This window comes from Oscillospiraceae bacterium (assembly GCA_015068525.1).
Classification (GTDB): Bacteria; Bacillota; Clostridia; order UMGS1840; family HGM11507; genus SIG450.
In genome coordinates this window covers 1-57,671 of record SVKJ01000002.1, presented here as the reverse complement: position 1 = coordinate 57,671, position 57,671 = coordinate 1, and the positions used below count along the sequence as shown (strand labels likewise).

Annotated in this window: 45 protein-coding genes and 2 tRNA genes (1 of these 47 running past the window's edge); 29 read left to right on the top strand and 18 right to left on the bottom strand. The window is 34.5% G+C overall.

What is annotated here, in order from left to right; genetic code table 11:
- From E7419_00920 to E7419_00875, 10 genes are all read left to right on the top strand, one after another.
- A protein-coding gene (locus E7419_00920; GenBank protein MBE7013750.1) for a glutamine synthetase type III crosses the window boundary here: on the top strand, window positions 1-1,054 show its 3' portion. The gene continues 1,034 nt to the left of window position 1, outside the view; only the last 1,054 of its 2,088 coding nucleotides appear in the window; its start codon lies off the left edge, out of view; its stop codon occupies window positions 1,052-1,054.
- Between the two features lie 451 nt (window positions 1,055-1,505).
- Window positions 1,506-5,336, top strand: a complete 3,831-nt coding sequence (rpoB, locus tag E7419_00915) for a DNA-directed RNA polymerase subunit beta (GenBank protein MBE7013749.1) — start codon at window positions 1,506-1,508, stop codon at window positions 5,334-5,336.
- Between the two features lie 34 nt (window positions 5,337-5,370).
- Window positions 5,371-8,910 carry a DNA-directed RNA polymerase subunit beta' gene (gene rpoC / locus E7419_00910; protein ID MBE7013748.1) on the top strand — a complete coding sequence of 1,180 codons (3,540 nt, stop codon included), beginning with the start codon at window positions 5,371-5,373 and terminating at the stop codon, window positions 8,908-8,910.
- Window positions 8,911-9,278: 368 nt separating this feature from the next.
- Window positions 9,279-9,698: a 30S ribosomal protein S12 gene (locus tag E7419_00905; protein MBE7013747.1), complete on the top strand. Its 420-nt coding sequence runs from the start codon at window positions 9,279-9,281 to the stop codon at window positions 9,696-9,698.
- A gap of 182 nt (window positions 9,699-9,880) precedes the next feature.
- On the top strand, window positions 9,881-10,351 hold the full coding sequence (rpsG, locus tag E7419_00900; protein MBE7013746.1) for a 30S ribosomal protein S7: 471 nt from the start codon (window positions 9,881-9,883) through the stop codon (window positions 10,349-10,351).
- A 24-nt stretch (window positions 10,352-10,375) separates the two neighbouring features.
- Complete coding sequence (fusA, locus tag E7419_00895; protein MBE7013745.1) at window positions 10,376-12,460, top strand: elongation factor G; 2,085 nt, start codon at window positions 10,376-10,378, stop codon at window positions 12,458-12,460.
- Window positions 12,461-12,550: 90 nt separating this feature from the next.
- Window positions 12,551-13,753, top strand: a complete 1,203-nt coding sequence (gene tuf / locus E7419_00890; GenBank protein MBE7013744.1) for an elongation factor Tu — start codon at window positions 12,551-12,553, stop codon at window positions 13,751-13,753.
- A gap of 191 nt (window positions 13,754-13,944) precedes the next feature.
- Window positions 13,945-14,682, top strand: a complete 738-nt coding sequence (locus tag E7419_00885; GenBank protein MBE7013743.1) for a transposase — start codon at window positions 13,945-13,947, stop codon at window positions 14,680-14,682.
- Between the two features lie 150 nt (window positions 14,683-14,832).
- Window positions 14,833-16,131, top strand: coding sequence for a hypothetical protein (locus tag E7419_00880; protein MBE7013742.1), 1,299 nt, complete (start codon window positions 14,833-14,835; stop codon window positions 16,129-16,131).
- 179 nt (window positions 16,132-16,310) lie between these two features.
- Window positions 16,311-19,196: an S-layer homology domain-containing protein gene (locus E7419_00875; GenBank protein ID MBE7013741.1), complete on the top strand. Its 2,886-nt coding sequence runs from the start codon at window positions 16,311-16,313 to the stop codon at window positions 19,194-19,196.
- Between the two features lie 463 nt (window positions 19,197-19,659).
- Here E7419_00875 and E7419_00870 read toward each other — a convergent pair whose 3' ends face one another.
- Entirely contained in the window at window positions 19,660-20,490 is an 831-nt protein-coding gene (locus E7419_00870) for a PHP domain-containing protein (GenBank protein ID MBE7013740.1), read from the bottom strand.
- The gene (gene nrdR, locus E7419_00865; GenBank protein MBE7013739.1) at window positions 20,487-20,936 is read right to left on the bottom strand and encodes a transcriptional repressor NrdR; all 450 of its coding nucleotides are present in this window, start codon (window positions 20,934-20,936) and stop codon (window positions 20,487-20,489) included. Before nrdR ends, E7419_00870 begins: the two co-directional genes overlap by 4 nt.
- Before the next feature lie 455 nt (window positions 20,937-21,391).
- On the opposite strand from nrdR, the gene E7419_00860 reads away from it, so the two are divergent.
- The 7 genes from E7419_00860 to E7419_00830 all read left to right on the top strand — a co-directional run bounded on the left by E7419_00860 (window position 21,392) and on the right by E7419_00830 (window position 26,624).
- Window positions 21,392-22,582, top strand: coding sequence for an aspartate aminotransferase family protein (locus tag E7419_00860; GenBank protein MBE7013738.1), 1,191 nt, complete (start codon window positions 21,392-21,394; stop codon window positions 22,580-22,582).
- Complete coding sequence (gene argF / locus E7419_00855) at window positions 22,582-23,499, top strand: ornithine carbamoyltransferase (protein MBE7013737.1); 918 nt, start codon at window positions 22,582-22,584, stop codon at window positions 23,497-23,499. The genes E7419_00860 and argF overlap by 1 nt, the downstream gene beginning before the upstream one ends.
- A 9-nt stretch (window positions 23,500-23,508) precedes the next feature.
- On the top strand, window positions 23,509-24,006 hold the full coding sequence (locus E7419_00850) for a GNAT family N-acetyltransferase (protein MBE7013736.1): 498 nt from the start codon (window positions 23,509-23,511) through the stop codon (window positions 24,004-24,006).
- A gap of 249 nt (window positions 24,007-24,255) precedes the next feature.
- Window positions 24,256-24,915 carry a UDP-N-acetylglucosamine pyrophosphorylase gene (locus E7419_00845; protein ID MBE7013735.1) on the top strand — a complete coding sequence of 220 codons (660 nt, stop codon included), beginning with the start codon at window positions 24,256-24,258 and terminating at the stop codon, window positions 24,913-24,915.
- Window positions 24,916-24,918: 3 nt separating this feature from the next.
- The gene (locus E7419_00840; GenBank protein ID MBE7013734.1) at window positions 24,919-26,262 is read left to right on the top strand and encodes a phosphoglucosamine mutase; all 1,344 of its coding nucleotides are present in this window, start codon (window positions 24,919-24,921) and stop codon (window positions 26,260-26,262) included.
- 24 nt (window positions 26,263-26,286) lie between these two features.
- Window positions 26,287-26,362: transfer RNA gene (locus E7419_00835), tRNA-Thr, on the top strand.
- 175 nt (window positions 26,363-26,537) lie between these two features.
- Window positions 26,538-26,624, top strand: a tRNA-Leu gene (locus tag E7419_00830).
- Window positions 26,625-26,669: 45 nt separating this feature from the next.
- Here E7419_00830 and E7419_00825 read toward each other — a convergent pair.
- Window positions 26,670-27,329 (bottom strand): trimeric intracellular cation channel family protein, encoded by a 660-nt coding sequence (locus E7419_00825; GenBank protein ID MBE7013733.1) that lies wholly within the window; start codon window positions 27,327-27,329, stop codon window positions 26,670-26,672.
- 188 nt (window positions 27,330-27,517) lie between these two features.
- On the opposite strand from E7419_00825, the gene E7419_00820 reads away from it, so the two are divergent.
- The 3 genes from E7419_00820 to E7419_00810 are packed head-to-tail and all read left to right on the top strand — an operon-like array spanning window position 27,518 to window position 30,688.
- The gene (locus E7419_00820; GenBank protein MBE7013732.1) at window positions 27,518-28,822 is read left to right on the top strand and encodes an MATE family efflux transporter; all 1,305 of its coding nucleotides are present in this window, start codon (window positions 27,518-27,520) and stop codon (window positions 28,820-28,822) included.
- Entirely contained in the window at window positions 28,819-30,018 is a 1,200-nt protein-coding gene (locus E7419_00815; protein ID MBE7013731.1) for a DUF1887 family protein, read from the top strand. Before E7419_00820 ends, E7419_00815 begins: the two co-directional genes overlap by 4 nt.
- Window positions 30,019-30,028: 10 nt before the next feature.
- Window positions 30,029-30,688, top strand: a complete 660-nt coding sequence (locus tag E7419_00810) for an HAD family hydrolase (protein ID MBE7013730.1) — start codon at window positions 30,029-30,031, stop codon at window positions 30,686-30,688.
- 77 nt (window positions 30,689-30,765) lie between these two features.
- On the opposite strand, the gene rlmB is transcribed toward E7419_00810, so the two are convergent.
- The 5 genes from rlmB to yqfD all read right to left on the bottom strand — a co-directional run bounded on the left by rlmB (window position 30,766) and on the right by yqfD (window position 35,008).
- The gene (gene rlmB, locus E7419_00805) at window positions 30,766-31,500 is read right to left on the bottom strand and encodes a 23S rRNA (guanosine(2251)-2'-O)-methyltransferase RlmB (protein ID MBE7013729.1); all 735 of its coding nucleotides are present in this window, start codon (window positions 31,498-31,500) and stop codon (window positions 30,766-30,768) included.
- A 90-nt stretch (window positions 31,501-31,590) separates the two neighbouring features.
- Entirely contained in the window at window positions 31,591-32,115 is a 525-nt protein-coding gene (locus E7419_00800; GenBank protein MBE7013728.1) for a catalase, read from the bottom strand.
- A complete protein-coding gene (gene ybeY / locus E7419_00795; protein MBE7013727.1) occupies window positions 32,112-32,591 on the bottom strand; it encodes an rRNA maturation RNase YbeY in 480 nt (159 codons plus the stop codon). The genes E7419_00800 and ybeY overlap by 4 nt, the downstream gene beginning before the upstream one ends.
- On the bottom strand, window positions 32,588-33,538 hold the full coding sequence (gene phoH, locus E7419_00790) for a phosphate starvation-inducible protein PhoH (GenBank protein MBE7013726.1): 951 nt from the start codon (window positions 33,536-33,538) through the stop codon (window positions 32,588-32,590). Before phoH ends, ybeY begins: the two co-directional genes overlap by 4 nt.
- A gap of 303 nt (window positions 33,539-33,841) precedes the next feature.
- Complete coding sequence (yqfD, locus tag E7419_00785) at window positions 33,842-35,008, bottom strand: sporulation protein YqfD (GenBank protein MBE7013725.1); 1,167 nt, start codon at window positions 35,006-35,008, stop codon at window positions 33,842-33,844.
- A gap of 149 nt (window positions 35,009-35,157) precedes the next feature.
- Here yqfD and E7419_00780 point away from each other — a divergent pair, with 149 nt between their 5' ends.
- Window positions 35,158-36,747 carry a M23 family metallopeptidase gene (locus E7419_00780; protein ID MBE7013724.1) on the top strand — a complete coding sequence of 530 codons (1,590 nt, stop codon included), beginning with the start codon at window positions 35,158-35,160 and terminating at the stop codon, window positions 36,745-36,747.
- Between the two features lie 56 nt (window positions 36,748-36,803).
- The gene (locus E7419_00775; protein MBE7013723.1) at window positions 36,804-37,364 is read left to right on the top strand and encodes a haloacid dehalogenase-like hydrolase; all 561 of its coding nucleotides are present in this window, start codon (window positions 36,804-36,806) and stop codon (window positions 37,362-37,364) included.
- A gap of 158 nt (window positions 37,365-37,522) precedes the next feature.
- On the opposite strand, the gene E7419_00770 is transcribed toward E7419_00775, so the two are convergent.
- From E7419_00770 to mtaB, 4 genes are all read right to left on the bottom strand, one after another.
- Window positions 37,523-37,960, bottom strand: coding sequence for a GatB/YqeY domain-containing protein (locus tag E7419_00770; GenBank protein ID MBE7013722.1), 438 nt, complete (start codon window positions 37,958-37,960; stop codon window positions 37,523-37,525).
- Window positions 37,957-38,316: a DUF86 domain-containing protein gene (locus tag E7419_00765; protein ID MBE7013721.1), complete on the bottom strand. Its 360-nt coding sequence runs from the start codon at window positions 38,314-38,316 to the stop codon at window positions 37,957-37,959. The genes E7419_00770 and E7419_00765 overlap by 4 nt, the downstream gene beginning before the upstream one ends.
- Window positions 38,306-38,602 (bottom strand): nucleotidyltransferase domain-containing protein, encoded by a 297-nt coding sequence (locus tag E7419_00760; GenBank protein MBE7013720.1) that lies wholly within the window; start codon window positions 38,600-38,602, stop codon window positions 38,306-38,308. Before E7419_00760 ends, E7419_00765 begins: the two co-directional genes overlap by 11 nt.
- 67 nt (window positions 38,603-38,669) lie before the next feature.
- The gene (gene mtaB / locus E7419_00755; GenBank protein MBE7013719.1) at window positions 38,670-39,956 is read right to left on the bottom strand and encodes a tRNA (N(6)-L-threonylcarbamoyladenosine(37)-C(2))-methylthiotransferase MtaB; all 1,287 of its coding nucleotides are present in this window, start codon (window positions 39,954-39,956) and stop codon (window positions 38,670-38,672) included.
- A gap of 120 nt (window positions 39,957-40,076) precedes the next feature.
- On the opposite strand from mtaB, the gene E7419_00750 reads away from it, so the two are divergent.
- Window positions 40,077-40,304, top strand: a complete 228-nt coding sequence (locus E7419_00750) for an HPr family phosphocarrier protein (protein ID MBE7013718.1) — start codon at window positions 40,077-40,079, stop codon at window positions 40,302-40,304.
- Between the two features lie 650 nt (window positions 40,305-40,954).
- On the opposite strand, the gene E7419_00745 is transcribed toward E7419_00750, so the two are convergent.
- Together E7419_00745 and E7419_00740 are read right to left on the bottom strand one after the other, a co-directional pair.
- Window positions 40,955-41,581 carry an epoxyqueuosine reductase gene (locus E7419_00745; protein MBE7013717.1) on the bottom strand — a complete coding sequence of 209 codons (627 nt, stop codon included), beginning with the start codon at window positions 41,579-41,581 and terminating at the stop codon, window positions 40,955-40,957.
- A 3-nt stretch (window positions 41,582-41,584) separates the two neighbouring features.
- A complete protein-coding gene (locus E7419_00740; GenBank protein ID MBE7013716.1) occupies window positions 41,585-42,163 on the bottom strand; it encodes a hydrolase in 579 nt (192 codons plus the stop codon).
- Window positions 42,164-42,337: 174 nt separating this feature from the next.
- Here E7419_00740 and E7419_00735 point away from each other — a divergent pair, with 174 nt between their 5' ends.
- The 5 genes from E7419_00735 (at window position 42,338) to E7419_00715 (ending at window position 50,941) form a co-directional block, all read left to right on the top strand.
- Entirely contained in the window at window positions 42,338-43,576 is a 1,239-nt protein-coding gene (locus E7419_00735) for a glycosyltransferase (protein ID MBE7013715.1), read from the top strand.
- 617 nt (window positions 43,577-44,193) lie between these two features.
- Window positions 44,194-44,865 (top strand): TetR/AcrR family transcriptional regulator, encoded by a 672-nt coding sequence (locus E7419_00730; GenBank protein ID MBE7013714.1) that lies wholly within the window; start codon window positions 44,194-44,196, stop codon window positions 44,863-44,865.
- A gap of 39 nt (window positions 44,866-44,904) precedes the next feature.
- Entirely contained in the window at window positions 44,905-45,975 is a 1,071-nt protein-coding gene (locus tag E7419_00725; protein MBE7013713.1) for a Gfo/Idh/MocA family oxidoreductase, read from the top strand.
- 17 nt (window positions 45,976-45,992) lie between these two features.
- Entirely contained in the window at window positions 45,993-48,368 is a 2,376-nt protein-coding gene (locus E7419_00720; protein ID MBE7013712.1) for a hypothetical protein, read from the top strand.
- Window positions 48,369-48,712: 344 nt separating this feature from the next.
- A complete protein-coding gene (locus E7419_00715) occupies window positions 48,713-50,941 on the top strand; it encodes a helix-turn-helix domain-containing protein (GenBank protein MBE7013711.1) in 2,229 nt (742 codons plus the stop codon).
- A 91-nt stretch (window positions 50,942-51,032) separates the two neighbouring features.
- On the opposite strand, the gene E7419_00710 is transcribed toward E7419_00715, so the two are convergent.
- Genes E7419_00710 through E7419_00695 form a run of 4 tightly spaced genes read right to left on the bottom strand, consistent with a single transcriptional unit; the run spans window position 51,033 to window position 55,567 of the window.
- Window positions 51,033-52,454 (bottom strand): 4Fe-4S dicluster domain-containing protein, encoded by a 1,422-nt coding sequence (locus E7419_00710; protein ID MBE7013710.1) that lies wholly within the window; start codon window positions 52,452-52,454, stop codon window positions 51,033-51,035.
- 27 nt (window positions 52,455-52,481) lie between these two features.
- Window positions 52,482-53,654 (bottom strand): serine/threonine-protein phosphatase, encoded by a 1,173-nt coding sequence (locus E7419_00705; protein MBE7013709.1) that lies wholly within the window; start codon window positions 53,652-53,654, stop codon window positions 52,482-52,484.
- Entirely contained in the window at window positions 53,647-55,326 is a 1,680-nt protein-coding gene (locus E7419_00700; protein ID MBE7013708.1) for a histidine kinase, read from the bottom strand. Before E7419_00700 ends, E7419_00705 begins: the two co-directional genes overlap by 8 nt.
- Window positions 55,319-55,567 carry a (2Fe-2S) ferredoxin domain-containing protein gene (locus E7419_00695; protein ID MBE7013707.1) on the bottom strand — a complete coding sequence of 83 codons (249 nt, stop codon included), beginning with the start codon at window positions 55,565-55,567 and terminating at the stop codon, window positions 55,319-55,321. Before E7419_00695 ends, E7419_00700 begins: the two co-directional genes overlap by 8 nt.
- A 550-nt stretch (window positions 55,568-56,117) precedes the next feature.
- Between E7419_00695 and E7419_00690 the strand changes: the two genes are divergently transcribed.
- Window positions 56,118-57,614, top strand: a complete 1,497-nt coding sequence (locus E7419_00690; GenBank protein MBE7013706.1) for a winged helix-turn-helix transcriptional regulator — start codon at window positions 56,118-56,120, stop codon at window positions 57,612-57,614.
- The last annotated feature ends 57 nt before the right edge of the window (window positions 57,615-57,671 follow it).

The window sequence follows — 57,671 nt, the reverse complement described above, 5'->3', positions numbered from 1 at the left end:
TTTATTATTCCTTGCAGCAGTTGTAAAAGCAGTTGACGAGTATCAGGATTTACTCAGAATTTCTATTGCTTCTGCAGGAAATGACCACAGACTCGGTGCAAATGAAGCACCTCCCGCAATAGTTTCAATGTTCTTGGGAGAAGAACTTACTGAAATTTTAGAGGCTATTATATCGGGCGAAGAATATAAAGAAAAAGAAAATGCACAAATGGAAATAGGAGTTCACGTTCTTCCTAAATTCCCTAAAGACACGACTGACAGAAACAGAACATCTCCTTTTGCATTTACAGGTAATAAATTTGAATTTCGTATGCTTGGCTCAAGTGAATCAATTGCCTGCGCCAATTACATATTAAACACAATTGTAGCCGAAGAACTCTGCCAGTTTGCAGATATTTTAGAAAAGGCTGACGATTTTAAAAAGGAACTTGACAGGCTTATCAAGAAAACCTTTAAAAACCATAAACGAATAATTTTTAATGGAAATAATTATTCTGACGAGTGGGTAGAAGAGGCAGAAAAAAGAGGGCTTCTAAATTATAGGAAAACACCTGATGCGCTTGTTCACTTTGCAGACAAAAAGAATATTGACCTCTTTGTTAAACATGGAATTTTTAACGAAAATGAAATTGTATCAAGGCAGGAAATACTCCTTGAAAGTTACGCAAAGGTTATAAATATAGAAGCACTTACCATGGTGGATATGGTAAATAAAGATATCTTGCCTGCTGTAGCATCATTTTCCAAGGAACTGGCAGAACTGATTTTAACAAAGAAAAAAATATCTCAAAAAATTATATCCTCTTATGAAGAAGAAACTTTAAATAAACTCTCAATCCTGTCAAAAGAACTTTATGAAAGAATAAATGACTTATCACAAAGTATTGAAGAATTAAAAAAGATAGAAGACATAGAGAAAAAAGCATTTTTCTCATCTCAGGTACTTATTCCTAAGATGGAAAAAATAAGAGAAACGGCAGACAGTATGGAAGATAAAACTTCAAAAGAATACTGGCCTTTCCCAACTTATGGAGAACTGCTGTTTGGAGTTTAAACTCCAAACAGCTAAATTCGCATACTGCGAGCTAAATTGAACAAGTTCAGCTAAATGTACTTCGTACGCTAAATGTGCCACGCACAGACTAACAGTTATATTACATTAAGTAGTTAAGAACGCAAAAGATGCCATACGGCCTTTTGCGTTTTTTTAATTCCATAAATTCCGCAAGGAATTTATAATACCATAATTATTCATTCTTCATTATTCAATATTCATTTAAAAAATTTTTAAGAAAAATTTTTTTAAATTAGTGCTTGACATCTTTACTTAATTGTGATAAAATGGTAAGACGATTTAATGGGATATTTTCGCCTTTTTTTGGAAAAAAGGCTTAAAATTAGGTATTTTAAAGGGTTTGTTAAACGGGAATTCAAACCTTTTAAAAGATTCTTTGAAAAAATTTTATACAGGAAAAATTCCCCAAAAAAATAATGAGGTGATAAATGTGGCGCATCCGGTTAAGTACGGAAAGGTTGAAAGAGTCAACTTTTCTAAAATTGATGAAGTATTGGCACCACCAAATCTGATTGAAGTTCAGAAAAAGTCTTACGATTGGTTTACAACCGCAGGGATTGAGGAAGTTATTGAAGAAATCGGTCCGATAAGTCCTGATGTTGGAGCTTATGATCCTATAAAGGATAAGGGCGCAAGCGGAAGTACTCACTATCTTGAGTTTTATGACTTTAAATTTGATGAGGAGCCAAAATATTCTCTTACTGAAACTAAAATCAGAGAAACAACTTATGCGGTTCCCACAAGGTCCAAAGTTCGTCTTGTAAACAGAGAAACAGGCGAAGTTAAGGAACAGGAAATCTTTATGGGAGATTTCCCTTTAATGACAGAATCAGGTACATTTATTATAAACGGCGCGGAAAGAGTTATAGTCAGCCAGCTTGTACGTTCTCCGGGTGTTTATTTTGCTATGGTAAGAGATAAGTCTGGTAAACAACTTTTCTCATCAACCATGATTCCTAACCGCGGTGCATGGATAGAATTTGAAACTGATACTAATGACGTATTCAGTGTCAGAATTGACAGAACAAGAAAAGTTCCTGCTACCGTTTTATTAAGAGCGCTTTCTCATCAGATAGATGAAGACGGTGTATCAAGAAAAATTTTAAATACCGAAACAAATGAAGAAATAAAGGCAATGTTTGGCGAAGATGCCCTTATTTTATCAACTCTTGATAAAGATACCACAACCAATTACGAAGAAGGTATCTTGGAAATTTACAAAAAATTAAGACCGGGCGAACCACCTTCAGTGCCAAGCGCTCAGTCGCTTATAAATAATTTATTCTTTGATCCGAGAAGATATGACTTAGCAAGAGTCGGAAGATATAAATTCAATAAAAAATTATCTTTTGAAAATAGGGCTTTGGGCTTAAAATGCGCAAGTGATGTTATCTGCCCTGCAACAGGCGAAATTTTAGCAAGTGCGGGCGAAATATTAACAAGAGAAAGTTTATCTTTGATTGACAGATCTCCTGTAAATATAATCACTGTGTTCGATTCGGAAGAAAAAGAAGTTAACATTATGTCGAATGACACTTGTGACATCAAGTATTTTTACGAAAATGCCGACACTAAAATTATTAACGAACAGGTTAAATATTCAGTATTAAAAGAACTTATGGATAAAGCGGAAGAGGACAAACTTTCCGAAGAAGAAATTTTAGATTTAATCTATAAGAATAAAAAATCACTGATGCCTAAAAATGTTACTGTTGAAGATATTTTAGCAACAATTAACTATCATATAACAATAGTTCACGGTATAGGAAATCAGGACGATATCGACCATTTGGGAAACAGACGTCTTCGTTCAGTAGGCGAACTTTTACAAAATCAGGTAAGAGTCGGCTTTACAAGAATGGCAAGAGCAATTAAAGAAAGAATGATTACCCAGCAGGATATGGATTCTGTAACTCCTCAGAGTCTTGTTAATATAAGACCGATAGTTGCAGCAGTTAAAGAATTCTTTGGTAACTCCCAACTTTCTCAGTTTATGGATCAGACTAACCCTCTTGCAGAACTTACTCATAAGAGAAGACTTTCTGCTTTAGGTCCCGGCGGTTTGTCAAGAGACAGAGCGGGCTTTGAAGTGCGTGACGTTCATCATACACATTATGGACGTATGTGTCCTATCGAATCTCCTGAAGGTCCGAACATCGGTCTTATCGGCTCACTTTCAACTTATGGTATAGTTAACGATTATGGCTTTATTGAAGCACCTTACCGTAAAGTTGATAAAGAAGCAGGGGTTGTTACCCGTGATGTTGAGTATATGACAGCCGATGTTGAAGATAATTATATTATTGCTCAGGCAAACGAACCATTAGATAAAGATGGTAAATTTATAAATAAACGTGTAACTGCAAGAAGAAGAGACGAATTTTTGGAAATTGAAGCGTCAAAAGTAGATTATATGGACGTTTCTCCTAAACAGGTTGTATCAGTTGCAACAGCAATGATACCATTCTTAGAAAACGACGATGCTAACCGTGCCCTTATGGGATCTAACATGCAGCGTCAGAGTGTTCCTCTTCTAAAAGCACAGGCACCTATTATTGCAACAGGTATGGAATACAGTGCCGCTGTTGATTCAGGTGTTGTTATTTTGGCAGAGTGTGATGGTACTGTTACTAAAGTAAGCGGTGACCACATCACAATCACAGGCAAAAATAAAAAAGTGTATGATTATGACCTTATTAAATTCAAACGTTCAAACCAGTCAACTTGTATAAACCAAAGACCTATCGTTAAAGTAGGCGATAAAGTTAAAAAAGGTCAGGTAGTGGCTGACGGTCCTTCTACATCAAACGGGGAAGTTGCGCTTGGTAAAAACGTACTTATAGGATTTATGACTTGGGAAGGTTATAACTACGAAGATGCTATTTTAATAAATGAAAGAATAGTTAAAGAAGATGTGTTCACATCTATTCACTTAGAAAAATATGAAACCGAAGCAAGAGATACCAAACTCGGTCCTGAAGAAATCACAAGAGATATCCCTAATGTAGGGGAAGACGCATTAAAAGACCTTGACGAAAGAGGTATCATAAGAATAGGTGCAGAAGTAAGACCTGGCGATATCTTAGTTGGTAAAGTTTCACCAAAAGGCGAAACAGAAGTTACCAGCGAAGAAAGATTACTTCGTGCAATCTTCGGTGAAAAAGCAAGAGAAGTAAGAGATACATCGCTAAGAGTTCCTCACGGGGAAGCAGGTATTATAGTTGACGTTAAAGTGTTCACAAGAGAAAACGACAACGAAATGGCTCCCGGTGTTAATATGATAGTAAGAGTAAGTATTGCCCAGAAGAGAAAAATCTCTGTCGGGGATAAAATGGCAGGCCGTCACGGTAACAAAGGGGTTATTTCAAGAATACTTCCTGAAGAAGATATGCCATACTTACCTGATGGTACAACTCTTGATATCGTGTTAAATCCGCTTGGCGTACCAAGCCGTATGAACATCGGTCAGGTGCTTGAAGTTCACTTGGGTTATGCAGCAAGAGCGCTTGGCTGGAATATCGCAACACCGGTATTTGACGGTGCAAACGAAGACGATATTGCTAAAACCTTAGTTGAGGCAGGTTACTCGGAAGACGGTAAAACAGTTCTTTATGACGGAAGAACAGGGGAACCGTTTGATAACCGCGTTACTGTAGGTATAATGTATATGTTAAAACTTCATCACCTGGTTGACGATAAAATCCATGCCCGTTCAACAGGTCCATATTCACTTGTTACTCAGCAGCCTCTGGGCGGTAAAGCGCAGTTTGGTGGTCAGAGATTCGGGGAAATGGAAGTTTGGGCGTTGGAAGCTTATGGTGCAGCCTATACACTGCAGGAAATATTAACTGTAAAATCAGACGATATTGTCGGCCGTGTTAAGACTTATGAAGCAATTGTTAAAGGGGAAAATGTTCCTCGTCCGGGAGTTCCCGAATCCTTTAAAGTTCTTATCAAAGAACTTCAGAGTTTAGGTCTTGATATGAAAGTGTATGCAGCAAATGATGAAGAAATCAATTTAAAAGACACCGATGACGATGTTATTCCTGCTCCAAGAAAGATTGAGTCGGAAGAAGACTTAATTGATTATGCAGAAAATGAAGAGCATTCTGAGGACGAGGATAACGATGAGGATAGAAATTTAGACTTCGCTGATGAAGACCTTCTTGACGATTATGATGAAGAAGTTAGTGAAGACGACATTATGATAGATGATGACGAAGATATAGACGCAATATTAGAAGAAGAAAGCGAAGAATAATTTAATCCCAATTAAAATTGGAGGGAGCATTTAAATGGTTGAATTTAACAGTTTTGAAAAAATAAAAATCGGCTTGGCGTCCCCTGAAAAAATCAGAGAATGGTCTTACGGAGAAGTTAAAAAACCCGAAACCATAAATTACAGAACTCAGAAACCTGAAAAAGACGGTTTGTTCTGCGAAAAAGTTTTTGGTCCTCAAAGAGACTGGGAATGTCATTGCGGTAAATACAAAAGAATCAGATACAAAGGTGTAATATGTGACCGTTGCGGAGTTGAAGTTACCCGTTCAAAAGTAAGAAGAGAAAGAATGGGGCATATTGAACTTGCAACACCTGTTTCTCATATATGGTATTTCAAAGGAATACCAAGCAGAATGGGACTACTTTTGGATGTTACACCAAGAGTTTTGGAAAAAGTTTTATACTTTGCAGCGTATATTGTAACCGATGCAGGTAAAACAAACTTAATGGATAAACAAATTCTTACAGAAAAAGAATACAGAGAAGCAAGAGAAAAGTACGGCGATAAGTTTTCTGCAGGAATGGGTGCAGCAGCTGTCAAAGAACTTCTTGCTAAAATTGACCTTGATAAAATGAGCGAAGATTTAAAAGAAGAAATCTTGGGCGCAACAGGTCAGAAGAAAATTAAACTTATTAAAACTTTAGAAGCAGTTGAAGCGTTCAGAACATCAGGAAACAAACCTGAATGGATGATACTTGACGTTATCCCTGTAATTCCGCCCGATTTAAGACCTATGGTACAACTTGACGGCGGCAGATTTGCAGCGAGTGACTTAAATGATTTATACAGAAGAGTTATTAACAGAAATAACCGTCTTAAAAAACTTTTAGAGTTAAACGCACCTGACATTATAGTAAGAAACGAAAAGAGAATGCTTCAGGAAGCAGTTGACGCTCTTATTGATAACGGCAGACGCGGTAAGCCTGTTGTAGGACCCGGTAACCGTCCTTTAAAATCATTATCTGATTTATTAAAAGGTAAACAGGGCCGTTTCAGACAGAACTTACTTGGTAAACGTGTTGACTATTCAGGCCGTTCAGTTATCGTTGTAGGACCTACACTTAAATTATATCAGTGTGGTCTTCCTAAAGAAATGGCACTCGAACTTTTCAAACCTTTCGTTATGAAATGTCTTGTTGAAAAAGGCAAGGCTCACAATATAAAGAGTGCCAAGAGAATGGTTGAAAGAGTAAAAGACGAAGTATGGGATATCTTGGAAGAAGTTATCAAAGAACATCCTGTTTTACTAAACCGTGCTCCTACTCTTCACAGGCTTGGTATTCAGGCATTTGAACCTGTACTTGTAGAAGGAAGAGCCTTAAAACTTCATCCTCTTGTTTGTACAGCGTATAACGCCGACTTTGACGGTGACCAGATGGCTGTCCATCTTCCTCTTTCAGCAGAAGCACAGGCTGAAGCAAGATTTTTAATGTTATCTGCAAATAACTTACTTAAACCTCAGGACGGTAAACCTGTTACAGTTCCTACACAGGATATGATTCTTGGAAGTTACTACTTAACAGTTGTTGACGAAAATGAGAAAGGTGCAGGTAAAATATTTGCTGATTTCTCAGAAGCAATCCTTGCTTATGATAACAATGTTGTCGGACTTCATGCTCCAATCAAAGTAAGAAGTTTTAAAGAAATTGACGGCAAGATGGAATCTAAACTTATAGATGCTACCGTTGGTCAGATTATATTTAATGAAAACATTCCTCAGGACCTTAAGTTTAAAGACAGAGAAATCGTTGACGGTAAAATCCCTGAAACTTTCTTTGACTTAGAAATCACAGTTCCTGCCGATAAGAAAATGCTTGGTAAAATAATTGATGCCTGCATAAGAGAACACGGTACAACAGATACAGTAAGCGTTCTTGATGAAATTAAAGCATTAGGCTTTAAATATTCAACAAGAGGTGCCGTAACAGTAAGTATTTCGGATATGGTTGTTCCGAAAGAAAAGAAAGGTTTCATTGACGAAGCAGAAAACAATGTTCTGGAAATCACAAAACAATTCAGACGTGGTCTTATTTCTGACGAAGAAAGATATAATCTTGTTATTGAAGAATGGACCAAAACTACCGATAAAGTTACAAAAGCACTTATGGGCGGTCTTGATAAATTCAATCCGATATTTATGATGGCAAACTCAGGTGCGAGAGGTAGTGTTAACCAGATAAGACAGCTTGCAGGTATGCGTGGTCTTATGGCTAACACAACAGGTAAAGCAATCGAAATTCCTATCCGTGCGAACTTCCGTGAAGGTCTTAACATTCTGGAATACTTTATCTCAACACGTGGTGCGAGAAAAGGTCTTGCCGATACTGCGCTAAGAACTGCCGACTCGGGTTACTTAACAAGAAGACTTGTTGACGTATCTCAGGATATAATTATCCGTGCAGACGACTGCGGAACTGACGAAGGTATTGTTATTTCCGATATTATGGACGGTAACAGAGTTTTAGAATCTTTGGAAGAAAGATTAAGAGGAAGATTTGTACTTGAAGATTTATATGACGAAAAGGGCAACCTTTTAGTTGATAAAGATACAATGATTAGTGAAGCAATTGCTAAGAAAATTGTTGAAGCAGGTATCAAAGAAGTTAAAATCCGTTCAGTGTTAGGTTGTCACTTAAGACACGGCGTATGTGCTAAGTGTTACGGTAAAAACCTTGCAACCAACGAAAAAGTAAATATAGGCGAATCTGTTGGTATTATTGCTGCTCAGTCCATCGGTGAACCGGGTACTCAGCTTACAATGAGAACCTTCCACTCAGGTGGTGTTGCGGGAGACGATATCACACAGGGTCTTCCAAGAATTGAAGAACTGTTCGAAGCAAGAAGACCAAAGAAATTTGCCATAATCTCTGACCTTGACGGTAAAGTTTCTTATTCTGAATCTAAAAAGAAAAGAGAAATTACTGTTACAGGGGAAGACGGTCAGGCTGAAACCTACCAGATTGCTTACGGATATGAAACAAAGGTACAGGACGGCGATGTGATTAAAAAAGGCGATCCTATTACCGGCGGTTCAATCTATCCACACGATATATTAAGAGTTCAGGGTCCTGAAGCCGTTTGGAAATATCTTTTAAAAGAAGTTCAGATGGTTTACAGAAACCAGGGTGTTGATATTAACGATAAGCACGTTGAAGTTATTGTAAGGCAGATGATGAGAAAAGTTAAAATTGAAGATAACGGCGATTCATCATTCTTAACAGGAAGCCTTGTTGATACTTTGGAATATGCAAATGTTAACGAAGAACTTATAAAAGAAGGAAAAGTTCCTGCAAAAGGCAACGTTGTACTTTTAGGTATAACAAAAGCATCTCTTGCTACCGATTCATTCCTTTCTGCAGCATCATTCCAGGAAACAACAAGAGTTCTTACCGAAGCCGCAATCAAAGGTAAATCCGATCCGCTTATCGGCTTAAAAGAAAATGTTATTATCGGTAAACTTATCCCTGCAGGTACAGGTATGAATATCTATAAAGATTTTGGTTATAATATAAAATCCGAAGATAACAGCGAACAGGAAGAAATAGCAAATTAAAATCAAAGATTTAAAAATTTGTTGACTTTTCTTAAAAAATAAGATAAAATATTAAATTGGTAAGATTCTGCACAAGCAGAATCTTGCCAATGAATAATGAATAATGAATAGTGAATAATTGCGGTATAAATCGCTTTGCGATTTATGGAATTAAAGGGAAATCTGCGATTTTAAATAATTCCTGATTATATAAGAAATATAAAAAAGTTTATGGGATTAAATGAAAATGAAATTAGAAACGACAAAATCGCTGCATAGCATGATTTTGTCTTCCTTCATTCCTAATTCCTAATTCCTCATTATTAATTTGCTTTAAAATCCACAGGATTTTAAATATATATAATAAACATAGGAGGTGAAATTAAAAGATGCCTACATTTAATCAGTTGGTAAGAAAAGGCAGAAAGTCACTTGTTAAAAAGTCAACTGCGCCTGCTCTTCAAAAAGGTCTTAATACCCTTAAAAAACTACCTACTGACCAGAGTTCTCCACAAAAGAGAGGTGTTTGTACATCAGTTAAAACTACAACACCTAAAAAGCCTAACTCAGCGCTTAGAAAAATTGCCAGAGTAAGACTTACAAACGGGATTGAAGTTTCTTCATACATTCCTGGTATTGGTCACAACTTACAGGAACACAGTGTTGTTCTTATAAGAGGTGGTAGAGTTAAGGATCTTCCTGGGGTACGTTACCACATCATCAGAGGTACACTTGATACCGCCGGTGTTGCTAACAGAAACCAAGCGAGATCTAAATACGGTGCAAAAAGACCAAAAGCTGCAAAATAATCAAGCAGCATAAAACTAATTAAAAAAGAAATTTAAAAGGTTATAGGTGTCTTAGTACTTTTTAGTTTATTGTATATATTTATTTTTAATTTGTGTATTTGATAAGCGTGTTAAAAAGTGCTAACAGTGAATTAGTCATTGAGTACCTGCGATAACCATTTATTGCGAAAGGGGGAAGTAAAGTGCCAAGAAAAGGTAATATTCCAAAAAGAGAAGTTCTGCCTGATCCACTTTACAATGATGTAGTTGTTACAAAACTTATTAACAACATAATGTTAGACGGTAAGAAGGGTGTTGCTCAGAAGATCGTTTATGATGCATTCGACATTGTAAAAGAAAAATCAGGAAAAGAACCTTTAGAAGTTTTCAACGAGGCTATGAACAACATTATGCCACTTCTTGAAGTAAAAGCAAGAAGAGTCGGCGGTGCTACTTATCAAGTACCAATGGAAGTTAGACCTGAAAGAAAACAAACTCTTGGACTTCGTTGGTTAACAACATATTCAAGAGCAAGAAATGAAAGAACTATGCGTGAAAGACTGGCTGGTGAAATCCTTGATGCTGCAAATGCAACAGGCGGCGCAGTTAAGAAACGTGAAGATACTCATAAAATGGCTGAAGCAAATAAAGCTTTTGCTCATTACAGATGGTAATTTTTTAACTAGGAGGAAATGTTTGTGCCAAGAGAATTTAGTTTAGAAAAAACAAGAAACATTGGTATTATGGCGCACATTGATGCTGGTAAAACAACCACTACCGAAAGAATTTTGTATTACACAGGTAGAGTTCATAAAGTTGGTGAAACCCACGAGGGTGGCGCTACTATGGACTGGATGGAACAGGAACAGGAAAGAGGTATTACAATTACTTCTGCTGCTACTACTGCTCAATGGAAAGGCCATAGAATCAATATCATAGATACTCCTGGGCACGTTGACTTCACTGTTGAAGTTGAACGTTCTCTTAGAGTTCTTGACGGTTCTGTTACTGTATTCTGCGCTAAAGGCGGAGTTGAACCTCAGTCAGAAACCGTTTGGCGTCAAGCTGATAAATACGGTGTTCCTCGTATGGCTTACGTTAATAAAATGGACATTATGGGTGCAGACTTTTATAATGTTGTATCCATGATGAAGGACAGATTATCTTGTAATGCTGTTCCGATTCAGTTACCAATAGGTTCTGAAGATACATTCAAAGGTATCGTTGACTTAGTTGAAATGAATGCCGATGTGTATTATGATGAAATGGGTAACGATATGCGTGTGGAAGAAATTCCGGCGGATATGAAGGAAAAAGCAGAAGAATACAGAAATGAACTTTTAGAAGCAGTTGCTGAACTTGATGAAGACCTTATGATGAAATATTTAGAAGGTGAAGAAATCACAACTGCAGAAATCAAAAAAGCATTAAGACAGGGTACAATCGATAACAAAATCGTTCCTGTTTTATGTGGTACTTCTTACAGAAACAAGGGTGTTCAGAAACTTCTTGACGCAGTTGTTGACTTTATGCCTGCACCGGTTGATATCCCTGCTATTAAGGGTGTTGTTCCGGGTACAGAAGAAGAACAGGACAGACCTGCTGATGATAACGCTCCTTTCTCAGCGTTAGCATTCAAGATTATGACCGACCCTTATGTTGGAAGACTTTGTTTCTTCAGAGTTTATTCAGGAACTTTAAAATCAGGTTCCGGTATCTTAAACTCTACTAAGAACAATAAAGAAAGAATTGGTAGAATTCTTCAGATGCATGCTAACCACAGAGAAGATATCGAAATGGTTTACTCAGGCGATATCGCTGCTGGTGTTGGTTTTAAAAACACAACTACCGGGGATACTCTTTGTGATGAAGCACATCCTATTATATTAGAATCAATGGAATTCCCTGATCCTGTTATCAGAGTTGCTATTGAGCCTAAAACTAAAGCAGGTCAGGAAAAAATGGGTATTGCCCTTTCCAAACTTGCTGAAGAAGACCCAACATTTAAAACTTATACTGACGATGAAACAGGTCAAACCATCATCGCAGGTATGGGTGAACTTCATCTTGAAATTATCGTTGACAGACTTTTAAGAGAATTCAAAGTTGAAGCAAATGTTGGTAAACCTCAGGTTTCTTACAAAGAAACTATCAGAAAACCTGTTAAAATTGAACACAAATATGCAAGACAGTCCGGTGGTAAAGGTCAGTACGGTCACGTTCATCTTGAACTTATTCCGCAAGAACCTGGTACAGGCTACAGTTTTGAAAACAAAATTGTCGGCGGTGCTATTCCGAAAGAATACATTCCTGCTGTTGACGCAGGTGTTCAGGGCGCTATGGAAAGCGGTGTCCTTGCAGGTTATAATGTAGTTGACGTTAAGGTTGTACTTTATGATGGATCTTACCACGAAGTTGACTCATCTGAAATGGCGTTTAAGATTGCCGGTTCAATGGCATTCAAAGAAGGTTCTAGAAAAGCAGACCCTGTTTTACTTGAACCAATAATGAAAGTTGTTGTTATCGTTCCTGAAGAATATATGGGCGATGTTATCGGCGATATTAACTCAAGAAGAGGTCGTCTGGAAGGTATGGAAGCACGTCAGGGTGCACAGCAAATCAACGCATTTGTTCCGCTTTCAGAAATGTTCGGTTACGCAACCGACCTTCGTTCCAGAACACAGGGCAGAGGTAACTATTCTATGGAACCAAGTCACTACGAAGAAGTGCCTAAATCCGTAGGAGAAAAAATTATTGCTCAAAGAACTAAGAAAGAAGAATAAAAGTCTTGCTTTTTTATCAAAAATTTATTATAATGAAATTATAAATTCATCAGGCATCCGAAATGTCTGATAATAAGGGAGGAAATTAAAATGGCAAAAGCTAAGTTTGAAAGAACCAAGCCTCACGTTAACATTGGTACTATCGGTCACGTTGACCATGGTAAAACAACTTTAACAGCGGCTATTACAAAAGTTTTAAGTTTAAAGGGCCAGGCAGAATTCTCTGCTTACGATAACATCGATAAGGCTCCGGAAGAAAGAGAAAGAGGTATCACTATCTCTACTGCTCACGTTGAATATGAAACAGAAAATCGTCACTATGCACACGTTGACTGCCCAGGACACGCCGACTACGTTAAAAACATGATCACTGGTGCTGCTCAGATGGACGGTGCTATCCTTGTTGTTTCTGCTGCTGACGGCCCAATGCCTCAGACAAAAGAACACATTCTTCTATCTCGTCAGGTTGGCGTTCCTTATATCGTAGTATTTATGAACAAAGCTGACCAGGTTGATGACGAAGAATTATTAGAATTAGTTGAAATGGAAATCAGAGAACTTCTTAACGAATATGAATTCCCTGGAGATGATACTCCAATCGTTAAAGGTTCAGGTCTAAAAGTTCTTGAATCAACATCTACTGATCCTAACGCTCCTGAATACGCTTGTATTCTTGAACTTATGGCTCAGGTTGACTCTTATATCCCAACTCCTGACAGAAAAGCTGACTTACCATTCTTAATGCCTGTCGAAGACGTATTCTCTATCACAGGTCGTGGTACTGTTGCTACAGGTAGAGTTGAAAGAGGTCAGTTAAAAGTTTCTGAAGAAGTTGAAATCGTTGGTTTAACAGACGAATCAAGAAAAGTTGTTGTAACAGGTATCGAAATGTTCAGAAAACTTCTTGACTATGCTGAAGCTGGGGACAACATCGGTGTTCTTTTAAGAGGTGTTCAGAGAAACGAAATCGAAAGAGGTCAGGTTCTTGCTAAACCAGGAACAATCACACCTCACAAAAAATTCCAGGCTCAGGTTTACGTTCTAAGTAAAGACGAAGGTGGTAGACATACTCCATTCTTCAACAACTACAGACCTCAGTTCTATTTCAGAACAACTGACGTTACAGGTCTAATCACATTACCAGAAGGCACAGAAATGTGTATGCCTGGTGATAACGTTGTTATGAACGTTGAACTTATCACACCAATCGCTATCGAAGAAGGATTAAGATTCGCTATTCGTGAAGGCGGAAGAACTGTTGGTTCAGGTGCTGTTATCTCTATCGTTGAATAATTAAAACATAGAAAAATAAAAGAGCATCCCAAAAGGGATGCTTTTTTAATATCCAAACAAAATGGACGCAAAAGGGACAGACCCCAAAACGTCCGAAAAATGGACGCAATAGGGTCTGTCCCTTTTGCGTCCATTTCGGCTTGACATATTTTGTAAAATGTGATATTCTTTATTTGAAAGGTGGTTGCATTATGAGCAGAGGAAGCAGAGAGTACAGTGAACTTGGCATATATCACATTATGTTCAGGGGAGTCAATAAACAAAATATTTTTGAAGAAGATTTTGACTTTAAAGTTATGTCGGATTACATAAAAGAACTCAAAAAGAAGTTTTCATTTGAAATATATGCGTATTGTTTTATGACTAATCATGTTCATTTAGTTTTAAAAGAAAACAATATGGGGGATATTTCACTTATTATGAAAAATCTTCTCACAAAATATGCTTTGTATTATAATAATAAATATGATAGACGTGGACATCTGTACGAAAGCAGGTATAAAAGCATTCCGATAATGTCGAACGATTACTTTTTTGCTTCAGTAAGATATGTTCATCGTAATCCGGTAAAAGCGTTTGTCGTTGAAAAAATAGAGGATTACAATTGGAACAGTTATAATGAATATATTACAAATTATGACGGACTTGCAGATAAGGATTATCTTCTTAATATAATCGATTTAACACAATTTAAAAATATTCACTATGATGCATCTGATGACTATGACCCCTTTGATAAAAAACATCAGGATCTTATGGAATTAAGAAAACACATTGTAACTAATTATAAAATGGAACCTGAAGCAATTGCGGAATTGCCATCCTATCAAAAAAGAGGAATAATCGCTGAATTGCGTAAAACCTTTACCACAACTCTTATTTCAAAAATAACTAAAATCAAAGAAAGTACTTTAAGAAATTACCAATAATGGACGCAAAAGGGACAGACCCTTTTGCGTCCATTTTTCGGACGTTTTGGTGTCTGTCCCTTTTGCGTCCACTTGTGTTAATAAATTAACATTGAAAAATGTCATTTTTTGTGGTATTATATACTTGATATAAAAAAGGGGGTTATTACAATGTGGCCATTTATTAAAAGCAAGAGGGATGAGAACTCAAAAGATTTCAAATACAAATATTTTTCTAACGACAAATTGTCAGAAAATCCGAGTTATGAACTATCTAATTTATACGACAGATGTGTTGAAGAGATGACTTTGCAACAGGCGAAAAGAGATCAGGTATTTACCTTGTACCTTGCAATGTTTTCCTTTTTGGTTCCCTTTGCTTTGTCAACTGCGGGCATAACCGATGTTGCAAAAGGTATTATATTTTTTGCCCTTGCCATAATCGGCTGGATGTTTGCGCTTATCATTGAAAGATACCGTATATATAAGGAATCCTACTGGCTCTGCTGTCAGACTATTACTAATCTTATGAGTTTTAAAGAAGGCTCACTTGACAAAAGAACAATTCAGGCAGTTTACTATAGATGTATTTATAAAAAAGGCGAAAAATACGTTGATTTTGATAAAAAGAAATATAAAAGACGTAAGTTTTATAAAGGCAACATTTTCAGCGGAGAAACGATATACTATCTGATACATTCCTTTATAACAGCAGGAATGGTGTACTTAGGAGTTTATCAAACCTTTCAGAATAATCCGTATTTATCTGCAATCAGTTTGCATATTGTAGCAATAGCCCTTTCCGTTTTGATTTTTACAGTGCTCACAATATTCTATTTTGAAAGGCTTTTAGAAGTGTATTCAGTCCTTCTTGATGATACAGGCGATGCATTCAATATTGCCTTTTCAAAAGCGTGGTTTTTGCATTTCTATGTTGAAAAATCTTTTTTCGACCTTGCAACATCGTTTGATATGGATGGCGAAGTGTTAAAAGGCGTTGTCCCGAATACCAAAAGCTTCTTCCATCATCTTGAAGAAGGCGAATTTATTGAAAGTGACGGGCAGGATGCGTATTATAAAATTATTATAGTAGCAAACGGTGCTGTAAAATATGGCGAAAACACAATTGGTAAAAAAGAAATATGCACATTTTTGCCCGGTCAACAGTATATACTTAACGCAGAAGCAGATACAACATTAGTCGAAATAAATGTTAAAAATCCAAAATCAGAACCTGTAATAAATAAGGTTGAACTTGATGAATATGAAAAAGAAGAGCCTCATACCCATCCCGGCACTTATCAGCTTATGTATACATTTGATGATAATAAATGCAAAATGAACTTCGGGAAAAGAAACATTTATCTCGGCAGCGACACGCTTTTCTACCTGCCATATGGAGATAAACATAATATGGAAGTTGAAAAAGATAATAAAGCCAGCTTCGTTTTAATAGAAATAAAAATATAGTTATTGCCAAAATATTACGAAAAACTATTAAAATATCAAAACAAATACAGTATCATTACAAATATGTTACAACCATTGACACGTAAAAAAAAGTTTGGTAGAATGAGTACAACGAAAGTAAGGTATACTGTCTTAACTTTCAAAAAAATAAAAAATTTTTATAAAGGGAGGAAACTCAAATGAAAAACTTAAAGAAAATTGCAGCTTTAGTTATCGTTCTTGCTATGGCACTTAGCACAGTAAGCTTTGCAGCTTTTACTGATGTTGCTGCTGATGCAAGCTACAATGAAGCTGTAACAGTTATGTCCGCTCTTGGCCTATTAAAAGGTTATGAAGACGGTTCATTCGGCCCTGACAAAACTATCACAAGAGCAGAATTCGCTGCTGTTGTAGTTAGAATGTTAGGTATGGAAGATGCTGCTGCAGGTGCTGCTACAGCTACAAACTTCACAGACGTTCCTGCTTCTCACTGGGCAGCTGGATACGTTAAAATCGCTAACCAGAAAGAAATCATCTTAGGTTATGGCGACGGCACATTTGGTCCAGACGATGAAGTTACTTACGAACAGGCTATTAAAATGTTAGTATGTGCTTTAGGTTACGCTCCAATGTTTGCTGAAGTTAAAGATGCTTACCCAACATCTTACATGGCTCAGGCTAATACTCTTGGCATGACAGTAGGTGCTAACGGTAAAATCGGCGACAAAGCTACAAGAGCTATCGTTGCAAGACTTGCTTACAACGCATTAGATGACAAATTAATGGAACAAACAGGCTTCGGTACAGATAAGAACTTTGAACAAGTTAACAAAACTTTATTATCTGACTACCTAAAAGTTGCTAAAGTTGACACAACAGTTGATCCTGTAAGTTTTGCTGCAGAAGACGCTGCTAAAGTTACACTTGGTACAGCTGCATTAGCTTCTGAATATGATATGTTCTACACATCATTTACTGCTAATAATGTTACTTATACAGGTAACTACTTAATGGGCGGAACTTATGATGCTGTTGAAGGTCTTTCAATTCCTAGAGGTTATAAAGTAACCGCTTTCGTTGACTATAATGAAGACGATGAAGTTGTTTTAGCAGTTGTTCCAAAAGTTGGAAAAAATGAAACACTTGAAATAACAGGTACTCAGATGAAAGACGGAGCAGTTACTTGGTATGTTCCAGACAACACACAGACTACAAATGTAAATGAAGAAGTTAAAGGTAAATTAACTTACTACGCTACTTCTTCTGAAGAAACAGGTAAAGCTACTGAAGTTAAATTATCTTCAGATGTTAAAGTTTACTGTAACAATAACACATATTATACTGTAAACTCTTCTTCTGATATAGATAATGATTATGATGATGGCGCAATCCCTACAATGACACTTATCGAAAATACTGGTGACTCTCAGTATGACGTTATTATCTATTCTAAATTACAGTCAGGTATTGTTGAAGACATCTATGATTCTTCAATGAGAATTGGTACAAATCAAGGTTACACATACGACTTTGATAAAGAAATGGAAACTCAGACATATACACTTACAGATGTTAATGGCAAAGAATTAAGTTTTGCTGACATCAAAAAAGGTGATATTATAAACACATTTGTATCTGATGATAATCAAGGAAATTATTTCTATGAATACATCATTTCCGATGGCAAAATTGAAGGTTCTGTTTCTGAAACATCTAATGGTAAAGCATGGATCAACGGCACAGAATACAAAGATACTTACGGCAAAGTTGATGCAGGCGACAAAGGTATCTTCTATGTTGATATCGTTGGTGTAATCTTAGACAAAGAATTAGATGCTTCTTCAAGAACATTTGGTTTATTATATGCTATCTATGAAGATACAAACGGTGCTGACACAGAAGCAAAAGCGACTATCTATACAAAAGATGGTAAATTTGAAAACTATGCTTTCGCTAAAAACACTGAATTTGATGGTGTTGGAACTCAGAAAGCAAACTTGACAGTAAATAAAGCACAAAATGGTACTGTAACTTCTATTACAGGTCCTGCTGTTACTATTAATCAGCAACAAGTAACTCCAACTTTAAATAATACTATTGGTCTTGTAATGTACACTACAAACTCTGCAAGCGAAATTACTTCAATTACAACTGCTGCTAACATCGCTACAGCTACAACTAGCGAATACTCAGCTGTAAGTTCTATACAGAACAACTTGAAATTTGATGCTACAGATGATACTTTAGGTGGATACTATATTGAAGACGAAACAACAATTGTTGCTAACACAAATACATCTCTTGTAAAAGATAAAGATGCATTCTCTATTTCTTCAAAAGCTATCTTTGCTGACGAAGAACAGTATGATGTTCAGTATGTTATCAATGAATATGATGAAGTTGCATTTATCGTTGTATTTGATGCAAAAGCTAAAGTTGAACCTACTTCTTCTGTAATGGTTGTTTCTGCTGCTCCATCTACCGGTGAAACAGAAGACGGCGACCCATACAGCATAATCAGAGGTTATGTAGATGGTAAATTAGTATCATTCAATGTTGATGCTGATACAAACTACTATGATGCTGAAACTGAAAAAGCTCAGACTCCTGATAATGTAAGTCTTGCAGATATCAATGTTGGTGCTATCATCCAATACTCTGAAGGTGACTTTGCTCCTGCAGTAAGAATTATCGCTACAGCTTCTGAAGTTGCTGCTATCGCTGGCGGAACTCAGGACGAATGGGCTGACGACTACAGAGATGAAGATGAAGGTTACTTGAAATCTGGTTACGTTGCTAAATACGAATCTGGCGCAATCTACTTTGATGATGACAATGACGGTACTTATGTAAATACCGAAGACAAAGTTTCATTCAAACCAGGTGCTCCAACAGTTAAACTTGCTAACGGCAGAGTTTACGCTAACAACTATTCAATTTCTGACGCTGAAACAGTTAAGAATGCTACATGGAATAACAACGCTGGAGACGAAACAGGTAACGACGATATCGTTATCATCTACTGCTTCGATAAAGACAGCAAAGTTTGCGTAATCATCGACGCTGCTAACGATAACAGAAGATAAGATTAACTTAACTAAAATTAAATTAAATCTTATAAATAAAACTCCCGAGATTTTCTCGGGAGTTTTTTTATGCAATTATTTGTATTAGATTGTAGGGGAGGGCTTCCATGCCCTCCCGAAGACAAAGATACAAATCATAAAAAGAAAAAGGAACCGAATAAACGGTTCCTTTTCTTGTGTGGGATTATCTAAAACCGGAGGGGATTAATTCCGATTTTAGTACATAAGTTATCACAACTTATGCTCAAGAAAATATTTCTTGAAAAGGGATTTAAGGGGTTATTAAAGGGGATTTGTAAAGTATCTTTCGTACTTTACAATTTAATTATAAAAAATATTTATGTTCATTTAATGAAAGAAATATGAATAATTTATTAACTAAAAGGACGCAAAAGGGACAGACCCTATTGCGTCCATTTTTCGGACGTTTTGGGGTCTGTCCCTTTTGCGTCCATTAAATTCTCTATATCAAATTTTCAAGTAGTTCCTTTGTTACTTTTAAATTTCCAAATCCGGTACCAAGATGGACTAATGGCTTCATACTTCCATGAAAATCAGAGCCACCTGAAATTTTTAATTCAAGTTTTTTGGAAACATCTATAAAAAAGTCACTTTGTTCTTTGCTGTATTCGGTGTAGTAACCTTCCAGACCATCAAGCCCTGCTTCTTTTAAAGTTTTTACAAAATTTATAAATGTTTCATCATCCATATTAAGATAATGGCAGTGAGCAAGTATGGCTGTTCCACCACTGTTTTTAATTAAAGAAATTGCATTTTCATAAGATATGCGATATTCATTTGAATACCCGACTTTTCCTTTACCCAAGTATTTTCTAAAGGCATCTTTAACATCAGAAGCATATCCCTTATCTACCATTACTTTTGCAATATGCGCCCGCCCCATAGCATCACCGGGGCAATATTTTTTTGCTTCTTCTAAAGAAATGTCAATTCCAATATCATTTAGTTTTTTTATTGAATTTATATTCCTTTTATTCCTGTCATCTTTAAATTTTTCACAGGCAGAAATTAAATTCTTGTTTGTATAATCAATATTAAGCCCTACAATATGAAGTTCACTTTCAAAATCGCAACTTAATTCAATTCCGGGAATGAACTTTATTTCAAGATTTTTAGCAGTTTCATAGGCATCATGAAGACCATCAATATTATCATGGTCAGTAAGAGCAACAGCATATAAACCTAAATTATCGGCGTGATAAATAAGTTCTGACGGCGTATATGAGCCGTCAGATTTTGTAGAGTGGGTATGTAAATCAATATATTTTCTCATGATAAAAGCTTCTTTAGTTCCGACATAAATGTATTTATGTCTTTAAACTGTCTGTAAACTGATGCAAAACGAACATAAGCGACTTCGTCAACATCTTTTAATTTTTGCATAACCAGTTCGCCGATTTTTGAACTTGGAATCTCACGCTCAAGTGAGTTTAATAACTGTTGCTCAATTTCGTCAACTATATTTTCCATTTGTGCCGTAGTGACAGGCCTTTTCTGACAAGCGGTAATAATACCTGCAAGAACTTTTTCACGGTCAAAAGTTTCTCTGGTTTTATTTTTCTTTATAACAACTAAGGATATATTTTCAACTCTTTCATAGGTTGTAAACCTTTGCTGACATTCTAAACATTCCCTACGTCTTCTTATCGAGTTTGTTTCTTCAACTGTTCTTGTTTCAATAACTTTTAAGTCAAAATATCCACAGTATGGACATTTCATATAACCACCTCTTTCAAATATATAATAACATAAATTCCCTCGAAATGCAAATTTTATTTATAAATGGACGCAAAAGGGACAGACCCTAAAACGTCCAAAAAATGGACGGAATGGGGTCTGTCCCTTTTGCGTCCATTATATGCATAAATTTACAGAATATTATCCTTTTCGCCTATTCTTTTTAAGCTTTCGGGAGATGTCCATACATCTTTTCGTTTTGTCAGGCCCTCAATATCTATAAGTTTATTTCCCAAACTGTCAAGTTCGCTAAAGTATCTGCTTTCAGAGTTTTTTGATATCTTACCCATTTTATTCTCCCCTTTTAAATATTTTACATTTTTATTTTTCTTCTAAATAAAAAAAATATTCTTTTTTTTAAAAAAAGTATTGAATTTTTATGCAAAGTGATTTATAATTATAAATGATTTATTGAAAATGGAAAAGAGGCTTTAAAAATGTTACTTGATGATATAATTACACTTGACAAAAAATATTATATGAATACCTTTGGTGACAGACTTCCTGTTGCGTTTGAAAAGGGTAATGGAATCAACCTTTATTCTACAGATGGGGAAAAATATTATGATTTTATGGGTGGGATTGCAGTTTCATCCCTTGGTCATAATTATAAACCTCTTGTTAAAACTATTTCCAAACAAGCCAAAGCAGTTATTCACACATCGAGTTTATATTACATAGAAAATCAGGCAAAACTGGCACAGGTGCTATGTGAAGCATCTTGTTTTGACAAAGCATTTTTCTGTAATTCCGGAGCAGAGGCTAATGAAGGGGCAATTAAACTTGCAAGAAAGTATTTTTATAAAAAGGATGAGCAAAAGAGCGAAATTATAACCCTTAAAAATTCTTTCCATGGTAGAACGATTACTACAATTTCTGCCACAGGTCAGGAAAAATATCAAAAACCATTTGCACCTCTTACCGAAAAATTTGTATATGCCGATATAAATGATATTTCAGATTTAGAATCTAAAATTACAGATAATACAGCCGCTATAATGTTAGAGTTAATTCAGGGGGAAAGCGGAGTTCACCCGCTTGATGTCGATTACGTTAAAAAGGTAAGAGAAATTTGTGACAAAAAGGAAATTATTCTAATATTTGATGAGGTGCAGACAGGAATCGGAAGGCTTGGAACAATATTCGGCTATCAGGCATACGGAGTTGAACCTGATGTTATCACTCTTGCAAAGGGATTAGGCGGAGGAGTTCCAATCGGTGCAGTTCTTGCAAAAGATAAATTCTCATCTTTTGAGCCTGGCGACCATGGGACAACATTTGGAGGCAATCCTCTTGCTTGTGCAGCAGGGCTTTGCGTTATATCTGAACTTATGGAAAATTACGTGCTTTATCGTTCAAATAAGGCATCAAAATATTTCTTTGAAAAACTGAACGAATTAAAAGAAGAATATCCTGTTATTAAAGAGGTCAGAGGAAAAGGGCTTATGATAGGCATTGAATTTGATAAGCCTTGTGGAAAAGAAGTATTTAAAAAACTCTTTGATAATAAAATTTTAGTAGGTTCGGTAGGGGACAGTGTATTAAGACTGTTACCGCCTTTAATCGTTACAAAAGAAGACATTGATTTATTTATAAAAGTATTTAAAAATATACTTGGAGGACTATAATGAAGCATTTAATTACATTAAAAGATATTACAACTGATGACTTTAACGATATATTAAAACTTTCAATTAAGTTAAAAGACGAAAATAAAAAAGGGATAGTGCATCATCACTTAAAAGGCAAAACTCTTGGTATGATTTTTTCAAAATCTTCCACAAGAACAAGAGTTTCTTTTGAGGTTGGGATGTATCAGTTAGGCGGTCATGCACTGTTTTTAAGTTCTAATGACATTCAACTCGGAAGAGGAGAAACTATATACGATACTGCTAATGTTATGTCACGATTTATTGACGGAATTATGATCAGAACATTTAAGCAGTCAGATGTTGAAGACCTTGCAAAATATGGAACTATTCCAATTATAAATGGTCTTACTGATCTTACTCATCCTTGTCAGGCACTTGCAGATTTTCTTACAATATATGAAGAAAAGAAGAAACTTGAAGGGTTAAAACTTACTTATGTCGGAGACGGAAATAACGTTACCCATTCTCTTTTATATGCAGCGGCTTTATCGGGAATGAATATGTCAGTTGCGACACCGAAAGGCTTTGAATGTAACGCTGAAGTTGTTGAAACAGCACTTTCTATGGCTAAGAAAACAGGCGCACAGTTAGAATTTACAAATGATCCTGAAAAAGCAGTATCGGGTGCTGATTCCGTTTATACTGATACATGGGTAAGTATGGGTCAGGAAAGCGAAAAAGAAGAAAAGGTTAAAAAGTTTGACGGATTCCAAGTTAATGAAAAACTGATGTCTTATGCAAAAGATGATGCAATCTTTTTACATTGTCTTCCTGCTTACAGAGGCTACGAGGTGTCTGAAGGCGTGATTGACGGAAAATGGTCAAGAGTATTTGACGAGGCCGAAAACAGACTTCACGTTCAAAAAGCAGTTATGACATTACTTATGAAATAGAGGTAAATTATGGCACATATAAAAGGAGAAAAATTGTACGGTTTCAGTGTCAGAATGGCAACCGAAAACGATATTCCGTATATTCAGGAAATAACTAAAGATGCATTTTTAAAGTATATTAAAGAAGCGGGTTTGGAAAGCATTGAAGCATTAAATGAAACTTGCGACGATATAAAAAAAGATATTAAAGAAAAGTATGTGTTTGTTGCATTTATTGACGGCGAGCCTGTCGGTAGCGTACGTGTTAAAATAAATGACGATAATACTGCTTATTTAAGCCGTTTCGGTGTAAGAATTTCAAACCAGAATAACGGTGTTGGGAAAACTTTAATGAGCGTTGTTGACAAAGTAATGAGAGAACATAAAGTGAAAAAACTTATGCTTCACACCGCCGCGAAGTTCTTTACACTGGTAAGGTTTTATTATGGCAGAGGATTTTATATCGATGAGGTAAGTAAAGATAAAGGTTATGCACGAGCGCTTTTAATAAAAGAATATGACGTATAAAAAACAAGGCAAAAAGCCTTGTTTTTTTATCAGCAAATGGACGCAAAAGGGACAGACCCCATAGCGTCCATTTTTAGGACGTTTTAGGGTCTGTCCCTTTTGCGTCCATTTTGGAAAAATTGCTTGATGTATAGTGTGGTTTTTTTATACATATAATAACTTAAACTTATTTTAATAATTTAATTAATTGGAAAATGTTGTAAAATTTCTGATTAAATGGTAATATAGTAACGTTGGAGGTAAAAATATATGAAATCTATGGAATTATTTAATCTTGAAAAGACGATAGCAAAAGATTTACTTTTAAAAAAAGAGTACCCCTGGCAGATTTTAGGGGATATTAAAGATTTTATAAAAGAGAAGGGAGCAACTCTTTGTGAAGACAAGTTTTTAAAAATAAAAGAGGATATATGGATTGCAAAAACTGCAAAAGTAGCGGATACTGCAAGTCTTAACGGGCCTTTAATAATAGACGAAGATGCAGAAATCAGGCACTCTGCATTTATCAGAGGGAGCGTTATTATAGGTAAGGGTGCAGTTGTGGGTAACTCAACTGAGGTAAAGAACAGTATTATTTTTGATAATGTGCAAATTCCTCATTATAATTATATTGGAGATTCGGTATTAGGATACAAGGCGCATTTCGGGGCAGGTGCACTTACATCAAATGTTAAAAGCGACAAGACTTTAGTTTCGGTTGTAATTGGCGGAACAAAGCAGAGTACAAATTTAAAAAAATTCGGGGCAATGGTGGGAGATGAAGTTGAGATTGGTTGCCACGCGGTACTATGCCCGGGAACTATTATAGGTAAAAATTCTACCATTTATCCACTTTCGATGGTAAGAGGAACTGTGTCAGAAGACTCTATATTTAAAAGTCAGGATAATATAATAAAAAAGGAGAAATAAATAATGGGAAAGTATTTCGGAACTGACGGTTTCAGAGGAGAGGCAAACGTCAATTTAACAGTAGAACATGCGTTTAAAATAGGGCGATATTTAGGCTGGTATTACGGAAAAGAGCATAAGTGCAAGGTAGTAATAGGAAAGGATACGAGGCGTTCGAGTTATATGTTTGAATATGCACTCTCTGCAGGGCTGACTGCAAGTGGTGCAGATGCTTATCTTCTTCACGTTACAACAACTCCGTCTGTATCTTATATAGCAAGAACGGAGGATTTTGACTGTGGAATTATGATTTCTGCAAGTCATAATCCGTATTATGATAATGGTATAAAACTTATTAACAGTCGCGGAGAAAAGATGGCAGAGTCTATAATTTTAGATATTGAAAAATATCTTGATTGCGAAACTGACGAACTACCTTACGCAAAAGATGCTCACATAGGAAGAACGGTTGACTATGCACAGGGAAGAAACAGATATATAGGTTATCTTATCTCATTAGTGACAAAATCATATAAAGGAATTAAAGTAGGTCTTGACTGTTCAAACGGCAGTACATGGATGCTTGCCAAAAGTATTTTTGATACTCTTGGCGCTAAAACTTATGTTATAGGTAATGAGCCTGATGGTCTTAATATCAATCTTAATTGTGGCTCTACCCATATTGAAAATTTACAAAAATTAGTTGTTGAAAATAATCTTGATATAGGGTTTGCGTTTGACGGAGATGCCGACAGATGCCTTGCAGTCGATGAACAAGGGGAAGTATTAACAGGCGACCATATTATATATTTATATGCAAAATATATGAAAAAACGTGACAAACTTTTAAAGAATACTGTTGTAACAACCATTATGTCAAACTTCGGGCTATATAAAGCACTTGACGAAGCGGATATATCTTATGTAAAAACCGATGTAGGAGATAAATATGTTTATGAAGCAATGCAAAAAGAAGGTTTTTGTTTAGGGGGAGAGCAATCAGGACATATTATTTTCTCAAAATATGCATCGACGGGCGACGGGCTTATTACTGCCATTAAAGTGATGGAAGCATATATTGAAAGCAAACTCCCGGCGTCAAAACTTTCTGCAGGTTTGACTTTTTATCCTCAGGTAACAAAAAATGTGAGAGTATGTGACAAAGACATTGTATTAAATGATAAAGAAATTGAAGATGCAATTAACAATATAAAGGAAAAATTGGGAGATAACGGACGAATTCTTCTTAGAAAAAGCGGGACTGAACCTGTTATAAGAGTTATGGCGGAAGCGGAAAAAGAAGAGATTTGCAATAAATTTGTTGACGAAATAGTTGACTTAATAGTAAAAAAAGGTTATACTAATTAAGGATTTAAAAAGCAATCCTTAATTGCTGGTGTAGCACAGTCGGTAGTGCAATTGATTCGTAATCAATAGGTCAGGGGTTCGATTCCCCTCACTAGCTCCAAAAAGAAACGACAATTTTTACTGAAAGTTGTCGTTTCTTTTTGTACTCTTACCTATTCACTTTTATCTCTTCGTTCTTCTCTAAAATTGTCATTTCCAGTGAATGGATAAGAAATAATCATTTACATATTAAATTTTTTCTGCTATAATATAAATAGGTTTGTAATTTAATATTAGCACCTGTGGCGGAATTGGCAGACGCGCACGGTTCAGGTCCGTGTGCCGGCAACGGCTTAGGAGTTCAAATCTCCTTAGGTGCACCAAAAAACGACAAGTTTAAACTTGTCGTTTTTTATATATAAATAATTTTACGCCTCTGTAATATCAGGGTTTTTAATTTTTGGTAATTTCCATAAGTATTTTGCTGCGAGGAGTCTTATAACTATGACTGTAAGCATTGAAATAAGAGTGCCTGTAAATTCAAAGCCGAATGTTACACTTAAAACATAATATAGTATGCTTCCTATGATTGATGCAACGGCGTATATATGTTTTTTTAATACGTACGGGGTTTGTGATACAAGTACATCTCTGAAAATACCTCCACCTACACCTGTTAACATTCCCATAAATATAACGAAAATAACTTTATCTGAAAATCCTGCAGTGCAAGCCATTTGTGTTCCTGTAACTGTAAATGCGGCTAAACCGACTGCGTCAAAAAAATTATTTATTCGCTCAATTTTTTCTTTAAATTCAAAAAAACGATGCTTATTTATGTAGGATATAACAAAAACAATAATTGCAGTTAAAAGTGCAATAATAAGTAAGTAAGACAATGAAAATATTTTAGGAGGATGATTGCCTATAAGTAAATCTCGTAACATTCCACCGCCAACTGCAGTTATAACACCTAAAAAAGCAACACCGAAAATATCCAGACTGAAACTTATAGCAACTAAAGCACCTGATACGGCAAAAGCGATTGTTCCTATTATTTCCATAGTAAGCATTACAAATTCGTTCATTAAATTCACCTCCCTAATATTATATTCTTTATGTAAAATAAAGTCAATGATATAAAAACTATTGAAAATTATCAATAATGTACTTTTACGACAAAAAAGTGAATAATACTTGTAGAAATGATACAAATAATATATAATTATAAATACAGAGGTGTATTGAGTTGGACAATAAAGATAAATTTTTACTTATGACTGAATCGGATATAGAACCACTTATTATGAAACTTTCGGTGCCGACTATTATTAGTATGCTCGTTACTTCTTTTTATAATATGGCGGATACTTTTTTTGTTGGTAAAATTTCAACTGAAGCAACGGCAGCAGTGGGCGTAGTGTTTTCGCTTATGGCAGTTATTCAGGCATTAGGATTCTATTTTGGTCATGGGTCAGGAAATTTTATATCACGTGAACTTGGAAAAAGGAATATGGAAACTGTATCATATATGGCTTCTACAGGATTCTTTTCTGCTATTTTTGCAGGAATATTATTGTCGGTTACAGGGCTTATATTTGTTAAGCCTCTTGCAATACTTTTGGGTTCTACGCCGACAATTTTAGGCGATGTAATTTCATATATGCAAATTATTTTAACAGGCGCCCCGTTTATGATGGCATCTTTTGTTTTAAACAATCAGTTAAGGTTTCAGGGCAGTGCAGTTTATGCTATGACGGGAATTGTTTTGGGGGCGGTTGTAAATGTTGTGCTTGACCCGATATTTATTTTCTATTTTAATATGGGTGTTGAGGGTGCAGCACTTGCAACTGTGTTAAGCCAGATAATAAGTTTTAGTTTACTGCTTTACGGTATGAAAAAGGGGAGTAATATAAAACTTTCCATTAAGAAATTCAAGCCCAATATCTATTATGAACTAAATATATTTAAAGGTGGGTTTCCGTCACTTGTCCGTCAGGGATTGGGAAGTTTGTCAACAATGATTTTAAATCATGTTGCAGGCGGTTATGGAGATGCTGTTATTGCGGGAATGTCGGTTGTAACACGAGTTTCAATGTTTGCAAATTCTGCGCTTATTGGTTTTGGGCAAGGATTTCAGCCTGTGGTTGGATTTAACTACGGTGCGAAACTCTATGACAGGGTCAGAAAAGCATTCTGGTTCTGCGTTAAGGTGGCATTTGTATTTTTGACTGTTATGTCGGTTTTAGGGTTTGTATTTTCAGAAGAGATAATTGCATTATTCAGGGACGATATAAAAGTTATAGAAATCGGAGCATTCACGCTAAGAGCATATTGTATAGCGTTTCCTCTAAATTCGATAATTATAATGTGTAATATGCTGTTTCAGTCAACAGGGAATACTTTGTCTGCGTCTTTAATGGCGGCGTCAAGGCAGGGGCTTTTCCTTATTCCGTTAATATTTATTTTAAATTATTTCTTTGGGTTAGCGGGGCTTCAGTGTGCCCAGTGCGTATCTGATTATTGTTCGTTTGTAATTGCTATACCGCTTATTATAAATTATTTTAAAAAACTGAGGTGATTAAGATTAAAACTTTAATTGAAATTTTTGATGCTTGTCAGGTGGAAAATGCCATTGCGGGACTTAAATTCAATCCTGAAAGGATTGTGTTTGTCGGGTTTAAAAATATAATGTCTAATAAAAAAACAACTGCTTTAAAGAATTTTTTAGAAAGCAAAGGAGTAACTTCCGAAATAGTTTTTGAAAGAATAGAAGACTATGAGTATGACTTAGTTTTTAAAAAATTAAATGAGATTGTTGATACCTATCCTGATTGTTTCATTGATTTAACAGGCGGGAAAGAACTTGTGCTTACTGCTGCAGGTGCAGTTTCATATGCAAGGAATGTTCCGATGTTTCAGTTTAATGTAAGAAGTGAAAAGTTTATAAATGTTTATGGGTGTTCTGATGTTTTAAACACTGAAACTTCCTTTATGACGATAAATGAGGCGATGGAACTTAACGGATGCTCGGTTATTTTAAATGAAAAAGAAGATGTCAACTGGGAATTTAGCGAAGATTTTAAAAAAGACGTTTTTAAAATGTGGAATATTTTAAAAGTTCATTGTGGCAGTTGGAACAAGCAGGTAAATGCTTTTGAACTTTTAGAAAGTATGGGAAATGTTGAAAAAGGGATAGTTTTAAAAGAAGATATTTATATAAACGAAAGAATAGTTAAGGATTTAAAGTTAAAAGGACTTATTTACGAATATAAAAAAAGGGAAGACTACATAACTTTTAAGTATAAAAATTCTCAGATAAGAAAATGTCTTACAAAAGCAGGAAATGTGCTGGAACTATACGTTTATCTTACTTTGATGGAAATAAAAGAGGAAAATAACGGTTACTACGATGATGTTGACCAGAGTATTTATATTGACTGGGACGGAATAATTCATTCGGATAAAGACCCTAAAAATAAAGATACTAAGAATGAAGTTGACATTATGGTAATGCGAGATTTAATTCCTTTATTTATTTCGTGTAAGAACGGGGAAGTTCATAAAGAGGCATTATATGAACTTGATACGGTTGCTAAAAAATTCGGCGGAAAATACGGGAAGAAATATCTTATTGCAACATATTTAAGTTCAGACAAAGAAAGTGTTAAATATTTAAAACAAAGAGCAAAAGATATGAATATAACACTTATTGATAATATTAATACAAAAACAAAGACAGAAATTAAAACAACGTTTATTAATAAGATAAAATAAAAGGGATTTTATGAAGAAGTTATATATTTTTGATTTGGACGGAACTTTGCTTGATACTATTAAAACCATTGCTTATTACGGAAATTTTGCGCTTAAAATGAACGGGTTTGAGGAAATTTCAGTTGAAGAGTATAAATATTTTGCAGGAAACGGTGCAAAAACTTTAATAGAAAGAATGTTAAAATATCACAAAGTTGAAGATAATAAGGTGATTAACAAGGTTTTCAAAGACTACAATGAAGCATATAATAAAGATACAACTTATTTAACAACAATATTTGATGGGCTTAAAGATACTCTTGATAAAATAAAAAAAGAAGGGGCAAAAATTGCCGTTTTATCAAATAAGCCTCACTTTGCAACTGTAAGTGTTACAGAATCTCTGTTTGGAAGAGGGTATTTTGACTTGATTTTCGGACAAAGAGAAAATATTCCCTTAAAACCTGATCCGTATGGTGTTTATGAAATAATGAAAATTCTTAATGTAAAAAAAGAGGAATGTGTCTATGTCGGAGATACATCTACGGACATGGAAACAGGGAAGAGGGCAGGCATTTATACTGTTGGTGTATTATGGGGATTTCGTGACGAAGAAGAACTTTTAAAATATGGTGCTGACAGAATTATAAAAAAACCGGAGGAACTTTTTTTAATTAGGAATCAGGAATGAGTAATGTAAATATATAAAAAAAGAGGGCAAAATCACCGTATGGTATGATTTTGCCTTCCTTCATTTTGCATTTTGTACTATTTTTCAATCCTTTGTCTTAACGCTTCAAATGCAACAACTCCTGTTGCAACCGATGCGTTAAGCGAGTTTACAGTTCCCATTACAGGGATTTTAACAATAAAGTCACAGGATTTTCTCACTAAATTACTCATTCCAAAACCTTCCGAGCCGACAACTATTGCAATACTTCCTGTAAGGTCATGCTCGAAATACATTTTATCTCCGTCTGCCTCCATACCATAAACCCACACGTTATTTTCCTTTAACTCATTTATAGCATTTGTTATATTATTTACTCTTGCAATTTTAGTAGAACTTACAGCACCTGCAGATGCTTTTGCAACCGTTCCGTTAACCGTTGCACTTCTTCTTTTTGGGATAATTACTCCATGCGCTCCGCACACATTGGCAGTTCTTATTATTGCACCTAAATTGTGTGGGTCCTCTATTTCGTCAAGCACAAATATAAAAGGAGGTTCGTTCTTTTCTCTTGCTAATTCTAATATATCCGATATTTCCACATACTGTGTTTGAGGAATTTGTGCCATAATTCCCTGATGCTTGGTTGTTTCGCACAGTTCGTCAAGTTTTTCTCTTGTGCAGTAGGATACTATAATTTTTCTTTCCTGCGCCAATCTTAAAATTGATTTTAAAGAACCGTCAATAAGTTCTTTATTTACATATATTTTATCAATATCGTTTCCGTTTTTTATAAGTTCAGATACAGGGTTTCTTCCGTATATTTTATCCATTGTTAAATATTTCCTTTCGTTTTCTGTAAGGGATTGAAAATCGGAACGACACATAGGTCGTTCCCTACTTTTTAAGGTTTTTAACATCACTTAGTAGTCTTTGAGGGTTCTTATATACCTAAATGTTTCTTCTTCGCCCTTTTCTTTTAGCATTATTAAAAGTTTTTCCAAAAGTTCACTTGTTTCAGGGTGAATTGTTCTGTGATCTTTTCCTTTTAAAAAGTAATCAAGAGGCGATGAATCTGTATATTTTTCTTTAGAATATATTTTACTTGCTGCCACTCTGTCGCAAAACATTTCTTTTACGTAAATAAGAGGCATTTTAACCGGTTTTAAAATTTTCGTTCCGGGTTCATAATCAGTCCAGTATTCAAAATGATGCTTATTTCTTCCCTTGTGATGCATCCACGCTTTTGAATATCCGTAAGTTTTCCTCTCCATATCGTTAGGACTTCTTGTTCCTAAAAAATATTTTGCACCCACTAAAAATTCTGAAGGAGAGTATTTGGATAAATCGTGCAAAAGTCCCCTTAAAGGAATTCCTGCTTTTATCGCATTAAGAAAAACAAGATGTTTATGTTTGGTAACAGTTAAAAAATGTTTTATCGCTTTCATAGTGTAAGAATATACTCCTCTTTTTTACGCATATCTTTTTTCATATTTTCTTCTTCGTGGTCATATCCTAAAAGATGGTACATTGAGTGAACGGTAAGATAAGAAAGTTCTCTTTCATAAGAATGACCGTACTCTTTAGCCTGTTCTTTTATCTTATCGTCACAGATAACCATATCCCCTAAACATACTGCGTTATATTCAGGGTCATAATCTTTTTTTCCTATTTCATCTTTTAGTTTATAATTTTTATCAAATGTAAGATAAGGGAATGAAAGAACATCTGTAGGCTTGTCTATATTTCTTTCAAGATTATTTATTTCTCTTATTTCTTCCTTTGTGGTTATAATAACCGACACATAGGTATCAAAAGGCAGATTTTCAACTTCGCATACCTTATTTATTATATTTCTTATGATTTCTTCACTTGTCTTTTTAAATAAAATATTTTCGGAATAATCTATATCGACATAGGTCATTTCTTTAAATCAGCCCTTTCGTACGCTTTAATAATCTTCTGGATTAAAGGGTGCCTTACAACGTCTTTTTCCGATAAGTTAAATATCGAAATATCTTCTATATTTTTTATTATTCTTATTGCATCTTTAAGCCCTGACACTTTTCCGTTTGGCAGGTCAATTTGCGTTATATCGCCTGTTATTACTGCTTTTGAATTAAAACCTATTCTTGTTAAGAACATTTTCATCTGCTCTTTGGTTGTATTCTGTGCTTCGTCAAGTATAATAAAACTGTTATCTAAAGTACGCCCTCTCATATAGGCAAGGGGTGCAACCTCTATCATACCTTTTTCCTGATAAGCACTGAAATTTTCGCCTCCAAGCATTTCAAAGAGTGCATCATAAAGAGGTCTTAAATACGGGTCAACTTTTTCCTGTAAATCTCCGGGTAAAAATCCAAGACTTTCGCCCGCCTCAACCGCAGGCCTTGTAAGAATTATTCTGTTGATTTCCTTTTTCTTAAAAGCCACAACTGCCATTGCAACAGCAAGGTAGGTTTTCCCTGTACCCGCAGGGCCGACACCTACTGTGATTATATTATTTTTTATCGCTTCAACATAATTTTTCTGACCTAAAGTTTTAGGTTTAATGGGAGTTCCCGATGCAGTATTTAAGATACACCCGTCCGATAATTCTCTTAGCATCTCAGTCTGGTTATCCTTTATTGCATAAGACACAGTTCTTATTTTCTGCTCGTCAATTGTTTCTCCTTTTTGTGATAAATTAAGAAGTTCAATAATGAGAGTTTTAACAAGCGAAGCATTTTCGCCCTCTATTTTAATTAAGGTATCTCTGTTTGTGATTTTAACATCAAATTCCTTTTCTATAAGCCGTATATTAAAATCACAATTCCCAAAAAGATTACTTATTCCTTCTAAAGAATATGCATCAATTGTTATTTCAGCCATCTGTGTTTTCCTCTCTTTAGTACAGTTTAGTGTATGTGATAATCCGGAGTTTCGTGCAATTAGGAACATTTGTTAATTAGGAATGAGGATTTAGGAATTAGGAATGAATGTACGCAAAAGATGCTATTCAGCCTTTTGCGGTTTCTCATTTCATTTTGAATTACACCCATCAACATTGTTTTAGTGTTATGTTTTGGAGGGCATTTATTGTTGCAAATACAGTGATGCAATTGCCGTATGGCATAATTGCATTTCCTTTATTCCTAATTCCTCTTTTCTAATTCCTAATTTAAATATAATTGTTTATTCTTCCTTTTTTATTACCACTTGTTTTCCGATATCTTCGTAGATATTTGCAAGTATTCTTATGTTTCTTGTTTCCTCGTCTGTTACCGTTATATCAAACTGAGTATCTTTAACTTTTTTATTATCAAAGTTTTTATAAAGTTCGCATAATAGCGCTTCTTTGCCTCTTTTTATTGCTTCTTCTTCGGTTATCGTGGTTTTTACAAGGGTATATTCGTCATAGGTTACTGCTTTTATTTCAAATAGTGATGTGGTAAATCTTTTTGGGGTTTCGTCATAGTTATAGTAGGGAACAACTTTTTTTGTTAACTCGAATTCATTATTTAAAAACTTTACAAATACTTTTTTTGTTTGCTTCCCTGTATAACTTTTTTTATATTCGTATAATTTTACCGAAAGAAAATTTTCCCACCATGTATTTGCAGTTACCTCTGCCATTGAATGAACATAGCGAATCCCGTCAAACTGAGTATTTATAATTCCCGATACAAGCAGTTGCCCTTTTGTAACAACCTCATTTTCCGCTACCATTTTTTCCCCGTTTGTAACATTTATCTTTTTAATTATGCCGTCTTTTCTCGCAATTATGTGGCAGGGAATATCCTTTTTAACCATTTCGGGAGGCATATCTCTTTCCTTTATTTCTATGTGAAGTTTCGTTCCTTTCTCATAAACTCCCACCCATGAAATTTCGTCAATATCGTTTATCAGTTTAACGGATATCTTTTCACTATCTATATTACCTCTTAACTTGAATTTTTGCAAGTTAATTTCGCTAAGTTTTTCTAAAATAAGTTCAGTTTTTACTGTTTCGTTTCCCGTTATCTTAATATCCAGTATTAAAGAACTTAAAAATATTATAATTAATGTTGCGGGAATAAGTCCTATAAATATAATTTTTTTTGCTGATATTTTTCTTCGCAAAATAAAAAATCCCGATTTCTTTATTATTTTAACCTTTGATTTGACATCCCAAACGATTTTTCTTAATTTTTTAAATCCTTTTGGCGATACATTGAATGTCATTTCATTTTCGCTTATTTTTTTTAAATCCCATAAATATATATTATTTATAACTGCTATGTTTAAAAATCTTTCAGGTTGGTTTGTCTTTACTCTTACTGTTACGTACCCCGTAAAATAGTTATATATTCTGCCCATCATAAACCTCACCTCAAAGTATTATACTGTGAAAATTATGTGAAAATGACAAAAAGGGGTTGATTTTTTTAAAATTATATAGTAAAATGACATTATGAAATATTTTTGTAACAATCAGGTAATCGTTCAGTAATAATAAGCGAGGTGGTTTTTTGTTAAGTAAACTGAAAAACGCTTTGAATAAGGTGACGGGGGTTACGAAAGAGTTTTATAATAAAGCCTTATCAAAGATAAATAAGTTGAACTTAAGGGGAAAATTAAATAAACTGTTTAATAATATTAAATCAAAAGTTGTTAATATAATTGATATAATAAAAGGGTATGACATTAAAAATGTTAAGAAAGATGTAATTTCTTTTTTTGAAAATATCAAAGAAAGCATTTTTAATTTCATAGGAAGTGACAGATTTGCAAATTTTGTATCTTCTTTAGGATACGAAAAGGTTAATGTGATTGCAGTTTGTGTTTTGGCATTTATGGTTATAGCATCGTGTTTCGGAAGTAACTTAAATTTCGGGTACAGTGTTTTATGTGACGGTAAAGTTGTTGCGATTACCGAAACAAGAAGCGATGCACTTCTTGCTTTTTGTGATGCAAAAGAGGACCTTGCATCTATAGAAAATGCAAAAATAGGTGATGTAAGATTATCATTTGTTATTTCAAACAAGGATAACTTCCAGACTGTTTCTTGTGCTAAAAACTCTATTTGTGCAGTATATGACGGAAGAGTTGATGCTTACGGCATATTTGCCGAAGGAGTTATGATTTGCGCTCTTAAAACTGAAGAAGATGCAAATAATGCATTAGAAGATTACAAAAATGAATATACAACCGAAAATTCGCTTGAGGTTTCTTTTAATAAAAATGTCGAAGTTGTGGCAACAAGAGTGCCGTCACTTTCAGTTTTATCAAAGCAGGATGCACTTACTGCTCTTAAAACTCCTGTGGGCGGTATAAAGGTTCACGTTGTTTTAGAGGGAGAAACTATTTCTGAAATTGCCGAGATGACGGGGACTACCACAAAAAAAGTTATGGAAATGAATCCGGGACTTACTCCTGAAAGTTTGCAGATTGGTACTAAACTTAATGTTTCGGATACCACTCCTGCAGTTGCTGTAAGAACTAAGGAAGCGGTTACAGCGATTGAAAAAATTGCTTATGATACAAATAAGGTAAAAGATTCCAGCCAGTATACAGGTATTACAATTGTTATCTCTGACGGAGAGTACGGAGAAAAAGAAGTTAATTACGATGTGTATAAAGAAAACGGAATTGTTACTGAAAAACAGGCTATAGCAGAAAAAGTTTTAAAAGAGCCTGTAACAAAGCAGGTTAAAGTCGGAACTAAAGAAAGACCAAGATATATGGCAACAGGTAAGTTCAGGCATCCATTCGCTGCAGGGCTTATTACTTCACGTTATGGGTCAAGAAGCAGAGGATTCCATACAGGTCTTGACCTTGCAGGGTCTACAGGAAGCCCCGTATACGCATCTGACGGCGGAACGGTTTCGTTTGCCGGATGGAGCGGAGGTTACGGTAAGGTTATAAAAATTAACCATGGCAATGGTTATGAAACCTATTATGCACACTTAAGTTCAATTAACGTTTCAAATGGGCAGAAAGTTGCCAAAGGCGAAATGATAGGAAGAGTCGGCAGCACCGGTAATTCTACCGGACCGCATCTTCACTTTGAAATAAGACTTAACGGCAGAACACTTAATCCTGCAAATTATATTTACTAAGAAAGACGGCGGTGTTTAAAAATTTTAAACACCGCTATTTTTAGGGGACAGAAAATATGAATGTATATGATTTTGATAACACAATTTACAGCGGGGACTCAACGAGGGATTTCTACTTTTTTACTTTAAAAAATTATCCTTCTATATTAAAATATCTTCCTTATCAAGCTTATCATTTTATAAAATTTGCGCTTGGTATTGTTGATAAAACTGCATTTAAAGAAAAATTCTATATATTCTTTAAAAGTATAAAGGATATTGATTTATTTTTAGACAAGTTCTGGAAGATACATATAAAGAATATAAAAAAATGGTATTTTGATATAAAATGTGATGATGATATTATAATTTCTGCATCTCCGTATTTTTTATTAAAACCTGCGATTGACAGGTTGGGGATAAAATATTTATCTGCATCAAATGTTGATAAACTAACAGGCAAATATGACGGACTTAACTGTCACGGAAAAGAAAAGGTAAGAAGATTTTACGAAATGTCAAACGAAAAAATTGAAAATTTTTATTCCGATTCATATTCGGATACACCTTTAGCAGAAATTTCCGAGAATGCCTTTATGGTAAAAGGTGACAGGATTTATAAGTGGGAGTTTAAATGAAAAACTAAGTAAAAATGCAAAACTTTATTAAATTAGTAATGAGGAATTAGGAATTAGGAATGAATGAAGGCAAAACCATGCTATACAGCGGTTTTGCCCTCTTTTTCATATAAAACTGTTATAATGAATAATTATGGTAGAAAATTTTAACTTGCCAGTTACTTTGTAAGGTCTGCTACAACTTTATTTATAAGTTTTCCGTCTGCTTTGCCTTTAAGTTCGCCCATAACTGCTTTCATAATTATGCCTTTATTTTTTGAGGCAATTTCCTCTGAGAATTTTTCGGTTATAATTTTTATTATTTCTTCTTCAGTAAGCTGTTTTGGAGCGTAACGGGAAATAATATCATATTTATCCTGATATTCTTTTTTTAATTCTACTCTTTCGTCAGGACAGGTGTCAATTTGTTCTTTTGCGGTTTTTAATTCTTTTAAAATTACTCTGTCGCAAAGTTCTTCTGTTATATCTTCTCTTACACCCTCATCAATAGCAACTTTTTTTACCGCTGCAATCAGGTTTGATACAACGTCTTTTAAAAATTTGTCTTTCTCTTTCATGGCTTTAACCATGTCAGCTCTTAAAATTTCAATAGTCATATTTGTTCATCCTTTTCTTTTAATATTTCTTCGCAATTTTTCAGAAGTTGCGGAATATCATTTACGCTGATGTGATATACCATATCTAAATCAATTGAGTCATAACCGTGTGCAATTCTGTTTCGCATACCCGCAATTTTATGCCATGGAATATTTTTATAATTTTCTGCATAACCTTCATTGCGGAATTTAACTACCAGTTCTCCGATTTGTTCCACACAAAAACTTATGGAATACTGATAACCGGGACTTGTGTAATACTTTTCGTGAGAATATTCATATTCAGCATGAATTGCTTCAATATTCCGACAATGCTTTATAATTGATTTTAAATACGATATCTCTCTATTTTGCATAAATCAGTCTCCCTTCAGCATTTAAATTAAGACCGGATATAAAATCGGGAGCAAATTTAATATTAATTACATCTACTTTTTTTTGCAATTTTTCTTCTAAATCAAGCATAAACTGAATTCGTTCTATTCCATTACAATTTTCCCCATATTTAACTAATAAATCAACATCACTTTGTTCGGTTGGAATATGGTCAAAATATGATCCGAACAAAAGAATTTCTTCAATATCAAATTTATCAGCAACCATTTTCACTTTTGATTTTATTTCTTCGGGTGTGTAAATCATAGTTTAACTCCTTCCAAACTTTTATTTTCAGTAATATATTAACATATTTTATAAAAATATTCAATAGCTATTTAGTCCCATAAGCCTTTCCTACAAGAATATTATTCTCATAATTTGTTATTTTAACTTTTATTATTTTATCTTTAATATTATCGCAGGATTTTACATATACGGGCAGATAATTTTTTGTATGGCCCATAAAAAAGCCGTCTTTTTGTATGCTTTCAATAAGAATTTCAACTTCATTTCCCAGATGTTTTTCTTCAAATGCTTTTTGCTTTTCTTGTGATATTTTAATTATGTCCTTGCTTCTTATGTCTTTTACTTCAGGGGAAACCTGATTTTCCATTAAAGCGGCTTTTGTTCCTTCTCTTTTGGAATATTTAAAAGTATGAATCTGGTAAAATGGAATTGAATTTATAAACTCTTTTGTTTTAGAAAATTCCTCTTCACTTTCGCCGGGAAAACCGACTATTAAATCAGTGGTAATTGCACTGTCGGGAAATTCTTTTAATATTTTATTGCATATATTTTTATAAAATAATGAGTCATATTTCCTGTTCATTCTCTTTAAGGTTTCGTCACACCCGCTTTGCAAGGATATGTGGAAATGGTGGCATACTTTCGGTAAATCCTTTAATGCATATATAAACTCGTCAGTAAACGCATTAGGCTCAATTGAACTTAATCTTATTCTTTTAATACCCTCTATTTTGTGAATTTTTTTAAGCAGTTTTAAAAGGTCATAATCTTCTAAATCTTTTCCGTAAGAGCAAATGTGAATCCCCGCAAGTACAATTTCCAAAAAACCGTTTTCAGATAACCTTAAACACTCGTTGTAAATATTCTCAGGATTACGGCTTCTTATTCTGCCTCTTGCATAGGGAATAATGCAGTAGGAACAAAAATTGTTGCATCCGTCCTGCGCTTTTATAATTGCCCTTGTTTTGGATTCAAATAAGGTTATTTCCATATCTTCATAATCTTCTTTGTCAACGGGAGTAACGATATTTTCTTTTGCTTTTTTAGATATAAGTTCGTATGCTTTTAATTTGTTTTTTGTGCCGATAACTATACTTACACCCTCGATTTTTTCAACCTCTTTTGGTGACATCTGCGCAAAACAGCCTAATACGGCTATAACGGCATTTTTGTTTTTAGTATATGCACGTCTTATCATCTGCCTTGATTTTCTGTCACTAAGATGAGTGACTGTGCAGGTGTTTATAACATAAGCATCGCAAATGTCGGAAAATTCGGCGATTTCCCATCCGTTATTTATAAAAATTTCTTTAATGGCTTCGGTTTCATATTGATTAACCTTGCACCCTAATGTGCAAAATCCAATTTTCATTAAAATTTCCTTTCTGTTAAATTTCTGTTAAATTTAACCTTTTCCTATTGACTTGATTAACTAAATATTGTAACATCAAAGTATAGCCGACGGCTAACAATATTTAGGAGGTATTATATTATGAAAGAAGTTAAAATTTTACTTAGTTCAATCAATGATGTTAAAAAATTTGTTAATTTAGTAAGCAAGTATGACTTTGATGTTGACCTTGTTTCTGACAGATATGTTGTTGACGCAAAGTCAATTATGGGTATATTCTCCCTTGATTTATCAAAAGAAATTAAGGTGCAGATTCACTCAGATGCGTGCGATGATTTTATAAGTGAACTAAAACCATTTGAAGCATAAAACAGGCGTAAAAATTGTCCAGAACGTGCAAATGGTGAATAAATACTATGATATAAATTGTAGCGCAGGGGCTTGCTCCTACTGTAAAAGGTATAAATTGCATTAAGCAATTTATGGAATCTACTCATTTGCACTTTGAACGAAAAAAACCACTCGACGTATCTTAATACGCCTTCGGGCTTACGGGAACAAACTTAAAAAAGTTTGTTCCTTTTTTTCGTCCAATCTGAACAATTTTTCCTGCCTGTTTGGTCTTAACGTGATATATTTGCCTTAGTGCAGTAAGACTTGAACACAATATGCCTTAAACCTGTTAAATTCCAATCTTTTTAATTTGTCGTCTTTGTAAGGCGACAAGCCTGACTGCAGACTCCGCATCAAAAATCTTGAAAATTTTCCAAGGTTTAAGGTCTGCGAGTTTTAAAATGAGAAATTTTGGGTAAGATAAAGAAATTTCAAGAATTATACTTTCGTATGTTCGCAGGGATTTCTGCTATATTACGCGAAATTTCCATTTTAAAACCATATTGGGTTCGAGTATTACTGCACTAAACGCAAAAGATACCATTCGGTCTTTTGCGTTTTTTAATTCCATAAATTCCTTAAGGAATTTATACCACAATTATTCATTATTCATTATTAATTATTCATTAAAACTTGTTTTTCGGGCAAGTTTTAATGCAAATTCCGCAAACCGAGCCTCTGCCAATATGCTGATATGCCCTTTTCATATAATCCGAGCAGGATTTCCTGTCAATACCTGCCTCTGAAATTGCCATCGCAGGACATTTATTAATGCATATTTTACATTCACCGCATTCATTTTCCATTATTTTATTTTCTGCCTTTAGGTCAAGGTTTGTAAATACTGTGCCAAGCCTTACCATTGAACCGTGATTTTTACTTATAAAAAGACTGCTTTTGCCAATATATCCAAGACCGGAAAGCACTGCACCTTTTTTGTGAGAATATTCTCCTGAAAGGCTGGTATTTCCGTTTACAGTCTGCGATGCAGGTATGGAAAAATAATTATAGCCGTTTTTATCAAGAAATATCCCTGTTTTAAGTGCTATCCTGTCAATAAATGCATTGACTGTTCTGTAATGATGAAAGTATGTATATGTAGGGGCATCGTCAATTTCTTTTAAAATATCGTAAGATAATTTTACATAAAAGGATATTCCGTTTTTATATCCTTTAAAATCATCATTGAAAAATCCGACATCATAAGCGCCCCAGTCGAGTATTTTTTCTTTAAGAGTATGTAATATATCCATAGTTTATTTCTCCACAAGGAAAGTTGCTTCCATATCTGCTGTAGAAAGAGCAAATGCAAGGGGATACTGGGAAAAAGCATTTGATATATTCCTTTGATCTTCCGTTCCTGAAAATCCCATATGGTATCTTATTGCAAAGGCTTCTTCTCTTGTAAGTTTCATAAATCCTGTTATGATATAAACGCTCTTTTCACCATGCCCGTAAGGGAGGGAATCGTCAAAGTCGTAAGACGGTACCTGTATCCATTTTCCCGTTTCATCTTTTACATTCCGAAAACTTTTTTTATAGCAGTTGATTTTACACAAATCATGAAGTAAAGAAACAATTGCGATTGTTTCGTCAGAGTAAGTAAGATTACATTTTTCTTTAATAAATGGTCGGTTAAGATATTCTTTTAAGCAGTCATAAACATTAAGGCTGTGAATTAAAAGTCCCCCGTCAGATGCAAGGTGGTATCTTGTACTTGCAGGAGCATGGAAAAAGTCACAACTTTCACTTAAAAGATAGTTAAGAAGCGCTTCACTGCCCTCTCTTTTTATAAATTTTTTATAAATTTCCAAAAATCGTTCTTTATAATCCATAGTCATACCTCTTTTAACATTTTACATATTAATAATACTACTAATCTTATGTAAAAGTCAAATCAAAAAAAGAAAAAATGTGAAAACACTTGCAAAATTTAAAAAAGTGGTGTATAGTGTTGTAAGGTAGTGTGAAAATTTGTGTAAAAAAGAATGAAAGGTCAGGTTATGTAAATGAATGTAATAATTTATGCTTTGTCAGTTCTGATACAGTTATTTGTTATCGTAATCGGTTTGTATCATATACTGGTTGGGATATTTGCATTTATTGGGGATAACAAATCTAAAGAGATTAAAAATGAAAAACATAGATTTGCAATGGTAGTTGCAGCGCACAATGAGGAAAAGGTTGTTTCTGAAATTGTGGACAGTTTAAAGGATATAGATTATGATAAAGATAAGTATGATATTTTTGTCATAGCCGATAACTGTACTGACGATACTGCCAAAATTGCAAGAGAGCATGGTGCCGATGTCCATGAAAGATTTTCCGATAAGGACAAGGGCAAGGGATATGCTCTTAACTGGATGTTTGAGCGAATTTTTAAGATGGACAAAGAATATGATGCTATTTGTGTATTTGATGCAGATAATATTGTTCACAAAAATTTCTTAAATGAAATGAATGTTAAATTCAATCAGGGCTTTAAGGCAGTTCAGGGATATATAGATACTAAAAATCCTAACGATTCATGGATAACTGCTTCTTATGCTATATCATTCTGGTGCCTTAACAAAGTATATCAGTCTGCAAGAAGCAATTTAGGGCTTTCCAATCAGATTTCAGGAACAGGTTTTGCAGTTTCATGCGATATTATAAGAGAATACGGATGGAGCGCTACTTGTCTTGCTGAAGATATGGAATTTACCATGCAACTTGTTCTTAACGGAATTTCAGTAGGGTATGCAAAAGAAGCGATAGTTTATGACGAAAAGCCTCTTACTCTTTCTCAGTCGGTTAAGCAAAGAACAAGATGGATGCAGGGACATGCCGATGTTGCATCAAGATTTATTCCCCGTCTTTTCAAAAAAGCGGTTAAAGAAAATGATGTTTTAGCATTTGACTGTATTATATATCTTCTTCAGCCTACTTTACTAATTATGCTTCTTATTATAACAACAGTTTCATTTATTAAACTGTTCTATCCACCGCTTGAAATGTGGTTTTTAACCAACCTTGCTATTCCGCCGTATTTGTGGAATCTTGTTATGTTGGGGCAGTTCTTACTTACACCTTTAGTTCTGTGGGCAGAAGGCAAACTTACAAAGAAAATGATTATCTATTATGTACCATACCTTGTTTATACTTATACATGGCTTCCGATTGCGGTTGTGGGTGTGATAAGAAAGAATAACAAGGATTGGTTCCACACCGAGCATACGAGAAAAATAGCAGCATCAGACCTTCAGTAAGATGTAAAAATGGTCCAGAACGTGCAAATAGGGATTAAATATGAAGATACAAAATCACGAAGAATAATTAAATGTGATTGTTTCAACCAAAAAACAAGGTATAAATCGCTTAGAGCGATTTATGTAATTTAATATTTGCACTTTGAACGAAAAAAACCACTCGACGTACTTAGTACGCCTTCGGGCTTACGGGAACAAACTTAAAAAAGTTTGTTCCTTTTTTTCGTCCAATCTGAACAATTTTTCCTATCTTACGTTTAATGGTGCAAGGCATCGAGCCTTGCCCATTAAAAAGATGTAAAAATGGTCAAACAGTGATATGTTATCTTGCGATAACGTGATATATTTGCTTTGCAAATGTGATATATTGCCTTTGTCAATGTGATATGTTTGTTCTTCGAACAAACGTTAAAGACGCAAAACATGCCATACGGCGTTTTGCGTTTTTATATTTTATTTAAATCGTAGGGGAGGGTTTCCATGCCCTCCCGCTTAGGAAGACACGGAATCTTTTTACAATAATAATTATTTTATGTCACTACAGGTTAAAAAATATCTGTAATGACTTTTCTTTTATATATTGACAAATCAAACTATTGGTGCTACAATGTAACTAAATAGTTACTTTAAGCAGATGCGAAGTTTTTTGTTTCTGCTTTATAAAAAAATGCGGTGGTGATTTTTTGGAAAAAGAAATACTTAAAAGCACTAACAGAGAACTTATTATAAAAGCCGCAGAAGAGGTTTTTGCAAAGAAAGGTCTTTACGGTGCAAGAGTTGACGAAATCGCATTAATTTCGGGGGTCAACAAAAGGCTTATTTATAAAGATTTTAAAAGCAAAGAGGATCTTTATAAAGTTGTACTTCACGAAGCGTACAAGAAAATGGCAAGAGCGGAAAGCGGAATCTTTAAAGAATATACCACCTGTGTTGAAGCCATTACCAATATTATAAAAATGTACTTTGAATTTTTAAAAAATAACCCTGCATATATAAAACTTATATTGTGGGAAAATCTTAACGAAGGGAAATACATAAAGGAAATGGATTTATCCGATGTTAAGACAAGAGTTATGGACTATATGTTCAAAGTTTTGGCAGAGGGAAAGAAAAACGGCGAATTTAAAGAAGACACAGACGAAAATCAGGTTGTGTTCTCCATTATGACCTTTACGTTTTCTTACTTTTCCAATAAGCACACAATGTCAAACTTTTTAAAAGGGGATATTTCCTTTTCAAAAAGAGTTGAAAATGTTACGGAAATGATTTTATCTAATATAAAAAAATAATTTATCTACTAAAAATAATTTAAAGCGGAGGAATTCAATATGGCAAATCAAGTAAAAGTTTTAATCGTAGGTGCGGCATTTTCTGCTGACCTTCACATGGATGGGTACTCAAGATGTACTGATATTGCAAAAATCGTTGCTATCTGTGACAAAGCGACAGACAGAGCGCACGATATTATCAAAAGATACGGACTTAAAGATGTAGAAGTTTATGATGATGCATATAAAGCAATTGATGCAGTTGACTGTGATGTTGTTGATATCTGCTTACCAAACTTTTTACATCACGATATAGCAGTTTATGCATTTTCTAAGGGTAAAAATGTTATAACTGAAAAACCAATTGCTACAACTTTATCTGATGCAGAAGAAATGCTTGAAGCATCTAAAAAAGCAGGCAAAAAATTATATTATGCAGAAGACTGGTTATTTGCACCTGCTCTTAACAAAGCATTGGAACTTGTTAAAGAAGGCGCAATCGGCGAACAGACTTATGTAAGAGCAAGAGAATGTCACTGTGGTTCTCACTCACCATTTGCTCAGAAAATTGAATTCTGCGGCGGCGGAAGTATGATTCACTTAGGATGTCATCCAATCGGATTTATGCTTGCTATGAAAAACAATGAATGGACCGAACTTGTTGCTATGACATCAGGCGGTTTAGAAAATAATATGTGGCATAAAACAATGGAAGGGGAAGACTGGGCTGCTGTTATGATTAAATTCAAAGACGGCACAAGTGCACTTTTAGAAGCAAACTACTTAGCATGCGGCGGTATGGAAGACAGTATTGAAATTTATGGTAAAGAAGGAAAAATGGCAGTTGATTTAACATTCTCTTCTCCAATCCAACTTTACTCAATTCCCGGTGTAGAATATACAGTTGAAAAAGCAGAAGTTACAACAGGCTGGTCAAGACCTGCAGTTGACGAAAAATATAACTTAGGATATATCGGTGAAATCAGACACTTTATGGAATGTGTAAGAGATAATAAAGACGCAAAAGTAGGTTTAAGAGGTGTTGACGGTTTAGAAATTCTTAAAGTTGTTAACTATATTTACAAATCTGCAAAAGAAGGTATTAAAATCGTAAACCCTGATATTAAATAATTAAAGGAGTGTTAAAAATGTTAAATGATATTAGAATTCCCGTTACAGTCGGCGGAGTAGAATTTAAAAATCCTTTCTTTGTTGCATCAGGACCTACCACTAAATCTGTTGCACAGTTAAAAAGAATTGAAGAAACAGGCTGGGCTGCTGCAAGTATCAAACTTTCAATAGACCCTGCGCCATACATAAATCGTAAACCTCGTTATGCAATGTTTAAAGAAACAAATGCGCTTGCGTTTACTGCTGAAAAAAGGCTTACTTTCGAACAGGGATTAGAACTTGTAAGAGAAGCAAAAAAAGTACTTACTGACCTTAAACTTTTTGCAAATATTACCTATGCAGGGGACGAAGGTGTTTCAGGCTGGGTTAATATGGCTAAAAAGTTTGAAGAAGCAGGAGCAGATATTATAGAACTTAATATGTGCTGTCCTAATATGTCATATAATGTTAATTTAACAAGCGGAGGAAGCAAATCTGCAGCAAAACAAACCGGCGCAAGTTTAGGTCAGCAGGGAGATGCAGTTGCCGAAATCGTAAGAGAAATTAAAAAAGTTATAAATATTCCGCTATTTGTTAAACTCACTCCTGAAGGCGGTCAGATTGCAAATATTGCATCTGCACTTTACGCTGCAGGAGCAGACGCAGTAGGCGGAACAGGTAACCGTCTTGGTATTCCTGAACTTGATTTAGACCATCCTGAACAGGCAATATATCATCTTCAGGACGAAGTTAGTATGAGTTGTTATTGCGGTAACTGGTTAAAACCAATCGCACAAAGAGATACTTATGAAATAAGAAAAGTTAACGGTCCTGAACCTAAAATTATGGCAGCAGGTGGTATTACTAACTGGAAAGATGCAGTTGAAATGGTACTTTGCGGAGGTAATTTACTTGGTGTTTGTGCTGAAACTTTAATCAGTGGTTTTGATATAGTTCGTCCTATGATTAAGGGTATGAAAGATTATATGGATAAGCACGGATATGAAACAATTGATGATTTCTGCGGAAAAATTGTTCCTGAACTTAAAACAGCTCCTGAACTTACAATTTATAACGGATACGCTCAGATAAAAAATCCTAACCTTTCAGGTCCTTGTAAAGCGGCTTGTCCTCTTCACGTTCCTGTTCAGGCTTATGTTTCAAAAATTGCAAAAGGCGAATTTAGAGAAGCGTACGACCTTATTATTTCAAAAGGAGCATTACAGGGTGCTTGTGCTTATGTTTGTGCACATCCTTGTGAAGATGCCTGTGTAAGAGGCGAAGGGGGAGAACCTGTTAAAATCCGTGAACTTAAAAAGTTCGTTTTAGATATGGCAAAAAAAGAAGGCTGGGAAAAACATGAAGAAGTAAAAGAAAAAAACGGCAAAAAAGTTGCTGTTATCGGTTCAGGTCCTATGGGACTTTCTGCAGCAGGTGACCTTGCAAGAGCAGGTTATGATGTTACAGTATTTGAAAAAGATACTGAAATCGGCGGCTCACTTCTTATGATGGTAAAAAGCGGCAGACTTCCTCAGAGCATTTTAGACGATATAATTTCCGACCTTGATAAAAAAGGCGTTAAGTTTGAAACAGGAAAAGAAGTATGTGAAAAATGCGTTTCAGAATTTGATTCATATATTAAAGCGTACATTCCTTCCGAAAAGAGTGCAAATGAAACAATCAAGTCAGGCTATTCTTTAATAATGGGCGATGATACTGATACTTCAGGTAAAGACATTGTTATTTGGGGTAAGAGCCTTGATGTATTTGATATGGCACTTTATTCTATTAATAACGGTGCAAAATCTGTTGTAATTGCAGGTAGCCCAATCAGCGAAGGAAGAAGCATTGTAAAAGAACTTATCAAAGAAGTTACAGATAAGGGCGCTAAATTTGTAAATAACCTTTCATTTATAGAAAAATCAGGTAATGTTGCTAAATTTAAAGGTTCAATCGGCGAAGAAATAGCTATCGTTTGTGATGATATTTATGACGGCGATTCCTGGTCTAAGAATGCAACTATAGTTGCTGCTTGTGCAAAAGGTGTTAATGAAGCGGCAAGAGTTGATAAAGAAATAATGGGCGACAATGCTACTCTTACAGGTGTTGAAAGTGTTACTGCTGTTAAGAAAGATAATGTTTTAGAAAGAAACGGATATATCGGTAATACTAAAAAAGCTGAAGCGGTTATTTCAACCATTGATGAAGCAATTAAAGAAGCAAGTCGCTGCTTAAAATGCGGATGTGGCGAAGGTTGCCAGTTATGTAAAACAATCTGCTCCGAGTTTGCTATTTATAATCCGAAAATGGATAAAATTGAAATTCACGGTGACGAATGTGTTGCTTGCGGAATGTGCTTTAACAGATGTCCTAATAAGAACATTGAAATGGTAAATACAGGGGAAAAGGTTTAATTCGTAATTTGAAGTGCGAAATGCGAAATTATTTCAATTAGGAATTAGGAAAGAGGAATTAGGAATAAAGGTAAAAACGCTATGCGTTTTTGAATTTAATGGGAAATCTTCGATTTCAAAATTGTAGGGGAGGGACTCCGTGCCCTCCCGAAACACAATAATTAAAATAATCCCAATGGGTATAGAGAAAATGAAATTAAAAAGGACAAAATCGCTGCATAGCATGATTTTGTCTTCCTCCATTCCTAATTCCTAAATCCTCATTCCTAATTAAACAAAATAAAACCAAAATTACAGGGGGCGGTGGCAGGCATCGGCCCCTACATCTTTATAAGAGGTAAAAAATGTTTAATAAAATAATTGACAATTTTAAAAATTTCTTTCAAAGTGAAAACAGGCACAGGCTTTTTAAGATATGTATTCCTGCTCTTATTATAGTAGCATCCTTTACGCTTATGTCTTTTTTTCCTATGTATATAAGTATAAAAGATACTAAAGAAAACAGCAGTAAACTTATCATAGATACTGCCATAAAATCGTTAAATGATATTTTTAAAAACATTGACAATACCTATAAATCCATTGAAAATGAAATTGACAAAGAAGTTCTGTACGGTGAAAACGGGATTATAAATTATGATAATGACCTTTCATCTTACCTTACTGATACATTAAAATCAGTCACCGAAACGAACAACTTTATTGAAGAAATAGTTATACTTAAGAAAAACGAAGATTTAGTTCTTACAACGCAAGGAGTAATGCTAAAACGAGATTTCTTTAATAAAAACTATGCAAGTGAAGTTTACGGAGCGAACTTTTTTGATAATCTTGCAACCGATTATCAGAATGTTAAAATAATACCGTCTGCTTCTTATAAAAATATGGAAAAGTATCCTGCTGAGGACCCTCAGAATTTGATGGTATGTGTAAAAAGGCATGTGGAAAACAACACGAATATGCTTCTTTTCATTTCTTATGATAAGTTTGTAAAGTCTGCAAATTTAAGCCTTCTTGGCGAAGGTATAAACTTTAAAATATATGATTATAACGACTCGGTTATTTATTCGAATTCAGACAGCGAGTATATGATAAATACTATAAACGTGTCGGAAGATTTTAAGGAACAGGTTATAAATTTAGGCTTTAAGAAGTATTATATCATAAAATCTTCTTATAACTATTATTACTATGTTGCGGAAATAAAAGATAATAATCTTTTAGTGTTTATTTTTTCGTTTATTTTCCTTCTTGCAGGTTTTATTATAGGAGCAGTATTTTTAATGAAATCGATTTATAAAATCGATGCGGAAATTGTACCTGTATTTTCCGAGTTGGAAATAGAAAACAATGAAGGTGTTATTTCTGATATAAAAGATAAAATGAAAGCATTTAAAGAGAATGTTTCTAAAAAATCTATAAATGCAGATATAATGAGCGAAGAAATTAAAAGCAGTATTTTCTTAAAAACCGTTACATCAAGTTCTTTTTACTCACGGTTTAAAAATACAGTTGATTCGGTTTTTTCGGATATATTAAAAAATGAATGTTTCTTTATGCTCTCTTTAGAAATTATAAGAGAAAATTTAAAACTTCCAAAATATGAATTTATAAAAACCGAAGAGTTTTTAAATGAAAACGGACTTAATTTTATTTTAATAGAAGAAAAATCAAGAAAGTTTATTTACGTAATAGGCTGTGATAAGGGAACATATAAGGAAATTGCCGAAAAGTTCAGTGTTTGTTTGTCTGATATAAGAAAAAATAATATAGAAATACTCGCATCATACAGCAGAGAGTATTCTAATCTGGGAAATTTATATGAAGCATATCACGATATAAATATTTCCAGAGGTTACAGAGGGATAGATGATAAAACTTCTTTCCTTTCTTATGATGATATAGAGTATGGTAACCGTATATATCTTCCTCCTAATTTTAAAGAGGAACTTGCAGGAAAAATAATGGCAAAAGAAGAAATTTCGGCAAGAAATTATATAAAAGAAATATTTGAAGAAAACATAAAGAACAATATTCCCTTATCAAAATTTGAATTTATGTTAAGGCAGATGTTAAGCACGGTTACAGATACACTTTCGTCAAATAAAAAAAGCAATTCAGATATGTATCAACTTGAGCAGGTGTTTTTGGGCGGTATTGAGCAGTTAAAGGAAAACCATGATGTTTACGGGGTAATGAACTCTTTTATAAACCTTGTTCATCTTAGTATAAATATGTATGATACTAAAAAAAGCAGTTTAAACCGTGCCGAAATAATAAAATATATTAACTCAAATTATAAAAAAGATTTGTACTTAGAAAAAATCGCTGTTGAGTTTAATACTACCCCTAAATATTTCTCAAATTATTTTAAAAAGGAATTTTCGTTAGGGTTCAGTGAATATCTTACAAATCTTCGTATTTCCCAGGCAAAGAAACTTCTTTGTGAAACGGATAAACCATTAAATGCAGTAAGCGAAGAAGTCGGATATATAAATCAGGCAACTTTTGCCGCCGCATTTAAAAAGGTTACAGGACTTCCGCCCGGAAAATACAGGGAAATTAATAAATAAATCAAAATAGGAACGGTTTAAAACCGTTCCTATCTTAATTACAAAACTGAATGGACGCAAAAGGGACAGACCCCATTGCGTCCATTTTGATTTATTTAAGTTGTGATACAGCATCAGAAATTGTTTTTTCTATTGCTTCTTTTCCGTATTTATCAACTTCAAGTTTATTTTTTTCTCCGTGAGTCAGGCAACCTGCGCCACCTATGCAACCTCCCACACAAGCCATTCCTTCAATGAAATTGGCATCAAGCACATTTTTGCTTTTTTTAAGGAGTGCTGTTTTACATTGTTCAATTCCGTCACATACGATAGGATTTACATTAAAGTCAATGTTTTGTTCCAAAAGTGCCTGTTTAACTGCATCGGATAAACCGCCTGAACGGGCAAATATTCTTCCGAAATATGATGCGTTATCAAGCACATCTTCATCTAAAGTTGTTATATCAATATCCTTGCTGTCAAAAAGAGCCTGCAGTTCTTCAAAAGTAAGCACAGCATCAACGTATTCTTTAGCATGGTCAAGTTGAGCCTCTTTTTTCTTTGCAGTACACGGACCTATAAAAATAACTTTAGAGGTCGGATCGGTTTTCTTTATATACTCTGCAAGAGCCACCATAGGAGATGGATTATGAGATATATATTTTACAAGGTCAGGGAAATTTGATTTAACATAAGATACAAACGCAGGACAGCAAGAACTTGTTAAAAATCCTTTATCTGCAAGTTCTTTGGATTCTTCACATGCTACCATATCAGCACCCAAAGCGGCTTCAACAACTGTAAAAAATCCAAGTTCCTTAAGCCCTTTTATTACCTGACCGAGTTTTGCATAAGCAAACTGGCTCGCAATAGATGGGGCAACCATTGCATATACCTTATAATTTTGATTGTTATTACTTTCTTTTATTTTTTCAATAACATCAAGTATATATGATTTATCTGTAATTGCACCAAACGGACATTGATATGCACACGCTCCGCAGGATGTGCATTTTTCATTGTCAATTTTAGCAGCATTGTTTTCGTTTATTGAAATCGCCTTTACTTTGCATGCATTCTGACATGGGCGTTTTCTGTTTACAATAGCAAAATAAGGGCATACTTTTGCGCATTGACCGCATTCTACACATTTTGTTTTATCAATATGTGCCACGTGGTTATGGTCAAACGAGATTGCACCTTTTTTACATACATCTTCACATCTGTGAGCAAGACAGCCTCTGCAGGATGAGGTTACCTCATAACCTGCCGCAGGACACTCGTCACAGGCAATATCAATAACTTCAATTACGTTGGGATTATTTCTATCTCCTCCCATTGCAATTTTTACACGTTCCAAAAGTATTGCGCGTTCTTTATAAACGCAGCAACGCATTGTAGGTACAGTTCCGGGAACAATTACTTTAGGTATATTTGTTATATTTTCTAAAAGTGTTCCGTTCCAGGCTTCTTTTGCAACTTCTCTTAATACTTTATATTTTAAATATTGTACTTTGGTATCAAATTTTCTCATAGCTTTATTCCTTATATATAATTTTTATTAAAAATAACTGACTTTAATTTTTTTTCCCATCATTTTAAGACATTTTGAAAGTTCTTCAACAAGATTCATTTTAATGTTGAAGTTTATAGGAAGTTCAGGATTCTGATGTGCAGGGTTTACTGCACGGCCTACAAAAAAGTTAATGTCGGTCGCTTCTTCAAATAATAACTGACATATTAAAGATGCACCGTCTTTTTTATAATTCCAGTGTTCATACATCTCGTTTTCTTTAAGATAATCCTTAGCATACTCCAAAACTTTATTTATGGTAATAACCCCTTCGGTTACCAAGTCAACGCCTTCGATTTTTGCCGTAGGAGGTACATCGGAGGCTTCATAATTTAAGGAAACCTCAAGAGGCTTGTTTAAATATTGCGCTGCTATTGAAGAGGTCGTTCCTCCGCATACAATATGTTTCCCCTGTTTTGAGAAAAAGAGGGACATCATACGGTCACAGTCGTCACGGTTTGACGGAGGACCGAATAAAATATTCATAGGTTCTCTTCTTCTTACTTTTATAACACAACTTGTTGCATCGTCACCAGGTTTTCCGTCATAGAGTTTGTCACATTCATCGGTAAGCAGGGTAGCCATATTTTTCGCAGTAAGTCCGGTTAAGGATACTGCCTCCATAAATGCAGTTATTTCCTCCATTTTCCATCCGAAATTATATGATGTACCAATTCCTGCATGCGGGCATCCGTCACTCATTAAAACAAAAATGTCTCCCTCGTTAAGATGAAGGGTGGATTTATATATTTTTTTACCGTCAATATTCATTTCGGTTTTAACATAATCGTAATTCTTGTTGTCACGTATCAGCATTACGTGAGGGTTATCGTACTGGATTATTTCCGCAGTTTCATTATTTATAACATGCAGTATAGTAAAGGTAGAATACGCAACACTGCGCACTGAACATACGGGCAGAGTAGCGGCGATGGTTGATACACATTCTTCTATATTAAGTCCTGCAGCAATCATTGTGGAAATTATTTTCGATGTTAAAGTAGATAAAATACTTGCTTTAACACCACTTCCAAGCCCGTCTGCAAGAACTATAACCATTGAATTGTTACTATCGTCAACTATTTCCACATGGTCACCGCAAAGTTGCTCTCCAAAGTGGTTTATACTTTTCCAGCCGATATCCAAACATAGATTATTCATCCTTTATCGACTCCTTTAACTTTGTGAGTGCAATTTTGGTTTCTGCGGCAGTTTCGCCAAGCAAAGATGCGATTTCCTGAACTATACGCATCTGTTTCTCAACAACTTTGTCTGCAACTTCGACAGTTTTACGGCTTATATTTTCTTTCTTTTCTCTCTGGCTTTCTTCCTCTGTGATGTCCCTCATTATGCCGATAAGAAGCCTTGAATCTTTATCATGCAAAATTGTTTGTTCAACAAAACGATTGTATTCTGCAAGAAAAATCTTTTTGTTTCTTATGTTTTTGCCTGAATCCATTACTTCTAAAAAATCCTGAGGGTCCATAATGCGAACAACCGAGTCACCCAGAACATCCATGCTTTCTCTTATATTCATAATATTTTTTGCCGCCTGATTTATTTGCTGAACTTCCAGTTCTTCGTTTAACACAATAAGACCGTTCGGCGTATTTTTAACAATAGTATCCGAAAAACTTTCAGCCTTATCTTTTAAAAACGGAAGACACATAGAAATTTCTGCTTTTCCCTGATAAATTGCCACTGCTTTTTCACGGCAGGTGTTATATCCGCAGGAACCGCAGTTTAACTCATCTGACGGACTGAATTTGCCCATTTTTTTAAGAATGTTCTGAATTTCTTCGTCAGTAGGAGGCTGAAGCCTGTGTTCTATAAATGTAAAATGTTTTTTCAGTTCAATACTGTCAGGCTGGTTAACACAAAAGTCTTTTTCACCTGCATAATTTGCGATTGCAATATAATCTTTTACAGGGGCTGCTTTGTGATATTTTTCCATAACTGGTCCGCCTATACAACTGCCCACACATGAAGACATCTCGATAAAACATTTGTGAATTTTGCCGTTTTCAATATCCCTAAGTGCTTCAATGCAGTTTTCAACACCGTCAAGAGCCATATATGTATAGTTATTTATATTTTGCGCCATAGTTTTTAAAACTCCCCCTGTTGTTGGGAAAAATCTTGCTCGGCTCTCGTTATCCGAATCAGACTGATTTTCTATTTCAATATTTTCATCATTTAACCAGTTTGTAAGTTCTTCAAATGTAAGAACAGCATCTACAATTCCAGAGTAGTGTTCTGCTTCGTCCTTTTTGGCAACACACGGACCTATAAATACGGTTTTTGCGCCAGGATATCTTTTCTTAATATCAAGACAATGCGCCTGCATTGGAGAAACCACATCTGCAAGATAGCAAAGAAGTGACGGAAAATATTTCTGAATAAGCAAGTTTATCGAATGGCAACAGGAAGATATAATAATGTCACGTGTTTCTTCCTTTAACATACGTTCGTATTCGGTTTTTACTATGGTAGCACCAATTGCAGTTTCTTCAACATCAAAAAAACCGAGTTTCTTGAGGGCTTTTTTCATAGAGTTAATCCCGATGCCTTTATAATTTGCAACAAAAGAAGGGGCAAGGCTTACAATTACCTTATCTTCATTTTGTAAAAATGTCTTTACTTTTTCGGTTTCATCAACAATCTGTTTTGCGTTCTGAGGGCAGACAACAAAACACTGACCGCATAAGATACATTCGTTGCCTATAATATGAGCCTGGTTTGCTGAAAAACGGATTGCCTTGACAGGACAATGGCGAATACATTTATAACAGTTTTTACAGTTTGATTTTTTTAATGTTAAACAGTTAGGCATTTTGGATATTTCCTTTCACTTTTTCTTTGAAAAATTCATCCACCGTTTCAGGAGTTACCGAATAGAAATTATCATCTACTGTTACGCAAACACCCTCCTGACATCTGCCCATACAAAATGTACCCGAAAGTTTAACTTTATCAGTAAGATTCTGGGCATTTATCAATTCCGTCAAACGTTCTACTATATGACGCGACCCTTTTATATGGCAGGAACTTCCTATACATACTGTTATCTTCATTTTTTTAATCCCCCCGTAATTTAAATGAATAATGAATAATTAATAATGAATAATTCTCGTTGCCGTAAAGTTGATTTCATCTTCGTTGAAATCATTATAATATAATTTTCACATTTTGACAACCGTAAAAGCAAAAATTTCACCTTATTTTAACGAATTTAAGCATCTTTGAATAAACACAGTTTTACAGTTTTTGTTTTTTCTGATTATAAACTTAAATCAATACCTGTTTATGTGATTTATATTTGTAAGTTTACCAATTGTGGACATAGGCAGAAGCTGTATTTTGTTTTACAAAAAATCATTGAACGAAGATTTCCTTTTTATTGACTTTTTAAATAATATAAAGTAAAATATACATAGAATAAAGTTCATTGAATTAAATAATCTTTGTATTGAAAACAAGAGATATATTTTATGAGAAATAGTTGCAGATAAGTAAAAAAATTAATATAGTGGGGCTACCTATCCTAAATGGTAGCTCTATTGTCATTTTATATATAGTTTACTAGGAAAAAGATTTAATAAAAAAATAAGGGAGATATTTTTAATGACGGATTTTGATAAACAAATACTTGAAATAATTAAAAAGAATAAAGGTATCAAAGCACGAGTGATAGCAGACAAGATGGGCGTGGAGCGCAAAACTGTAAATTCAGCATTATATGGAAGACTTAAAAAATATTGTTATCAGGATTCTAATTATTTATGGTATATACTTAATTCAAATGAAACTTCGAAAACTGATAAACAAGAAAAAACAGTTGATATTGAGTTGTCCAATTTATGCAACTACTATCTTAATTGTTTGAGTTTAGAAGAAAATAACGGAATATCTTTATATTTAAATGGTAATTATAGTGAGATTAATAATTTTGATGTATCACAGGAAATTAACGAAGATGCAATTTCATATTTGAATAAAACCGCAAAGAAACGAAATTATATTTCTTATATCGGTTATCCGATTTCAGTTGAAACATTATATTCTCCAAAAAATAATGCATATTTTAAGGTGCTGGTGCCTGTATTTTTATTTCCTTTTGAATATAATAGCGGCAATGTACATATTTCGGAATACCCTAATGTAAATATAGAAATAGTAAAAAAGAACTCGTCAAATGATACAAATAATTTGATTTATGATTTGATTCAATTAGAGGAGGAATTAGGATTAAATTCTTCTGATTTAGATATAGAATTAGATGAGATTGTATCTCGCCTTCAGGAAATAAGAAAATGGAATTGGAAAGATAAGTTGGATATCGATAAGTTGAATTCTCATATACATTTAAATGACAGCATTGAAGATGGAATATATAATAAAGCAATTGTTTTTTCTTGCGAACGTTCTCCGTATACGCAGGGATTAGAAAGTGAGTTGTCATTACTGAGTCAGATTGACAAGGATAGTTATAAGGAAACTGCACTTTATAATTGGATACATTCAGAACGAATATCCTCAATAGAAAAAAACATTGAGAACGATACTTTGTTAGAGGTTATTCCACTGAATACTGAGCAGAGAGAAGCGGTTTCTAAAGCGCTTACATCTGATTTGACAATTGTAACAGGTCCACCTGGTACGGGCAAATCGCAGGTAGTAACGGAAATACTTTTAAATTCAGTTTGGAAAAATCAAAATGCACTTTTTACGAGCAAAAATAACAAAGCTGTTGATGTGGTAGATATCAGAGTAAACAGTTTGAGTAACAGGCCAATTATGCTTCGAATAGGAAGCAACCAATATGCAACTCGAATGGCTGAAATAATAGAGGATTTGCTATCAGCAGTAACAACTCAAACAGATAAAGATGATTGCATTTTTTATAACAATACATATAATGATTTGCTAACAGAACATAATAATATAATAAAGACAAAGAAAGAATATATAAATATAAGAAACAAAATAGACGAAGAAGAAAAAAAGATTAGATTTTTTTTAGATTCCTACAATTATATTTTGTGTAATATTAAACAGATTTTAAAAGACAAGCTGCAGGAGTTGGCAGAACTTACTTTAGGATGCGAGACTGAGGAGTAATTGATACTAATAAAAGGAAGGGAATGGTAAAAAATTTTACCTATCCTCAAAAAAGGA

Excerpts from the sequence above, each read along its gene's own strand:
- rpoC (MBE7013748.1), top strand. The coding sequence starts at position 5,371 with ATGGTTGAATTTAACAGTTTTGAAAAAATAAAAATCGGCTTGGCGTCC.
- E7419_00905 (MBE7013747.1), top strand. The coding sequence starts at position 9,279 with ATGCCTACATTTAATCAGTTGGTAAGAAAAGGCAGAAAGTCACTTGTT.
- tuf (MBE7013744.1), top strand. The coding sequence starts at position 12,551 with ATGGCAAAAGCTAAGTTTGAAAGAACCAAGCCTCACGTTAACATTGGT.
- E7419_00885 (MBE7013743.1), top strand. The coding sequence starts at position 13,945 with ATGAGCAGAGGAAGCAGAGAGTACAGTGAACTTGGCATATATCACATT.
- E7419_00880 (MBE7013742.1), top strand. The coding sequence starts at position 14,833 with ATGTGGCCATTTATTAAAAGCAAGAGGGATGAGAACTCAAAAGATTTC.
- E7419_00875 (MBE7013741.1), top strand. The coding sequence starts at position 16,311 with ATGAAAAACTTAAAGAAAATTGCAGCTTTAGTTATCGTTCTTGCTATG.
- E7419_00870 (MBE7013740.1), bottom strand. The coding sequence starts at position 20,490 with ATGAGAAAATATATTGATTTACATACCCACTCTACAAAATCTGACGGC.
- nrdR (MBE7013739.1), bottom strand. The coding sequence starts at position 20,936 with ATGAAATGTCCATACTGTGGATATTTTGACTTAAAAGTTATTGAAACA.
- E7419_00860 (MBE7013738.1), top strand. The coding sequence starts at position 21,392 with ATGTTACTTGATGATATAATTACACTTGACAAAAAATATTATATGAAT.
- argF (MBE7013737.1), top strand. The coding sequence starts at position 22,582 with ATGAAGCATTTAATTACATTAAAAGATATTACAACTGATGACTTTAAC.
- E7419_00850 (MBE7013736.1), top strand. The coding sequence starts at position 23,509 with ATGGCACATATAAAAGGAGAAAAATTGTACGGTTTCAGTGTCAGAATG.
- E7419_00845 (MBE7013735.1), top strand. The coding sequence starts at position 24,256 with ATGAAATCTATGGAATTATTTAATCTTGAAAAGACGATAGCAAAAGAT.
- E7419_00840 (MBE7013734.1), top strand. The coding sequence starts at position 24,919 with ATGGGAAAGTATTTCGGAACTGACGGTTTCAGAGGAGAGGCAAACGTC.
- E7419_00825 (MBE7013733.1), bottom strand. The coding sequence starts at position 27,329 with ATGAACGAATTTGTAATGCTTACTATGGAAATAATAGGAACAATCGCT.
- E7419_00820 (MBE7013732.1), top strand. The coding sequence starts at position 27,518 with ATGACTGAATCGGATATAGAACCACTTATTATGAAACTTTCGGTGCCG.
- E7419_00810 (MBE7013730.1), top strand. The coding sequence starts at position 30,029 with ATGAAGAAGTTATATATTTTTGATTTGGACGGAACTTTGCTTGATACT.
- rlmB (MBE7013729.1), bottom strand. The coding sequence starts at position 31,500 with ATGGATAAAATATACGGAAGAAACCCTGTATCTGAACTTATAAAAAAC.
- E7419_00800 (MBE7013728.1), bottom strand. The coding sequence starts at position 32,115 with ATGAAAGCGATAAAACATTTTTTAACTGTTACCAAACATAAACATCTT.
- ybeY (MBE7013727.1), bottom strand. The coding sequence starts at position 32,591 with ATGACCTATGTCGATATAGATTATTCCGAAAATATTTTATTTAAAAAG.
- phoH (MBE7013726.1), bottom strand. The coding sequence starts at position 33,538 with ATGGCTGAAATAACAATTGATGCATATTCTTTAGAAGGAATAAGTAAT.
- yqfD (MBE7013725.1), bottom strand. The coding sequence starts at position 35,008 with ATGATGGGCAGAATATATAACTATTTTACGGGGTACGTAACAGTAAGA.
- E7419_00775 (MBE7013723.1), top strand. The coding sequence starts at position 36,804 with ATGAATGTATATGATTTTGATAACACAATTTACAGCGGGGACTCAACG.
- E7419_00770 (MBE7013722.1), bottom strand. The coding sequence starts at position 37,960 with ATGACTATTGAAATTTTAAGAGCTGACATGGTTAAAGCCATGAAAGAG.
- E7419_00765 (MBE7013721.1), bottom strand. The coding sequence starts at position 38,316 with ATGCAAAATAGAGAGATATCGTATTTAAAATCAATTATAAAGCATTGT.
- E7419_00760 (MBE7013720.1), bottom strand. The coding sequence starts at position 38,602 with ATGATTTACACACCCGAAGAAATAAAATCAAAAGTGAAAATGGTTGCT.
- mtaB (MBE7013719.1), bottom strand. The coding sequence starts at position 39,956 with ATGAAAATTGGATTTTGCACATTAGGGTGCAAGGTTAATCAATATGAA.
- E7419_00750 (MBE7013718.1), top strand. The coding sequence starts at position 40,077 with ATGAAAGAAGTTAAAATTTTACTTAGTTCAATCAATGATGTTAAAAAA.
- E7419_00745 (MBE7013717.1), bottom strand. The coding sequence starts at position 41,581 with ATGGATATATTACATACTCTTAAAGAAAAAATACTCGACTGGGGCGCT.
- E7419_00740 (MBE7013716.1), bottom strand. The coding sequence starts at position 42,163 with ATGGATTATAAAGAACGATTTTTGGAAATTTATAAAAAATTTATAAAA.
- E7419_00735 (MBE7013715.1), top strand. The coding sequence starts at position 42,338 with ATGAATGTAATAATTTATGCTTTGTCAGTTCTGATACAGTTATTTGTT.
- E7419_00725 (MBE7013713.1), top strand. The coding sequence starts at position 44,905 with ATGGCAAATCAAGTAAAAGTTTTAATCGTAGGTGCGGCATTTTCTGCT.
- E7419_00720 (MBE7013712.1), top strand. The coding sequence starts at position 45,993 with ATGTTAAATGATATTAGAATTCCCGTTACAGTCGGCGGAGTAGAATTT.
- E7419_00715 (MBE7013711.1), top strand. The coding sequence starts at position 48,713 with ATGTTTAATAAAATAATTGACAATTTTAAAAATTTCTTTCAAAGTGAA.
- E7419_00710 (MBE7013710.1), bottom strand. The coding sequence starts at position 52,454 with ATGAGAAAATTTGATACCAAAGTACAATATTTAAAATATAAAGTATTA.
- E7419_00705 (MBE7013709.1), bottom strand. The coding sequence starts at position 53,654 with ATGAATAATCTATGTTTGGATATCGGCTGGAAAAGTATAAACCACTTT.
- E7419_00700 (MBE7013708.1), bottom strand. The coding sequence starts at position 55,326 with ATGCCTAACTGTTTAACATTAAAAAAATCAAACTGTAAAAACTGTTAT.
- E7419_00695 (MBE7013707.1), bottom strand. The coding sequence starts at position 55,567 with ATGAAGATAACAGTATGTATAGGAAGTTCCTGCCATATAAAAGGGTCG.
- E7419_00690 (MBE7013706.1), top strand. The coding sequence starts at position 56,118 with ATGACGGATTTTGATAAACAAATACTTGAAATAATTAAAAAGAATAAA.